General features: G+C 54.1%; 51 protein-coding genes (1 of these 51 running past the window's edge). 27 read left to right on the top strand and 24 right to left on the bottom strand.

The features are described 5' to 3' along the window. Both Q4551_RS13405 and kdsB read left to right on the top strand, forming a co-directional pair. Positions 1–98, top strand: the final stretch of a protein-coding gene (locus Q4551_RS13405) for an NAD-dependent epimerase (RefSeq protein ID WP_303434365.1). It extends 910 nt beyond the left edge of the window; only the last 98 of its 1,008 coding nucleotides appear in the window; the start codon falls outside the window, past its left edge; its stop codon occupies positions 96–98. Positions 99–211: 113 nt separating this feature from the next. Next, on the top strand, positions 212–985 hold the full coding sequence (gene kdsB, locus Q4551_RS13400; RefSeq protein WP_303434364.1) for a 3-deoxy-manno-octulosonate cytidylyltransferase: 774 nt from the start codon (positions 212–214) through the stop codon (positions 983–985). Positions 986–1,069: 84 nt separating this feature from the next. On the opposite strand, the gene Q4551_RS13395 is transcribed toward kdsB, so the two are convergent. Together Q4551_RS13395 and Q4551_RS13390 are read right to left on the bottom strand one after the other, a co-directional pair. After that, positions 1,070–2,032, bottom strand: a complete 963-nt coding sequence (locus Q4551_RS13395; RefSeq protein WP_303434363.1) for a GNAT family N-acetyltransferase — start codon at positions 2,030–2,032, stop codon at positions 1,070–1,072. 28 nt (positions 2,033–2,060) lie between these two features. Then, the gene (locus Q4551_RS13390) at positions 2,061–3,218 is read right to left on the bottom strand and encodes a cupin domain-containing protein (protein ID WP_303434362.1); all 1,158 of its coding nucleotides are present in this window, start codon (positions 3,216–3,218) and stop codon (positions 2,061–2,063) included. 275 nt (positions 3,219–3,493) lie between these two features. Between Q4551_RS13390 and Q4551_RS13385 the strand changes: the two genes are divergently transcribed. Next, on the top strand, positions 3,494–4,480 hold the full coding sequence (locus Q4551_RS13385; RefSeq protein WP_303434361.1) for a cytochrome-c peroxidase: 987 nt from the start codon (positions 3,494–3,496) through the stop codon (positions 4,478–4,480). Positions 4,481–4,598: 118 nt separating this feature from the next. Here the strand turns inward: Q4551_RS13385 and purB are convergent, their stop codons facing one another. Next, a complete protein-coding gene (purB, locus tag Q4551_RS13380; RefSeq protein WP_303434360.1) occupies positions 4,599–5,963 on the bottom strand; it encodes an adenylosuccinate lyase in 1,365 nt (454 codons plus the stop codon). Positions 5,964–6,210: 247 nt separating this feature from the next. Between purB and Q4551_RS13375 the strand changes: the two genes are divergently transcribed. Next, complete coding sequence (locus Q4551_RS13375) at positions 6,211–6,774, top strand: DedA family protein (protein ID WP_303434359.1); 564 nt, start codon at positions 6,211–6,213, stop codon at positions 6,772–6,774. A gap of 25 nt (positions 6,775–6,799) precedes the next feature. On the opposite strand, the gene Q4551_RS13370 is transcribed toward Q4551_RS13375, so the two are convergent. Together Q4551_RS13370 and Q4551_RS13365 are read right to left on the bottom strand one after the other, a co-directional pair. Then, positions 6,800–7,150: a RidA family protein gene (locus Q4551_RS13370; protein WP_303434358.1), complete on the bottom strand. Its 351-nt coding sequence runs from the start codon at positions 7,148–7,150 to the stop codon at positions 6,800–6,802. 81 nt (positions 7,151–7,231) lie between these two features. After that, positions 7,232–8,101: a 6-carboxytetrahydropterin synthase gene (locus Q4551_RS13365; protein WP_303434357.1), complete on the bottom strand. Its 870-nt coding sequence runs from the start codon at positions 8,099–8,101 to the stop codon at positions 7,232–7,234. Positions 8,102–8,374: 273 nt separating this feature from the next. Between Q4551_RS13365 and Q4551_RS13360 the strand changes: the two genes are divergently transcribed. Continuing rightward, the gene (locus Q4551_RS13360) at positions 8,375–11,284 is read left to right on the top strand and encodes a hypothetical protein (RefSeq protein WP_303434356.1); all 2,910 of its coding nucleotides are present in this window, start codon (positions 8,375–8,377) and stop codon (positions 11,282–11,284) included. A gap of 522 nt (positions 11,285–11,806) precedes the next feature. Here Q4551_RS13360 and Q4551_RS13355 read toward each other — a convergent pair. From Q4551_RS13355 to Q4551_RS13320, 8 genes are all read right to left on the bottom strand, one after another. Continuing rightward, complete coding sequence (locus tag Q4551_RS13355; protein WP_303434355.1) at positions 11,807–12,745, bottom strand: nucleoside recognition domain-containing protein; 939 nt, start codon at positions 12,743–12,745, stop codon at positions 11,807–11,809. 330 nt (positions 12,746–13,075) lie between these two features. After that, a complete protein-coding gene (locus tag Q4551_RS13350) occupies positions 13,076–13,558 on the bottom strand; it encodes a MarR family winged helix-turn-helix transcriptional regulator (RefSeq protein WP_303434354.1) in 483 nt (160 codons plus the stop codon). A gap of 334 nt (positions 13,559–13,892) precedes the next feature. After that, entirely contained in the window at positions 13,893–14,654 is a 762-nt protein-coding gene (locus Q4551_RS13345) for a class II aldolase/adducin family protein (protein ID WP_303434352.1), read from the bottom strand. A gap of 65 nt (positions 14,655–14,719) precedes the next feature. Further along, complete coding sequence (locus Q4551_RS13340) at positions 14,720–15,694, bottom strand: ketopantoate reductase family protein (RefSeq protein ID WP_303434351.1); 975 nt, start codon at positions 15,692–15,694, stop codon at positions 14,720–14,722. A gap of 64 nt (positions 15,695–15,758) precedes the next feature. Then, positions 15,759–16,556, bottom strand: a complete 798-nt coding sequence (locus Q4551_RS13335) for an ABC transporter ATP-binding protein (protein WP_303434350.1) — start codon at positions 16,554–16,556, stop codon at positions 15,759–15,761. Then, positions 16,556–18,388, bottom strand: a complete 1,833-nt coding sequence (locus Q4551_RS13330) for a branched-chain amino acid ABC transporter ATP-binding protein/permease (protein WP_303434348.1) — start codon at positions 18,386–18,388, stop codon at positions 16,556–16,558. The genes Q4551_RS13335 and Q4551_RS13330 overlap by 1 nt, the downstream gene beginning before the upstream one ends. After that, the gene (locus Q4551_RS13325) at positions 18,385–19,422 is read right to left on the bottom strand and encodes a branched-chain amino acid ABC transporter permease (RefSeq protein ID WP_303434347.1); all 1,038 of its coding nucleotides are present in this window, start codon (positions 19,420–19,422) and stop codon (positions 18,385–18,387) included. The genes Q4551_RS13330 and Q4551_RS13325 overlap by 4 nt, the downstream gene beginning before the upstream one ends. A 148-nt stretch (positions 19,423–19,570) precedes the next feature. Beyond that, positions 19,571–20,713 (bottom strand): ABC transporter substrate-binding protein, encoded by a 1,143-nt coding sequence (locus Q4551_RS13320; protein WP_303434345.1) that lies wholly within the window; start codon positions 20,711–20,713, stop codon positions 19,571–19,573. A gap of 764 nt (positions 20,714–21,477) precedes the next feature. Here Q4551_RS13320 and Q4551_RS13315 point away from each other — a divergent pair. The 11 genes from Q4551_RS13315 (at position 21,478) to Q4551_RS13265 (ending at position 31,641) form a co-directional block, all read left to right on the top strand. Beyond that, positions 21,478–22,623 carry an acyl-CoA dehydrogenase family protein gene (locus Q4551_RS13315; RefSeq protein WP_303434344.1) on the top strand — a complete coding sequence of 382 codons (1,146 nt, stop codon included), beginning with the start codon at positions 21,478–21,480 and terminating at the stop codon, positions 22,621–22,623. A gap of 52 nt (positions 22,624–22,675) precedes the next feature. Beyond that, positions 22,676–23,038 (top strand): IacB protein, encoded by a 363-nt coding sequence (locus Q4551_RS13310; RefSeq protein ID WP_303434342.1) that lies wholly within the window; start codon positions 22,676–22,678, stop codon positions 23,036–23,038. A 10-nt stretch (positions 23,039–23,048) separates the two neighbouring features. After that, complete coding sequence (locus tag Q4551_RS13305; protein ID WP_303434340.1) at positions 23,049–23,561, top strand: nuclear transport factor 2 family protein; 513 nt, start codon at positions 23,049–23,051, stop codon at positions 23,559–23,561. 84 nt (positions 23,562–23,645) lie between these two features. After that, positions 23,646–24,959 (top strand): aromatic ring-hydroxylating dioxygenase subunit alpha, encoded by a 1,314-nt coding sequence (locus Q4551_RS13300; protein ID WP_303434338.1) that lies wholly within the window; start codon positions 23,646–23,648, stop codon positions 24,957–24,959. Positions 24,960–24,962: 3 nt separating this feature from the next. Continuing rightward, positions 24,963–25,445, top strand: coding sequence for an aromatic-ring-hydroxylating dioxygenase subunit beta (locus Q4551_RS13295; RefSeq protein ID WP_303434336.1), 483 nt, complete (start codon positions 24,963–24,965; stop codon positions 25,443–25,445). Between the two features lie 136 nt (positions 25,446–25,581). Further along, the gene (locus Q4551_RS13290) at positions 25,582–26,331 is read left to right on the top strand and encodes an SDR family NAD(P)-dependent oxidoreductase (RefSeq protein ID WP_303434334.1); all 750 of its coding nucleotides are present in this window, start codon (positions 25,582–25,584) and stop codon (positions 26,329–26,331) included. A gap of 126 nt (positions 26,332–26,457) precedes the next feature. Further along, positions 26,458–27,417: a PDR/VanB family oxidoreductase gene (locus Q4551_RS13285; protein WP_303434333.1), complete on the top strand. Its 960-nt coding sequence runs from the start codon at positions 26,458–26,460 to the stop codon at positions 27,415–27,417. Between the two features lie 22 nt (positions 27,418–27,439). Then, a complete protein-coding gene (locus Q4551_RS13280; RefSeq protein ID WP_303434332.1) occupies positions 27,440–27,937 on the top strand; it encodes a flavin reductase in 498 nt (165 codons plus the stop codon). A gap of 219 nt (positions 27,938–28,156) precedes the next feature. After that, positions 28,157–29,380: an OprD family outer membrane porin gene (locus Q4551_RS13275; protein ID WP_303434330.1), complete on the top strand. Its 1,224-nt coding sequence runs from the start codon at positions 28,157–28,159 to the stop codon at positions 29,378–29,380. 57 nt (positions 29,381–29,437) lie between these two features. Continuing rightward, positions 29,438–30,424: a dienelactone hydrolase family protein gene (locus tag Q4551_RS13270; protein WP_303434329.1), complete on the top strand. Its 987-nt coding sequence runs from the start codon at positions 29,438–29,440 to the stop codon at positions 30,422–30,424. A gap of 32 nt (positions 30,425–30,456) precedes the next feature. Then, a complete protein-coding gene (locus Q4551_RS13265) occupies positions 30,457–31,641 on the top strand; it encodes an alpha-hydroxy acid oxidase (protein WP_303434328.1) in 1,185 nt (394 codons plus the stop codon). Between the two features lie 249 nt (positions 31,642–31,890). Here Q4551_RS13265 and feaR read toward each other — a convergent pair whose 3' ends face one another. The 3 genes from feaR to Q4551_RS13250 all read right to left on the bottom strand — a co-directional run bounded on the left by feaR (position 31,891) and on the right by Q4551_RS13250 (position 36,289). Beyond that, positions 31,891–32,838, bottom strand: a complete 948-nt coding sequence (gene feaR, locus Q4551_RS13260; RefSeq protein WP_303434327.1) for a transcriptional regulator FeaR — start codon at positions 32,836–32,838, stop codon at positions 31,891–31,893. Positions 32,839–33,114: 276 nt separating this feature from the next. Further along, the gene (locus Q4551_RS13255; RefSeq protein ID WP_303434326.1) at positions 33,115–34,614 is read right to left on the bottom strand and encodes an aldehyde dehydrogenase family protein; all 1,500 of its coding nucleotides are present in this window, start codon (positions 34,612–34,614) and stop codon (positions 33,115–33,117) included. Further along, positions 34,607–36,289: a GMC family oxidoreductase gene (locus Q4551_RS13250; RefSeq protein ID WP_303434325.1), complete on the bottom strand. Its 1,683-nt coding sequence runs from the start codon at positions 36,287–36,289 to the stop codon at positions 34,607–34,609. The genes Q4551_RS13255 and Q4551_RS13250 overlap by 8 nt, the downstream gene beginning before the upstream one ends. Positions 36,290–36,685: 396 nt before the next feature. On the opposite strand from Q4551_RS13250, the gene tmpT reads away from it, so the two are divergent. Next, positions 36,686–37,327 carry a thiopurine S-methyltransferase gene (gene tmpT, locus Q4551_RS13245; RefSeq protein ID WP_303434324.1) on the top strand — a complete coding sequence of 214 codons (642 nt, stop codon included), beginning with the start codon at positions 36,686–36,688 and terminating at the stop codon, positions 37,325–37,327. 75 nt (positions 37,328–37,402) lie between these two features. Here tmpT and Q4551_RS13240 read toward each other — a convergent pair whose 3' ends face one another. After that, entirely contained in the window at positions 37,403–37,831 is a 429-nt protein-coding gene (locus tag Q4551_RS13240; protein ID WP_303434323.1) for a DOPA 4,5-dioxygenase family protein, read from the bottom strand. 94 nt (positions 37,832–37,925) lie between these two features. Between Q4551_RS13240 and Q4551_RS13235 the strand changes: the two genes are divergently transcribed. After that, on the top strand, positions 37,926–38,300 hold the full coding sequence (locus Q4551_RS13235) for a hypothetical protein (protein WP_303434322.1): 375 nt from the start codon (positions 37,926–37,928) through the stop codon (positions 38,298–38,300). A gap of 228 nt (positions 38,301–38,528) precedes the next feature. Here Q4551_RS13235 and Q4551_RS13230 read toward each other — a convergent pair whose 3' ends face one another. Beyond that, entirely contained in the window at positions 38,529–41,774 is a 3,246-nt protein-coding gene (locus Q4551_RS13230) for an efflux RND transporter permease subunit (protein WP_303434321.1), read from the bottom strand. Positions 41,775–41,779: 5 nt separating this feature from the next. Beyond that, positions 41,780–42,838, bottom strand: a complete 1,059-nt coding sequence (locus Q4551_RS13225) for an efflux RND transporter periplasmic adaptor subunit (RefSeq protein WP_303434320.1) — start codon at positions 42,836–42,838, stop codon at positions 41,780–41,782. 362 nt (positions 42,839–43,200) lie between these two features. Here Q4551_RS13225 and Q4551_RS13220 point away from each other — a divergent pair, with 362 nt between their 5' ends. Then, on the top strand, positions 43,201–43,437 hold the full coding sequence (locus Q4551_RS13220) for a GrxA family glutaredoxin (protein ID WP_303434319.1): 237 nt from the start codon (positions 43,201–43,203) through the stop codon (positions 43,435–43,437). A 158-nt stretch (positions 43,438–43,595) separates the two neighbouring features. Here Q4551_RS13220 and Q4551_RS13215 read toward each other — a convergent pair whose 3' ends face one another. Continuing rightward, positions 43,596–44,105, bottom strand: a complete 510-nt coding sequence (locus Q4551_RS13215) for a M48 family metallopeptidase (RefSeq protein ID WP_303434318.1) — start codon at positions 44,103–44,105, stop codon at positions 43,596–43,598. 126 nt (positions 44,106–44,231) lie between these two features. Between Q4551_RS13215 and gcvA the strand changes: the two genes are divergently transcribed. The 3 genes from gcvA to Q4551_RS13200 all read left to right on the top strand — a co-directional run bounded on the left by gcvA (position 44,232) and on the right by Q4551_RS13200 (position 48,204). Then, on the top strand, positions 44,232–45,143 hold the full coding sequence (gene gcvA, locus Q4551_RS13210; RefSeq protein WP_303434317.1) for a transcriptional regulator GcvA: 912 nt from the start codon (positions 44,232–44,234) through the stop codon (positions 45,141–45,143). 294 nt (positions 45,144–45,437) lie between these two features. Beyond that, positions 45,438–46,787, top strand: a complete 1,350-nt coding sequence (locus Q4551_RS13205) for a DUF2868 domain-containing protein (protein ID WP_303434316.1) — start codon at positions 45,438–45,440, stop codon at positions 46,785–46,787. A 1-nt stretch (position 46,788) separates the two neighbouring features. After that, complete coding sequence (locus tag Q4551_RS13200; protein WP_303434315.1) at positions 46,789–48,204, top strand: DUF3482 domain-containing protein; 1,416 nt, start codon at positions 46,789–46,791, stop codon at positions 48,202–48,204. Between the two features lie 24 nt (positions 48,205–48,228). On the opposite strand, the gene yegD is transcribed toward Q4551_RS13200, so the two are convergent. After that, positions 48,229–49,605 (bottom strand): molecular chaperone, encoded by a 1,377-nt coding sequence (yegD, locus tag Q4551_RS13195; protein ID WP_303434314.1) that lies wholly within the window; start codon positions 49,603–49,605, stop codon positions 48,229–48,231. A gap of 203 nt (positions 49,606–49,808) precedes the next feature. Here yegD and Q4551_RS13190 point away from each other — a divergent pair, with 203 nt between their 5' ends. Further along, positions 49,809–50,291 (top strand): SRPBCC family protein, encoded by a 483-nt coding sequence (locus Q4551_RS13190; protein ID WP_303434313.1) that lies wholly within the window; start codon positions 49,809–49,811, stop codon positions 50,289–50,291. Between the two features lie 154 nt (positions 50,292–50,445). Here Q4551_RS13190 and rlmF read toward each other — a convergent pair whose 3' ends face one another. Continuing rightward, the gene (gene rlmF / locus Q4551_RS13185) at positions 50,446–51,492 is read right to left on the bottom strand and encodes a 23S rRNA (adenine(1618)-N(6))-methyltransferase RlmF (RefSeq protein WP_303434312.1); all 1,047 of its coding nucleotides are present in this window, start codon (positions 51,490–51,492) and stop codon (positions 50,446–50,448) included. 503 nt (positions 51,493–51,995) lie between these two features. Here rlmF and Q4551_RS13180 point away from each other — a divergent pair. After that, a complete protein-coding gene (locus Q4551_RS13180; RefSeq protein ID WP_303434311.1) occupies positions 51,996–52,466 on the top strand; it encodes a bacteriohemerythrin in 471 nt (156 codons plus the stop codon). A gap of 369 nt (positions 52,467–52,835) precedes the next feature. On the opposite strand, the gene Q4551_RS13175 is transcribed toward Q4551_RS13180, so the two are convergent. Continuing rightward, entirely contained in the window at positions 52,836–53,465 is a 630-nt protein-coding gene (locus Q4551_RS13175; protein ID WP_303434310.1) for a glutathione S-transferase family protein, read from the bottom strand. Between the two features lie 63 nt (positions 53,466–53,528). Here Q4551_RS13175 and Q4551_RS13170 point away from each other — a divergent pair, with 63 nt between their 5' ends. Further along, positions 53,529–53,699 carry a hypothetical protein gene (locus Q4551_RS13170; protein WP_303434309.1) on the top strand — a complete coding sequence of 57 codons (171 nt, stop codon included), beginning with the start codon at positions 53,529–53,531 and terminating at the stop codon, positions 53,697–53,699. 91 nt (positions 53,700–53,790) lie between these two features. Further along, complete coding sequence (locus Q4551_RS13165; protein WP_303434308.1) at positions 53,791–55,218, top strand: (Fe-S)-binding protein; 1,428 nt, start codon at positions 53,791–53,793, stop codon at positions 55,216–55,218. A gap of 35 nt (positions 55,219–55,253) precedes the next feature. On the opposite strand, the gene Q4551_RS13160 is transcribed toward Q4551_RS13165, so the two are convergent. Continuing rightward, positions 55,254–55,874, bottom strand: a complete 621-nt coding sequence (locus Q4551_RS13160) for an alpha-ketoglutarate-dependent dioxygenase AlkB (RefSeq protein ID WP_303434307.1) — start codon at positions 55,872–55,874, stop codon at positions 55,254–55,256. 203 nt (positions 55,875–56,077) lie between these two features. Here Q4551_RS13160 and Q4551_RS13155 point away from each other — a divergent pair, with 203 nt between their 5' ends. Continuing rightward, positions 56,078–57,433 (top strand): hypothetical protein, encoded by a 1,356-nt coding sequence (locus tag Q4551_RS13155; protein WP_303434306.1) that lies wholly within the window; start codon positions 56,078–56,080, stop codon positions 57,431–57,433. The last annotated feature ends 238 nt before the right edge of the window (positions 57,434–57,671 follow it).

Below are 57,671 nucleotides of genomic sequence, written 5' to 3'. Positions count from 1 at the left end.
ATGACTTGATTGCCGCCGTGGATTTTGCTCCGAATACGCGCCTGGTCGATGGCATGGAGCGGTTTGTGGGCTGGTATCGTCAGTATCACGGTTTGTGATGTGACAGCTGCAAGGGCAGGTCACACAGTGGATGCCCGTTTCAGGGTTAGTGCTTTTCGCGCCAGCAGACAATTGACGCACGTATTGGACACAGGTCTCTCGGATTGAGGTTATGAAAAACTACAAAATCGTTATTCCAGCACGCTACGCTTCCAGCCGCTTACCGGGTAAACCTCTGATTGAATTGGCCGGTAAACCCATGATCCAGCATGTGTATGAGCGCGCACTGGAAACCGGCATTAAGGACATCGTGGTCGCGACCGATGATGACCGTATCGCTGATGTAGCCCGTGGGTTTGGAGCCGATGTGGTCATGACCTCGGTGAATCACGAAAACGGCACTGAGCGCATTGCAGAGGTCGCCCGGGTGCGGGGCTGGGAAGATCAGGATGTGATTGTCAATCTGCAAGGGGATGAGCCGTTGATTCCCCGGCAGTTGATTGAAAAAACTGCGGCGAGCTTGCTGGATCGTCCGGAAGCGGGCATGAGCTCATTGTGCACGCCGATTCATGATGATGACGATGCATTTGATACCAACGTCGTCAAGGTCGTGCTGGATCGTGCCGGGTTTGCCATGTACTTCAGCCGCGCCAGTATTCCCTGGGACCGCGATGGCTACAAGGCCAATCCCGGAGTAATGACCACCAAGCTGCCTTTATATCGCCACTTGGGCATGTACGGCTATCGGGTTTCGTTCCTGAAGCAATACACCTCGATGGAACCTTGCGCGCTGGAAGGTGCTGAGTCACTGGAGCAACTCCGGGCGCTCTGGTATGGCGTCCGTATTCATCTGTCGGTGATTGATGAGCCACCGGGACATGGTATCGATACGCCAAGCGATGTTGCTCGGGTTGAGCAGTTGTTGGCAGCCATGGCTGCCGACTAACTCTCTTCAGGTTACCTGACGGGGTGGTGTCGCCGCCCCTGGCACCATTTGCCAATACCCGTGCGGCGAACAATCACCATTCGATTACAAGTGTCGTAGCGGTAACTCTTTGCTGGGGTTGCCGCTGTTGAAGCTGTTTGTCAAAGCCTGCTGGATCGTCCAGGTCGTTCTGGCATCGGCGGCATTCGCTTGCAGTTGCATAGGGCGCGCCCCTTGGCTCGCTTCCGACCCGGTTTGGGATTGATCTTCAGCAAACCAGCTTTCTCGCCCGAATACGCCCTGGGTCTGATCGACATCACTATTGACCATGACTTTAACCTTGCTGTCCACTCGGCGTGCCATGGTGAACAGTGGTAAGTCCGTAATGTGGTTGTCGTGCCGGATAACCAAATGGATGGCCCGGTGTTTTCCTTGGCGTAAATATTTGACCAATGCTGAAATCAGCAAGGGATGATGCCAGTAGGGATTTTCTGGATCAGACAAGGCCAGCATGACAGAAGTGGGTTGCTGGGACAGTTGGGTCAGTAAAAATCCCACAACCTCGCAGGCACTGCTGAGTGTGTGCCGGTTGTTGTCCTGACCGATGCGGTAGGCGTATTGATAATCTTCCGGTGGGAGGCTGGTGTTCAGAGGCAAGGCAATATCCAGATGAGGAATGCCTGCATCGAGGTAAAAGTGACCATCGTTATAGAAGCCGAGTTGCCAATAAAAGCTCATGGCGGTGCATTGTGCACTGGCCAGCAAGAGAGGCATGGACATCGATTCTGCCAATGCCTTGACCTCTTCAACCAGCTGTTGGCCAATACCCGCTGAACGGTATTCCGGCAAGACAGCCAAGCGGCCAAAATGACCGTCATCGAACAGGCGAATGCAGCCGATAGTGCGATCACCATCCTGGGCGACCACATAGTGAGCGACCTGGTCTGCGGCTTCATCCCATTCTTCCTCCGGTGGAATTTGTTGCTCCTGAATATAGACCCGGTCTCGGACATCCCGGATGCCTTGCTGGTGGTCAGCCCAGTTAGTACGCACCATACGAATGCTCATGGTTGTCTCCTTCTTATTAGTATCGGCATCATTCAACCTGATAAATCAGTTGTTGTAACCAGAGGTGGCGCAGTAGTTCATAGCCTTGTCTGGAGCAGGGGACATCGGCCATCTGCTCACGGGGATATTGGTTGCGGCTGCTGAGTAATTGCGCCAGTTCCAGGTCGTCGTTATCGAGTACTGATGTTTTCCCCTGGGCGTAAAATACCAGGCCGCTGGCAGTTTTCTGATAGGCAAAGCGAGCATGCTCACTTTTGCGTAAATCGGGTAGTTGCCGATGCTGGCTGCGCCATGCTTCCCAGTCGTCATCATTCAATCGTTCGGATTGATGCTCCGGGTATTTGGGTTCTGTCATTAAAGTGCCAAGAATGTCTCCCAGATGATCCGGTTGCATCAGCATGTCTTGCAGGAGTTTGGCCAGACGCGTTTTGGCAGCGGCGGATATTTCGCCCGGATTGCCTTCCTGAGCAGTGTAATCGGCATCGGTGTAACGTTGATCTTCGCTGCTGTTGCTTAATACCTGATCCAGTGCAGACTGCGCCAGTTCGGCGACACTGGGGGCACGGAAGCCGATCGAATAGGTTTGGCACTCGCCCCAGGCGATGCCGTAATGGGCCAGCTGTGGCGGCAGGTACAGCATATCGCCCGGATCCAGCACCCAGCGGTCGGTTTCTTCAAACCCGGCCAGAACCCGTATCATCGGTCCTTGTATAATCGGGGATTCATCGTTGCACATCTGGCCAATACGCCATTCTCGCTGACCTTCGGCCTGTAATAAAAAGACGTCGTACTGGTCGTAATGAGGGCCAACACTGCCGCCATCCACGGCGTAGCTGATCATCAGGTCGTCGACACGCCAGCCCGGCAGAAAGCGAAAATGCTCCAGCAAATCGGCCGCTTCCGGAATCCAGTGATCCACAGCCTGTACCAGTAACGTCCAGTGGCTGTCTGGCAGGTCTGCAAAGGCGGCTTCGTCGAACGGCCCTTTACGAATTTCCCAGGGGCCGGCAGGGCCATTTTCCATCACCAGTCGGGACTCGATTTCAGACTCCAGTGACAGGCCAGCCAGCTCATCGGCTGCCAGCAGAGGCTGGAATCCGGGCCAGGCCTGACGAATAACAACCGGTTTTTTTTGCCAGTAATCACGCAGGAATACTGCAACCGAAAGATCACCAAGGAGATGCATAAAAGAATGTTCCTGACCAGGGCGAACCTATGGCATTCACGGGTTCGCAAAATAATGAATGTCCAAGCTGCGTATTGTTTGAGCTTTGTCAGCCAGATGCAAGGAGCCTGTTTTTTGACGGACTTGCACTCGAAGAACTGTGCTACCTCTTTGATCTTTCTCAAGTTCCGATTCATTAGCTGGTTGTCAATGAACCGGGCATTCATAACTATAACAGCAGTTACAACAAAGCCGGTTACGACATCAACGTGGTGACGCTCAGGGAGAGATACATAATGAAAAAATATCAGTTAGTGGTATCGCTGGTAATGCTTGGCTGTGTCGCTACAGCCAAGGCTGTAGGGCCAATACAGCCCTTGGAAGCTGTAAAAGACGTCAAGCAGGCGCAAGTGGAATTGGGTAAAAAACTCTATTTTGATCCCCGGTTGTCAAAATCCGGGTTTATATCCTGTAACTCTTGCCACAACTTGAGCATGGGCGGCACGGATAACCTGAAAACCTCCATTGGCCACAACTGGCAGCAGGGTCCGATCAATTCACCTACGGTGCTTAACTCGGGGATGAATATTGCCCAATTCTGGGATGGTCGGGCGGCCGACCTGAAAGAGCAGGCCGGTGGGCCGATTGCCAATCCGGGAGAAATGGCATTTACCCATACACTGGCGGTGGATGTCTTGCAGTCCATTCCCCAGTACGTTGCAGAATTCAAGCAGGTATTCGGTACCAGTCAATTAACCATCGATCAGGTGACTACAGCGATTGCCGAATTTGAAAAAACGCTGGTAACGCCCAATTCCCGTTTTGACCAGTGGTTGCTGGGAGATAAAAATGCGCTGAGCAGTGATGAAAAAGCCGGTTACACCTTGTTCAAGGATTCTGGCTGTGTCGCTTGTCATAATGGCCCGGCGGTTGGAGGGAATTCGTTCCAGAAAATGGGGCTGATAGAGGCTTATCAAACCAATAACCCGGCCGAAGGCGTTGCGGCTGTGACGGGTAAGGATATTGATCGTTTCAAGTTCAAAGTGCCGACATTACGTAATGTCGAGCTGACCTATCCATACTTCCATGATGGTGAAGCGGCCACGCTGACAGAGGCAGTGGATATCATGGGGCGCTTGCAACTGGGGCGTCATTTCAGTGATACAGAAAATGCCCAGATAGTGGCTTTCCTGAAAACACTGACTGGCGAGCAACCATCCTTTATGTTGCCGATCTTGCCGCCATCCACCGACAGCACGCCACGTCCACAACCCTTTGATTAACGGCTGGCGTTGGGTTTAAGACGGTGGGTTTTAGGCGATGTAGCGCAACGGCGAGTCATGAATCTGACTCGCCGTTGTCTTTCTGGCTGCCCGGGTTATCGGAGTAGCCCAGCGTTTATCAGACCGCCTTGGCTTGCGCCTCCGCGTTGCCGATATAACTGGCTGGCGTCATGGCATTCAGTTCTGCTTTCACCGCTGCTGGCAACTCAAGGCTGTCAATAAAGTCGCCCATGGCATCCTGGGTAATGGCTTTGCCGCGCGTGAAGGCTTTCAGTTTTTCGTATGGCTGTTCGATGCCATAACGACGCATCACTGTCTGGATTGGTTCTGCCAGAACTTCCCAGGCATTGTCGAGGTCAGCTGCGATACGTGGTGCATTCACCTCCAGCTTGCTGATGCCTTTCATACTGGCGGCGTAAGCAATCAGACTATAACCAGAACCTACCCCCATGTTGCGCAATACCGTGGAGTCGGTCAGGTCGCGCTGCCAGCGAGAGATCGGCAGTTTGGCGGCCAGATGACCAAAAATGGCGTTGGCGATACCCAGGTTGCCTTCGGAGTTTTCGAAGTCGATCGGGTTAACCTTGTGCGGCATGGTCGAGGAACCCACTTCACCCGCGATGGTGCGCTGCTTGAAGTAGCCCAATGAAATATAGCTCCAGATATCACGATCAAAATCAATCAGGATGGTGTTGAAGCGGGCGATGGTGTCGAACAGCTCGGCAATGTAGTCGTGGGGTTCAATCTGGGTGGTGTAAGGGTTGAACGTCAGCCCCAGAGACGTTACAAAAGCGTCAGCGTTGGCTTGCCAGTCTACATCCGGGTAGGCGCTGAAGTGGGCATTGTAGTTACCCACCGCACCGTTGATTTTACCCAGCAGCGGTACCTGGTCCAGTTGGCTGATCTGACGTTCCATGCGGGCGACAACGTTGGCCATTTCCTTGCCCAGCGTCGTCGGCGAAGCGGTTTGTCCATGGGTACGAGACAGCATCGGCACGGCGGCATGCTCATGGGCCAAAGCGCGGATGGCGTTGGCAATTGCTTGCATTTCGGTACTGATCAAAGCGCGACCGGCTTTCAGCATCAGGGCATGAGACAGGTTGTTGATGTCTTCCGAGGTGCAGGCGAAGTGTACGAATTCGGTGACAGCATTCAGCTCGGCGTTGTCGGCGATCTGTTCCTTGAGGAAATATTCGACCGCTTTGACATCGTGGTTGGTGGTGGCTTCGATGGCTTTGATACGCAGCGCATCGTCTTCACTGAAGTTCGCAACAATACCGTCAAGCAGGGCGTTGGCGCTGTCACTGAAAGCCGGTACTTCGGTAATGGCTTCGTGAGCTGCCAGACGTTGCAACCAGCGAATTTCCACCTCAACCCGCGCACGGATCAATCCAAATTCAGAGAATATCGGGCGCAGTGCCGACGTCTTGCTGCCGTAGCGGCCATCGATTGGTGAAATTGCTGTAAGTGCAGACAGTTCCATAGACATTTCTCGCTGGAGTTCAGATTGCTGAAGACAAGGGGGCGATGGCATCAAGCGCTGGCCAGCCGTTACCTTGTTGTTGAAAAAGGCGCGAAAGTCTACCGGAAAAACCGTTATTTCTCAGCTGTTGGCGGAAGTTTTTATACCGGAGCGGCAAATGGCCTGGTTCATGGTGATAGAATGCCGCCGTCCAAGGGCTGGCCTGGCGCCGGTTTTGTCTGTGTCTGTTTGAGGTGTGTCTGTTTTTATGCTCGATTCGATGCTGGCGGTATCGCACGATCCGTCCTGGTTGGTACTGATGGTGATTGTGTCGACTTTTATGCTGGAAGACCTCGCCATTATCGGAGCAGCGATGCTGGCAGCCAGTGGGCGGATGCAGCCGGAGGTTGCCTTTCTTGCCACCTGTAGTGGCATGTTTATCGGGGATTCAGCGCTGTACCTGATGGGCCGCGGGGCGCTGGTCTGGCCCTGGCTGGCGCAGAAATTCCAGCACGATATGATCCGCCGTCAGGTGACGCCGCTGCAGCAAGCGCCCTGGCATCAGTTGGTGCTGATTCGCTGTATGCCGGGGTTACGCACGTTTGGCTATATCGCCTGCGGTCTGGCACGGGTGCCTGGGCTTACCTTTACGGTGGCCAATGTGGTGTCGATTGTGGTGTGGGCGGCGGGATTGTTTGGTGTGGCGTACTGGCTGGGCAGTCAGTACGCTGAACAGATGCACGACTGGCTCTGGTGGTTACTGCCGGTGGCGCTGGCTGTCTTTGTGTTGGGTCAGCGCAAGATCCGGCAGAATATGGCGAACGGTGCCTGAACGCCTGAAGCGGTCGTTAGGGCTGTTATTGCGCCGCGATAACACTGAACTCAACCAGAATCTCTGCCCGTGCCAGACGGGCTTCAACGCAGGCGCGTGCGGGTTTTTCAACGGTTGCAATCCAGCCATCGTAGACGGAATTCATGGCGGCAAAGTCTTTCATGTCGCGGATGTAAATCGTCACGGACAGCAGTTTGTCGCGACCGCTGCCCGCTTCTTGCAGCAGGTTATCGATCTTGAGCAGGCAGCGACGGGTTTGTTCCTTGATATCCCAGTCAATGTCGCCTGCGGTTTGGCCACACAGATAAACCGTGTGGTTATGTTTGACGATGCGGCTCATGCGTTCCGTACTTTGGATGCGTTCAATCTCTGACATATTTATGGCTCCTGGATAGCGCCGATCAGTCTATCGGCGGTGAGGTATAAGCGATGGGCGGGTGGTTGGCCGGAGTGGCTGTCAGACCTGCGGACGCTGGGCGATCGCCCCCTTGTTGATGCCTTCGTAGGCGCGTACCAGAATGTGCTGGCCGGGCAAACCGGTGGCAATGGTGCTGGCAAGGTGCTCGGCAATCAGCTCAACGGTGGTATCTGTGTTTATCAGGTAACACTGTGACTGCGGCAAGGTCAGCTCAAAATGCCCTTGCGGGGCGTCGTAGGCAAAGTGATAACGGTCCTTGTGCTGCCCGGTACCTTCACCTTCTTCCTGGTTGGCGACAAGGTCGGCGCTGGTGCCGATGTAAATATCCCGCCAGCGCTGCGCCCATTGCTGTTCCAGTTCGTCCGAACGTTCGCCATTACAAAAAATCTCGATCCGTGAGCGATGGCCGTGAGCGATACGCTGGCAGTTGCCGTTGTGCTTTTTAAGGCCGTGGCTGTAGTGGTAAAACGCCGAGTCGATACGCTCTGGTTCAAAGGTCAGTGTCAGTTGGTCGACGTTGACCGGGAAGCTGGCCTTGAGCTGTTCGCGACACCAGGCCGAAGTGCTGGTGGCGGTAATACAGTCTGTAGTGATCAGTGTGACGGCATCTGCCGGGCAGTCCAGTTCGATATCACCCTGATCTGCGTGCCAGGTCAGGGTGATGCGGCCATCGTGGCAATGGTACTCGAGACGGTCAGAGTGTGCCGGTACCAGCAAGCGGTGATCCAGCTGTTCATCAAGCCAGTAACGCAGCGTCTGTTTGACGATGCCAAAGTCGCAGACCATGCCTTGCTCGTCCAGAATGCCGTCCAGTATGACAGAGGCAAGCCAGGTTTCTCCAACCAGGCCGCGCTGGGCGTCCAGGTAGCTGAAATCGACATTGGTAAGCTGGTTTACGAACAGTTGCATAGATGGCGTCACCTCAAATTGGCCGGGCATTTTAGCCGAGTGCAACGCGCTCTGCATCCTTCGCGGTACAGTCATTGCCAGCTCCTTGTTGTGGCTGCTGACAATTCACTGTCTGGAATCGATAAATACTGACAATTCTGGGTTAGGGCGGGTCTGTTGGAGTGGCCAAAGCCTGCTATGATGACAGCCATTTTTCGGCTCGGGCGCTGGGATTGGCCGTGATGTCAGTTTCAACCATCGAGCCTGGTCAGACAAGTTAGGGTCAGATTACGTATGTACAAGCGTTATAGCGGGATGTTGGCGGGAACTCTGCTGGCGGTAGCTGGTTTGTCCGGATGTTCCGACAGCAGCAGCTCAAGTTCCACCGTGTCAGTCAAGGTCTGGGTCAACCAGGGCGATTTTGAGGATGCTTATATTTGGTCTACCTCAATCACCGAGGGCGGTCAGGTATCGGTCGATAGCGAAAGCCGCCTGAGCTATGCAGAATACGATCTGGAAGAAGACAGTGAAGTCACCATTACGATCTCAGCGGAAGAAGTCCAGCAATTCACTCTGATAGGCAAGGTTGAAGACACCGACTTTGATGTGACGGCAACCTCGCGCCTGTGCCAATGGATGGACGGCTGTGTTGACGGCGAGACCACCGTGGCCTTTGGTGAAAGCTACAGTGCGGTGGGTGAAATGTGGCGTACGGTGGCCTATGACCTGAACGAAGACGAACGGGTTCGCCTGACTCCCTTTACCGACCTGGCAGCAACACTGGCGTACGAACGTCAATACGTTGAGTCAACTGGTGAATGGGACGTAACGGGTTATTACTCCGCCTGGTCTGTGGTGCAATCGGTTTCCCAGTTGTCGCGCTTGATTGGAGTGGATGATATCCAGGTCACTCGCCCGGCAGACCTTACCCGGATAGATAACTGGAATGACAGTCAGGCCACCATGCTGGACCAGATTCGGTACGGCGCATTGGTTGCAGCCTGGAGTCATTTGGAAGAGAGCTATGACGGAGAAGACACGCTGGCAGCCGACGTAGGGGCCGACCTGGTCAGTAACGACGGCCAGTGGTTGCAGAGCGGCGACAGCCAGACCGTAAGTCTGGCAGAACTGCTGCAGTTGGCACGGGATAACCTGGATGCTCTGGAGGTTTCCGATACTACCGCAGCAACCTATGTTGCCACGGTTATCGCCACGCTGGATGCCGATATTGCCGAGCTGGAAGACGACGAGCTGACCGATATTATCCCCGAGACGATCGAAAACCTGGTTGGCTCCGATGATTACGAAGACTTTGAACTGGGCTTGCAGCGTACCAAGGCCTTTATCGAGACCCTGCGCACCTATGAAGACAGCTTCTTTGAAGACGGCTATCGGGAAGATGCCGATGCCTACGTGGATATGGTCAAGGCCATCGGCGAAGACAACGCTGATGAATTTCAGGCCTTGCTTGATGCCTATCTGGATACCTATGAACTTTACACCAGCTGTTACCTGAGCGCCGGTTGTCCATCGCAAGACAGCAGCATGACCTGGTTGACCAGTATCGACAGCTACGATGCATCTTCCGGCATACTCAAGCTTAACGATGGTGATATTACCGTCAGCCAGCGGGTCGCGGATGTAAACACCACCGACGACGATGACGAGCCAGACTCTTCCCATGCCATCGACGTACTGATTGTCGGAACCTATCAGCAAAATGATCTGATCTTCAACGTCGACCACTATTATGAAGACGACGACGATGATAACGACATCGAACGGCCATCAGCAGTACGGGTGTATTTCACCGATGAAGTCTCAGAACTGGCCGATAGCAGCAGTAACGAGATCATTGGCTATGAATTGCGCTGGGGCGACTTCGAGTTTTATGATCAGACCACCGAAGGCACCGATGACGAACTGGAATTTGACGGTTATTTCCGCCTGTTCTATCGGGGCGTACGTGATCCGCAAGATGATTCCTCAGAACTGCGCTTCAATATCGATACCGTGGTGATGGACAGCCGGGTATCAGACGAAATCAGCGGGGACGACGACGACGATGACGAATACGCCGACCTGTATATTGGTGCTGCGGCTTCCAACGCCTCCGAATATTATCCGGACGAAGTGTTTGCTCCTTTTACTGGCTTCTTTACCCCGAACAGCGGCACAGACTTCACCAAAGGCTCTGTCTCCAGTGACCTGCTGAGCTATGCCACCGGTACTGAAACCATCAGTGGCGAAGAAGTGGAATACCTCGATATTTATATCCCGCTGGGAGAGTCAATACGTTATCGCCTGTATCCAACCGTCGAGCGTGAAGACGAATACGATGCCGATGATGACGACGATGAAGATGAGCTGATTTACACCTACGACACCGAAGAGTGTTACCTGGAGCAAAACGGCAGCAGCTGGGAAGTGGACACCTGTGAACCAACCAGCCGTTATTATGGCGAAGCTGATTTCACCGATTACGTCAACGACCTGTGGGCCAGCGGTGCGCTGTCGCGTATCTCCATTGATGGGCGGGGCACCTACTTTGTTGAGTGGGCTGCCAACAGCTCCGACAGCAACGGCTGCCTGGTACTGGACGACCTCACCACCAGTGGTGAATCAATGGATGGTACTCTCTATGACCCGATGGTTCTGGGGCTGAACACACTCCGCCTGCAAACCTCGCTGGAACTGGATGACCAGCCAGATACCTTGCTGGATATATACGTCAACGCCCCCACCAGCGATGACTACCACATCTCGGCAGCGCTGTCCCATGACTACAGCAGCACCTCAAGCAACGGTTATGTAACAATCGGCAGTGGTTCGGATCTTGATCGTATCGTCCTCAACTATCGCACCGACTATACCTTTGAGACCACCGGCAGCCTGTCGATTTACAAGGATGGCGTCTCGCTGTCGCTGGACGATGGCACCACTGACACGGTAGACAGCACCTTGACGGTCTATCTGAATGCCTCCAACGATGTGGACCCATTGCCGTACACCTACTTGGTGAACGACGAAGGCGACTACGAACTCTGCGTGATATCTAACGAAGCGGAGTGGGATGAAAGCTACAGTTTCGACGACTCAACTTTCTACCTGAACTACCGTGATGTGGTGTACGGACGTATTGTCAAAGAAAATGGCACCTGGATCGTTCGCTATATCGACGGCACCTTCGAGACCTTGCAATAACCTCTGGTCTTGAATCAGCTACCCACCTTCTGTGTGGGTAGCTGGCTATTCCGACTGACCATACCAGCAGCCAAACTGTTCCGGGTGACATTGGTATCAGTTTTCCCGATGCGGCCAAGCGTCTGGGAGGGCGTATGTGTTTATATGGGTTAAGCAGTACTGCGACGCCCCCTGGTTCTGGCTCTTTTTTGTACCTGCATTCCAAGTCTTTGATTTTAAAGGGTTTGGGATTTATCTGAAAAATAGGGTGAAAACAGATAAAAGCAAGGAGTACTTTAACAACAAAAGGATATTGTTATTCTGTTGCAGTTCACTGCCGTACAGGCAGCTCAGAAAAATGATATACAAGCCGATGTTGAATGGCTGACGTTCACTGCCGCACAGGCAGCTCAGAAAAATATCTTGAAACCTGCCCAGGCAACCCCTTGGTTCACTGCCGCACAGGCCGCTCAGAAAATAGCGGCGGCCATGTCGCGGGCGTGAGTGTGGTGTTTCTGAGTGGTTTTGGGTTATTGGCGCTAACTACATATACACCACGGCATGGCACACAACCCGAAACGCAACGCCAATCAGGGCGCCATAAATTGCGGGTTTGGCGACGGCGGCGACGGGTTTTCCGGCGGATAGCAATATCGCAACGCCGGCAACATCGAGGGGGCAGAGCAGTAATCCAGCCAGCAGGTTGATTTGTTGTGGGCTGATAACGCCATTGGCGATCTGGTCCATGGCGATCCCCATCATGGCGGTGCCGCCAGCAATGTATTTGGTAATGGCCAGAACCAGGGTTTCGGGTGGGTAGCCAAGCATCAGGAAGAGCGGTGCCATGGCGGACTCCAGTAATTCGATGACACCGGTCAGTCGCACCAGGTTAACGGCGACCAGGGCGACGACGAGTAACGGCAAGGCACCAATGGCAATTTCCCAGGCGTCGCTGCCTGCGCGGCGTATCACGGCCATCATGCCGCGCGGGGGTTCGGTCTCGGGCATCAGGTCTTGTTCGTGGTTGAGTTCTTGCAGGCTGAGGTGGCGACCAAAGAGGTAGTAGGTGGCTGCGGCGGCGACCAGTCCACCTCCCAGTGCAATAAGCAGTGTGACGGGGATATTCAATCCGGCAGCGGCCATCGGGAACACCACATTGGCCTGGGCCAGTGCCAGCACCATGGCGAGGGTGGCGGCGATATGGCGCGGCGCAGAGCCGGTGCGGGCCATTACGGCCAGTGTGGCCAGCGGAGCGGCGAAGCTCACCATCATGACCTGAATCAGGGCGAAGACGCCAAGGCCTGTCAGGCCGAACGGCTTGAGCAGGGGGGCGGTAATCGAGACGATCCGGTTAAGCCAGCCGGTGGCTTCCATCCAGCGCATCAGGCTGAGCATCACAATCATAATGGGCAGTAAGACGAATAACGCCAGTTCGACGGCGGATTTGCCAGAGCTGAGTATCGTGGTGGCGATCTGATCCATGGGCTGTTCCTGAATGGCGATTGACCGGTCGCAGTAATAAAAAGCAGGTAGCGCCTGCGACTGGCGGTTATATCAAAGCGACGGCAGGCTATCGTACCGAAAGCAGGTCGTCGATATGTAGTGGCTGATAGTAGGATATTATTTTTATGGGCTGGCGCTGGGGCGGCTTGGCAGGTTGATCTGAGAGGTTGGTTCGCGTGGATGGCGTATCCGTGACGGCTTTGGCGGCGGTCACGGCTAATAGCGGAAAATATTCTCTCAGTGTCTGTTCAGTGACGGGTAATGTCGACGTTTACAACCAGGTGTCAATACAAGGCTCACGACAGGCAATTAATGTTCTGGCAAGTTGTGGAACAGGGTTTCCAGTAATTTGTTCAGGCGCTGGATCTGGGCTTCGCTCATGCCTTTGAAGCTTTCGCGGAACAGGTCGTGAGTGACCAGTTGGATATTTTCAATTGCCTGGCGACCTTCTTCGGTGATGGTCACTTCGGTGACTCGGCCATCGTCGCATTTTTGGCGGGTATCGACCAGGCCATCGTCTTTCATGCGGTAGACGGTTTTGGTGACGGTGGGCAATTTGGCAACGGCATGAATGGCGATTTCAGAAATGCTCGAGGTGCCTTCTTCCTTGAGGATAAAGAGGATACGCCAGCGTGGAATATCCAGTTTGATTTTTTTCAAGGCCTTTTCCATCGCCAGTACATAACGGCCATGAACCCGGGCGAGCCAGTAAAACGGGAAATCTTCTTTGTGGAAGTCTTCGCTGGCAGGATTGTAACGCTGACTGCGGGGTGATCGGGTCGGTTTGGTCATTCTTGCTCTCGGGCAGAGGTTCGGGGGCATAAATTCGCCAGAAACTGTACAAAAGTTTTACATGAACAGTCAATGAATCTGGAAGCGAAACCCGACAGTCCCCGAGCATACTGTGCACGGTCATGACTTTGTCGGGTTGGCACCTGCTGCCATGGTGGCTTTGGCAGGGCCAGACGTGTGGTAAAAAAAAGAAAGCACCACCACCGATAAAGGAAGGAGGGAGGTAAACAGAGTGCTTCCTTTTTATCCGGCAGCTATTGGTTATGAGAAACCGGATAAAAAGAAGACGACTCTGTGGTGGTGCTTTCAAAACGGTGAGGCCCGGCTGGGGGTATTACCAGCTTGGGCCTTTTTCGGCTTCCATTTTACGAACCATGGCGTCGAAGAATTTTTTGGCAAAGCCACTGTCTTTGATCAGCATCTGGGTCAGGTCGGCACAGCGCTGACTGATGGACTCTTCCAGCAGGTTGTCTTCACCTCCCAGTGCCCCGGCGGTGACTTGAATCTCGGCAGCGCGCTGGACAGTCCAAAGCAAGAACAGGGTGCGTTCAATATCCATTTCGCCCACGGCGATGCCATGGTTACGCAAGACCAGTATGTGTCTGTCACCAAGGCTGTCGAGCATGCGGCTACGCTCTTCCGGAAACAGGGTGATGCCTTCAAAGGCGTGGTAGCCAACGCGACCAAACAGCTGGGCACCGTAAAAATCGTTGTGGGTAAAGCCGATTTTTTTCTGGGCGATGGCAGACACTTCATTGGTGTGGGTATGAATCACGCAGTGGATGTCATCACGGGCGCCATGGATAGCGCCATGCAAGGCAAAACCTGCGGGGTTGGCGTCGTAAGGGGAATCATCCAGCTTGTTGCCGTCGACACCTACCTTGATCAGGTTGGCCGGGGTGATTTCGGTGTAGTTGAGGCCAAACGGGTTTACCAGGTAACAGTCATCCTGATCCATCAAGCGGGCTGAAATATGGTTAAAAATGGACTCAGTCCAGCCAAAAAAATCGATCAGATGGTAGCAGTGAGCCAGTTTGACACGCAGATCCCATTCGCTGTCGCTGATGTTGTCTGGGTGGATCATTTGCTGCTTCATAACATATTTCCTTCGTGATTCTACGGTCGTTAATATTCAGATAGTTGTTGATGGCTATCGGTGGATCAAGCGTTACGCTGCTGTTGGGACAAAAACTCGGCCAACGCCAATATATGGCGTGTGGTGGGCATATCGATGCCGGTTTTTTCGGCAACCTCTACGACTGCGTGGCCGATGGTGGCCAGCTCCAGCGGTGCTCCGGCTTCGAAGTCTTGCAGCATGGAGGTTTTGATGGCGCCCATGCCGGTGCCCATTTCCATAATGGATTGTGGGTCAAAACGAACCCGGGCACCGTGGGATGCGGCGGCAAGCAAGGTTTCGTCCAATACGCGTCGCACCAGTGGTTGCAGCTGCGGATCGGAGTAGAGTTGCTCCAGCGTGGCACCACTGATGACCGACAACGGGTTGGAGGTCAGGTTGGCGATGACCTTGGTCCATATCTGGTCGCGAATATTGTCTGTGCTGCGGGCTTCGATACCGGCGTGTTCGATCAGTTGCCGGATGCGTTCCAGGCGGTCGGTCAACTGATGGGTGATTTCTCCGATGATCATCAAGTGCGGGTTGGCCGCGTTGACGATGCCGGGGGCAGTACGGGTGGCGGTAATAAACACCACGCAGCCAATCAGGTGCTGTTGAGGCACCAACCGGTTCAGCTCGCCGTCGGGATCAATGGCCTTGATCGGGTCGTTGGCAAACCGGCTTTCGATGCCTCGGAAATACCACCAGGGCAAACCGTTCACCACAGGAATCACCACGGTGTCGGGGTGAAGCATCGGCTGTATTTGAGCGAACACAGCACCAAGAGCAGGGGCTTTGGTGCATACCAGAATCAGGTCTTGCGGCCCCAGGGCTTCGGCAGACTCGCTGGCGTGGACACTGACTGTGTGCTCGCCATCGAGATCGTTCAGCCGGATACCGTGGTGTTGCAGCTGCTGCAGGGTTGCCCCACGAGCCAGAACATTCACTGGCTGCCCGGAAGCCGCGATACGAGCGGCGAGGGTGCAGCCGATCGCGCCGGCACCGGCAATACAGATGCGCATAACATACTTCCCGTTCAAAATGGATAGAGTGGCCCACCTGCGCGGGCCTTGAGACTATCAGGTGTTAGCTGGAGAGCAATTCCTGATGCTTGCTGGCCAGACCCAAATAGGCATCGATCACGCGTGAGTCGTTGGCCAGTTCGGCGGCCGGGCCGTGCATGGCAACCTGACCTCCTTCCAGAACATAGGCGTAATCGGCGACTTTCAGCGCGGCGCGGGCGTTTTGTTCCACCAGCAGGATCGATACACCCTGACGCCGCAAGTCGGCAAAGATGCGGAAGATCTCTCGGGTGATCAGTGGTGCCAGACCAAGGCTGGGTTCGTCCAGCATCAGCAAGCGGGGTTTGGCCATCAAGGCGCGACCGATAGCCAGCATCTGCCGCTCACCTCCGGACAGTGTGGCTGCCAGTTGGTGACGACGCTCCCACAGGCGAGGGAAAAGACTGTAAACCTCTGACTGGGTGGTTTCATAACCGGTATCGCCTCGGCGATAGCGTTGAAAGGCTCCCAGCAACAGGTTGTCGGCGACGGTCATGGTGCCAAACAGCTCGCGTTTCTCTGGCACCAGGCCGAGGCCTTTGCCGACCAGGGTCTCGACTTCTGGCACGGTGTACACCGTGCCATCAAAGTTCATGTTTCCCTTGGAGGGCAGGATGCCCATGATGGCCGATAGCAGCGTGGTTTTACCGGCACCGTTGGGGCCAATCACGGTAACAATCTGGCCTTCACCGACGGTAACATCGACGCCGGTGAGGGCTTCGACATTGCCGTAAGAAACGCGCAGCCCCTGAACATCCAGCACTTTGTTGGCGACGTTGTTAGCAACCTTGTTGGTGACGTTATGCGATACAGGGTTAGACATCAGTCAGCTCCTCCCAGGTAGGCTTCCAGTACAGCAGGATTGGTCTGGATTTCTTCCGGCAGACCTTCGGCAATTTTCTGACCGAATTCCATGACCACAATGCGATCCACCAGACCCATAACGAAGTCCATATCGTGTTCGACCAGCAGGATAGCCATGCCTTCACCGCGCAGTCGGGTGAGCAGTTCCGCCAGTGCCTGCTTCTCCAGATAACGCAACCCGGCGGCGGGTTCGTCGAGCAGCAGCAGGCAAGGGTCGGCACACAGGGCACGGGCAATTTCGAGAATGCGCTGTTGTCCCAAGGCCAGGCTACCGGCTTCTTCATTCAGGTAGTCACCCAGACCCACCCGTTCCAGTTGGCGAGCGGCTTCTTTGAGCAAGCTGCCTTCTTGCAGGCGTTCCATATGCAGGGAAGAGCGAACGACGCCGTTTTCACCACGCAAGTGGGCACCAATGGCAACGTTTTCCAATACCGTCATGGTGGGCAGCAATTTGACGTGCTGGAAGGTGCGGCTCATGCCCATTTTGGCCACTTCGCGGGAGTTGCTGCCGGACAGGCTTTTACCCTGGAACAGCACTTCCCCGGAGGTGGGCGTATCAACTGCCGACAACTGGTTGAACATGGTGCTTTTACCTGCGCCGTTGGGGCCGATCAGCGCCAGAATCTCACCGGCATGCACTTGCAGGCTCATTTCGTTATTGGCTACCAGGCCACCAAATTTACGGGTGACATTGCGCGCTTCGAGAATCAGATCACCTGAGTTGGGCAGAGTACGGCGGGCCAGCTCTGGTGACGCGTCGGTACCGGCGAGCAGGTCACGCTTGGGTTTGAAAGCCACCGGTGCCCACTTCATCAGGATGGGCCACAGGCCGCCCGGAGAGCGCTGCATCATAAAAACAATCAGCAAGCCAAATACAATGTGATCGTACTGGCCGTCGCTGCCGAACAGTACCGGCAGCCAGTCTTGCAGCCATTGTTTCATCATGGTCAGAACGCCAGCTCCCAGCAAGGCACCCCAAACCGAGGAGATACCACCGATCAGCGCCATAAACAGGTAGTCGATCCCCATGGTCAGGCCAAAAGGAGATGGGTTTACAAACCGTTGGTTGTGGGCGTAGAGCCAGCCCGAAATCGCGGCCAGCAAGGCAGAAATAACAAAGGCCACCAGTTTTGAGCGGAAGGTATTGACGCCCATGGACTCAGCCATCAGCTGACCTCCTTTCAAGGCACGAATGGCACGGCCTTCACGGGAGTTCAGCAGGTTCTGTACCAGCCAGATAGCGGCCAGCAGCACGACCCAGATCAGGTAGAAAATCTTTTCTCCCTTATCCAGCGTCAGGCCGAACAGTTCAATGGCAGGCAAACCACTGATACCGGAATGGCCTCCCAATGATGACAGCGTACCGAACAGGTAGTAGATAGAGATACCCCAGGCAATGGTGCCCAGTGGCAGGTAATGTCCGGACAACCGCAGGGTCATGGCACCCAGTAGCAAGGCTACCAGGCCGGTCAGTATCAGGCCTGCCAGCAAGGCCAGCCAGGGCGAACCGGATGCCCATTCAAGCCAGCTCGGTAACTGCTGGGTCGCGGTCAGATAAGCGCTGGTGTAAGAGCCGAGGCCAACAAATGCCGCCTGACCAAAACTGGTCATGCCACCGACACCCGTCAGTAAGACCAGACCTAACACCACCAATGCGTACAGACCGATGTAGTTCATCAGGGTGATTTGATACACCGGCATAATCATGGGAGCAAAGGCGACCAGCAGCAGGAAAACCACCAGAATGCTACGGGATTGGATATTGCTTAATTGGAAATTGAGGGATTTCATTCGTCGTCCTCCACATGATGACTGGTCAGAGAACGCCACAGCAAGAATGGGATAATCAGTGTGAAGACGATAATTTCTTTATAGGCGCTGGCCCAGAACATGGAAAAAGCTTCTACCATTCCGACCGCGACGGCACCAATGGCTGCTACCGGGTAACTCACCAGGCCACCAATAATGGCGCCGACAAAACCTTTCAGGCTGATGATAAAGCCGGAGTCAAAATACAGCGTGGTGATCGGGGCGATCAGAATACCCGATGACACACCAATAAAGGCGGCCAGGGCAAAGGTTGCCTTACCGGCGAAGTCCGGAGAGATACCCATCAGGCGGGCACCCATCCGATTGACTGCGGTGGCTCGTAAGGCCTTGCCATACAGCGTGCGTTCAAACGCAAGGAACAGGGATACGATCAGGATAATGGACACCAGGATTACCCACAGGGTCTGGCTTTTCAGCATCACCGGCCCCAGCGACAGAGCAGTATCTGTGAACGGCTGGGTGCGGGCACCTTCAGGGCCAAACAGCAACAAGCCAACACCCACCATGGCAACGTGTACCGCGATTGAAACAATCAATAACACCAGTGGTTGGGCAGAGGCGATCGGCTGGAAGAAAATCCGATACATTACCGGGCCGATAGGTACCAGCAGCAACATGGTCAGCAAAGCCTGGGCAAACATCGGGATTTGATCCAGTGTCAGGCTGTGCATCAGGATCACCAGGCCAGCGGCGTAACCCAGTTTCAGTCCAATAATTTGTAGTTTGCGTGTATCAAAACCGCGCTCACGCATTGCCCAGGCATCCAGGGCACTATCGAGCAGGGTCAGTCCCAGCAAGACCCACATCAATGCTGTCGGCTCACCGGCTTGAAAAGACGCCATCGTCAGGGCGCCGAACGTGACAAATTCGCCCAGCGGAATCAGCAAAATCCGCGTTACGGTAAATACTAAAATAATAGACAGAGCCAATAACGCATAGATGGCTCCATTGGTTACGCCGTCCTGGCCAAGCAGTACAGCAATTTGAAAATTCATTATTTCCAGTTCCTTAAAGGCAACGGCCCAACAGAAAAAATCACAGCGTTGCCGCAGCATGCTGTCACAGGATTCGGTCGTCGTCGGTACAAGGTTGGGGTCAAGCCACCCGGCAGCAGCTGCCGGGGTCTTCACGGTCAATAGAGAGTTATAGCAGTTTCCAGTCACCGTCCTTGACGGTAATCATCACGCGGCCGCGCTCGTCAAAGCCACTGTGATCTTCAGGCGTCATGTTGTAGACACCTTGAGTACCAGGCATTTCCTTGGTTTTTTCCAGCGCGTCACGCAATCCGGCACGGAATTCCGGAGTACCTGGCTTGCCTTTTTCCAGAGCGGCGGGAATGGCATTTTTCAACAACAGGCCAGCATCATAGACGTTGCCACCAAAGGTAGCAGGAGGGTTGCCATAAATACGGGTATAGGTGTCGACGTAGTGGGTCGCTGTCTCTTTTGCGGCACTGTCTGGCACTTCATCCAGTACCAGCATCATGCTGGCGGCCAGAATGGTTCCTTCCGTTGCCTTGCCGCCCAGGCGCAGGAATGGATCCAGTGCCGCACCGTGAGTCTGGTAGATCTGGCCTTTATAACCTTGATCTTTCAGCGTGGTTTGCGGCATCACAGAAGAGCTGCCAGGGGCGGCAATCAGTACGGCATCCGGGTTGGTCATCAAGACTTTCAGGCTTTGACCCGTCATGGACGTATCCTGGCGCTGGAAACTCTCGGTCGCAACAATCTTGATACCAGCCTTGGAGGCCAGGCCAGACATAACGTTTTCCCAGTTTTCACCGTAAGGATCGGCTGTGCCGATCAGGCCAAGGGTTTTAACCCCTTCCTTTTGCATTTGCTCAATCAGAGCGGCGGCAATCAGATCATCATTCTGAGTGGTTTTGAAAACCCATTTTTTCTGTTCTGTCATTGGCAGCACTACTGCGGCAGTACCGACAGGAGCCAGCATTGGCGTGCCGGATTCGGCAGCAAACTGGATCACGCCCATGGCGGCGGCGGAACCACTTGGCCCAATGATGGCGTCCACTTTTTCTTCATCGATCAGCTTTTTGAAGGCTTTAACGGCTGCTGTTGGATCACTGCTGTCATCGAGAGAAATGTACCGGATTTTTTCACCGCCGGCGGAGTCTGGCAGCAATGCAACGGTGTTCTTTTGTGGAATACCCACCAGCGCGATCGGCCCGGTTGCCGATGTCACTACGCCAATCTTGATATCGGCTTGAGCCGCGTTAAACCCCAGTGTTGCGCCAACCAGCAGTACAGGAAGTAATTTCTTGGACAGCATGATGATCTCCGTTTAGGTGCAAGGCTGTTTTGAATGAGTGGTTACCGTGGTTAACGGAACCTTGTTGCCTTGCAGGCTGAGTAATGAATCGAACCCGTTGGGAACGACTGACTGGAGATAGCCTAGCAGTGACTGTGCCAATTTCGTATCGGCATCATGGCTGGACTGTACGACTGTTCGGTAAATCCAGCCCATTAAACATGGCTCAACGGTGTTGGTTTCGCGTCCTTGAAACGCTCTGGATTCCCCGAAAACACTAGACTTTTCAAGTTTTTTTGGCGGTTTTGGCTTTGTCTTTTTGGATCACAAACAAATTAAAAAATAATCTAATAAATTCTTTTTTTAGCTGCTTTATTAATGGAAATGGAATGTTTGTCGGAGGCTCATTTGTGGGGCCTGAGTGGGAATAAACTACCCATTTATTTTGTATTTCCTTGTAATTTTTATTAAAAAATCCATACAAAACAATAAGTTAGTGATATTTTTTTGACTAATTGAGTATTTTTTGAACAGTGTGAATTTTTGACCCAGATCAGTGCATTATTAAAAAACACGTCCATTTTTGTGCATTGAAATTTAATTGAAATTTCAATTGACAGTGTGTCTGTTTTTGGGCGATTTTAAAAAACGCAACGGGGCACGAGTGTATCTCGGCCAATTTTTACGGATAAACAGTTACGCAGCATGAAGACTCCACCAGGTCTGTTTGCGGCTGTCGAGTCAGGAACTGGCTCAGTCCATTATTAACAGGAGACCAGAGAATCATGGCTGGATATCAGATCGACAAGTCCCTCTGGGGAGGGCCTGCATTCGATGAACTGCTGACCGACATACGCCAGCGCCGCCAGGAATTCGAAGACCAACAGTACGTTTCGCAAGACATTGTTGAGCGTTTTCGCAGTATTGGTGTTTACCGCGCCATGGTGCCGAAAGCCTTGGGTGGTGATGAGCGTAGCCCGACCGAGTTTTTGCAAATGGTTGAAGCCATTGCGGCCGCTGATGGTTCTGCCGGATGGGTGGCCAGCTTTGGTATGAACCCGGCCTACCTGGCGGCATTGCCGGTAGAAACGATCGACAAGGTGTGGGCAGAAGGCCCGGATGTGGTATTTGCAGGTGGTATTTTCCCGACGCAGCCGGCCCAAAAAGTAGAGGGTGGTTACCGGGTCTCTGGTCGCTGGAAGTTTGGCAGTGGCTCCATGGGGGCATCCTTGATCGGTGTTGGTATCCAGCCTGATGCCGGCGAACCGCTGCCACGCATGGCAGTCATGCCAGCCGACCAGGTGACGATTGAACCCAACTGGGATGTTATCGGCATGGTTGGCACCGGCTCCCACGACATGGTCGTCAATGATGTATTTATACCAGAAGAATGGACGTTCGTTCGTGGCGGCAAACCCAATATCGAATCCGATTTCTTTGCATATCCAAGCCTGTCATTTGCCGCCCAGGTTCTGTCTGTCACCACGGCTGGCCTGGCTCGGGAAGCACTTGACGTGGTTCAGGCCATGGCTGCCGGACGTAAATCGGTGACCGGTGCACCGAATCTGGGTGAGCGTGAATATGTCCAGATTGAAGTTGCCAAGGCCGAAGCCAAATTGCGCTCTTCACGAGCCTTTTTCTATGAAGTGACGGAAGACACCTGGGAGACCATCCAGCGGGGTGAAAAGCCGTCCCGTGAACAGGTCAGCCTGATCCGTCTGGCAACCAGTCACCTGACCCATGAATGTGCCGAGGCAGTTCGTATTGCCTATCAGGTGGCAGGCATGACCAGCACCTATACCGATCACCCGTTATCACGCATTTTGCGGGATTCGATGATGGCGACTCAACACGCCTTTATGGGCGCAATTACTTTCCGTAATGCCGGTGCCATTTTCTTCGGACACGACCCGTATCCGGGTTATTTGTAACACCTGTTAGAACATCGTAACCGACTGAATTAACCGCCAGGAGCTACACATTATGAGTGATAAAAAACCCCTCCGCGTACTGTTTTGCATGGGTATCAACCAGAATTTCATGGATGCCCCCAGAGAAGAGCAACTCGATGTTTGGGCTGCCTTTGGTGAAATGTGGAACGGCATTCATGACATGGATGGTGTGACCGTGATCGGCAACATGGACGACGACCAAAGCATGGTTGGCCCATCATCCGGCTACCCATGGACAACCTACCTGATGGCCGATGTGGCTGATTACGACACCGTCGTTGCCTGCTGCAACCTGTTCCGCAGCACCGCTGTTGGCGAGACGCCTTACAAACTGTGGCGTTACGCCAAAGTGGAAGCGCGTACCGGTCGTGAACTGATCGTACAACGCAGCTGAGGTCGCCGGAATGAATGAAATTGACGTGTTGAAAGAGCGTTTGCAGGCACTGGAAAGCGAGCGAGATATCCGGGCTTGCATCAACCGCTATATGGCGCTGTGTGATGAGTTGTCGTTGCAGACCCCAATGGATGAGCTGGGTGACTTGTTCACTGAAGACGCTGTTTGGGAAGGCAAAGGCAAGCGTTACGCCAATAGCTTTGGTGGTTTCCAGGGCCGTGATGCCATCGTAACCATGCTGGGAAGTTACGCTTCCGAGCCGCCGCATTTTGCTCTTAACGTTCATTTCCTGACTTCCGAGCTGATCGTGGTGGAGCGTGATCATGCGCATGCCAGCTGGAACATGCTGCAAACCTCCACTTTTGCCAGCGGCGCATCGCACCTTAACAGTGCCCGCCTGGATGTGCGCTTTAAACAGCAAGAAGGGCGTTGGCGCATCGCCCATTTCCAGACAGAGAATCTGTTCAGCCGACCGGTGGATCATTGGCAAAGCGACGAGCCGCTGCCAGTGCCGGAAAAATAACCCGGCCATGACCGCAGCTATAACGACCACGCAACCGGCAATAGAACCGTGCGCCACACCGGCCAACAACCAGAGATGACGACAATGAGTGAATTGATTGAACTACAAGATATCAGCCTGAAAGCGGCAGATATGGTCGAAGAAGGACGTGTCCACAAGTCACTGTACTCCGACCCGGAAATTTTCGAAGAAGAACTGGATAAAGTGTTTAACAACACCTGGGTGTTTGTTGGCCACGAAAGTGAAGTGCCGGATTCGGGCAGCTTCAAAACCTCGTTTGTTGGTCGTCATCCAGTGATTCTGACCCGCGATCGCAAAGGCAACCTGCACGTGCTGCAAAACCGCTGTCGCCACCGCGGTGCCACTGTGTGTGAAGGCCGCAAAGGCAAAACCAAGGCGTTGACCTGTCCATATCATGGTTGGGGTTATGGCCTGGACGGTTCACTGCGGGCACTGCCAAAACCTGAAGAATACGACGGCGTTTTCGACAAAAAAGACATGTCGCTGGAAAGCCTGCGCTTTGAAACCTATCAGGGCATGGTGTTTGCCACCTTCAAGGACGACATTGAGCCGCTGGTGGATTTCCTTGGTGGCGCCAAAAAATGGATCGACCTGTTTGCCAAACAAGGCGGCGGTTATCCAATGAAAGTCCTGGGAGAACACCGTTTCAACTTCCCGGGTAACTGGAAAATCCAGCTCGAAAATACCACCGATGCGTACCACTTCCCGATTGTACACAAGTCTTTCGTCAGCTCTCTGGACGATGCAACAGCCGATATTTTCGACTTCCTGGATGGTGAGGGTTTTGTGGAAGACCTCGGCCATGGTCACAGCGTGATGGTGATGATCCCTGAACTGGTGGATCTTGAAGCCGACCTGGATCAGCCAATTCCTGCCCGTTTCGAAGCTCTGGCAGCGGAGCTGCGTGAAGAAGGCAAATCCGAAGATGAAGTGAAAAAACTGGTGCGTGCAGCACACGGTACCGGCTTCAACCTCAACCTGTTCCCGAATGTGTCGTGCTCCATGGCGTTTTTCCGCGTCCTGCGTCCTGTCAGTGTGGGCGAGACCGAAATCCAGCACGTTGCACTGGGTGGTGAAGGTGCGCCTCAGGCGTTTAACCGCAAACGCATGCGCTTGCACGAACACTTTCAAGGTCCGATGGGCTTTGGTACGCCAGATGATGGCGAAGCATGGGAGCGGGTACAGAAGGGCTCTCAGTCCGGTAAAGATGGCTGGATTCTGGTGAACCGGGGCATGACCAGGCTGCGGACTTCGGTTGATGGCAACCCACAAGGTGCCGTCTGTTCTGAAACCGGTATGCGTGGTGCGTATCAGCAATACAAGAAAATGATGGCTGCTGGCAGCACAACCAACACTGCGCCGGCAGAGGAGAAGTAAGCGATGAAATCCAATACCGAATTACTCGCCAAAGTCACCGAGTTTATTGGCTACGAAGCCGACCTGCTGGATCACAAAGGCTATCAGGAGTGGTTGTCGCTGTGGACGGACAGCGGTCTGTATATCGTTCCGACCGATCTGAATGAAACCGACTACCTCAACACCCTGAACCTGGCGCTGGACGATGCGGACATGCGCCGTATGCGAGTCGCACGCCTGATTAATGGTGAATCGGTTTCTGCTGATTCCGTGGGTTACACCGTTCGTATGATGTCCCGTATTCGTGTACTGGAAGCCAGCGATGACGTTGTGGTTGCCCGTTGTGCCATGACGCTGAACGAGCTGCGGCACGGCAAGTTGGTGACTTATCCAGCCAATATTGAATACCGCCTGGTTCCGACGGATGAAGGCTTTCTGGTTGATCGGAAAGTGGTGAAATTGCTGCATGCCGACGGCTTCTTGCGCACGGTCAGCTTTATTTTCTAACGACTGTCAGGGCGGCATGCCGCCCTGATTGCGTTTGATGCTGTTAAAGCCGTTAAAAGCCATTTGAAAACCGTGTGACAGTCGCTTGTAAACAAGCAACCAACCGACAGTAACAAGCAGTACCGAGGAGAAATTCATGACCGTATCAACACAGGTAGCACTGGTCACTGGCGCCGCGCAGGGGCTGGGCAACCACATCGCCAGGCGTCTGCATGGCGCGGGTTACAACGTCGTTTTGAGTGATATCAACCTGGATGCCGCTCAAGCCGCCGCCCGCGAACTGGATGCCAGTGGCGATACCGCCATGGCGGTTGTTCTCAATGTGGCCAACAAAGGCGACTTCGAGAGTGCCCTGGCTGCCGTACTGGAGCAATGGGGTGCCTTGCACGTGCTGGTAAACAATGCCGCCGTGACCCGGGCGACGCCGCTGATGGATATCTCTCTCGAAGAATTTAATGAGGTCGTCAATATCAACCTCGGCGGCACCTTTGCCGGTTGTCAGGTGATTGGCGGCTATATGGCCAGCCAGGGTTATGGGCGTGTGATCAATATGTCGTCGCTGGCCGGGCAAAACGGCGGCACCTCAACCGGCGCCCATTATGCCGCGTCCAAGGGCGGCATCCTGACCCTGACCAAGGTGTTTGCCAAAGAACTTGCCGCTGGCGGCGTCACCGTTAATGCCATTGCGCCAGGGCCGATCGATTCACCCATGGTGAAGGCGCTGGTGCCTGCTGAGCGCTTGCCTGGCCTGCTGGCCAATATTCCGGCGGGCAAGCTTGGTGATGCTGACTTTATTGGTGACATGGTCGTGCAGCTGGCACGCCCCGAAGCCTATTTCACCACGGGAACGACCTGGGATGTGAACGGTGGCCTGTTTATGCGGTAGTCGCCAGGCGCTGATTCCGGTCAGCGCCACGGCGCCGCATAAATCCGCACGATCACCCGATTCAGCCCGCCACTTTGTGGCTGCACAGTAGAAGAAACGCCGGTATTGACCGGATGGAGATAGCGTATGACAGACGAACTCTTGACCGTCGTGGTTCGCAAGCGCGAACAACACGCCGCAGGCGTAGTTGCCCTGGAGCTGGTCGACCCGCAAGGCCAGCCATTACCGGCGTTTGAAGCCGGTGCCCATATTGACCTGCACCTGGGTGATAACCTGATTCGTCAGTATTCCCTGTGTAATGACCCGGCCGACAACAGTGCGTATCGCGTTGGTGTCTTGAAAGACCCGAATTCCCGCGGTGGTTCGATCGCCGTTCACGAACGGTTGCTGGAAGGCACCGAGCTGCAAATCAGCGCGCCTCGCAACCTGTTCCCGTTGGCGGCTACCGACGGTCGTTCGATTCTTGTTGGTGGTGGTATCGGTGTAACGCCGATGATCGCCATGGCGTATGCCCTGCACGCCGCAGGCAAGCCGTTTGATTTGTGGTATTGCGGTCGCTCGCGCAGTAGTTGTGCCTTTGTTGATGATCTGCTGAATAGCGTTTTTGCCGATCGGGTGCACCTGCATTTTGACGATGAACACGACGGTGCCGGTGTCGATCTGGATCGGGTGTTTGATGGTGCCGATGACAGTAGCCATATGTACACCTGTGGCCCTGCCGGGTTTATGGAATGGGTGATGGCCAGTGCCGCCAGCAAAGGCTTTGCCGACGAACGCATTCACAAGGAATTTTTCCAGGTCGAGGTTGAAACCGGTGGCAGCAGCTTTGAAGTGTATGCCGAAGCCAGTGACATCACCGTGACTGTTGGCGAAAACCAGAGCATTGCCCAGGCACTGACCGAAGCCGGTCTGAAGGTCAGGGTATCGTGTGAGCAGGGTACCTGTGGCACCTGTTTGTGCGATGTCATCGAAGGCATTCCGGATCACCGCGATGTGTTCCTGACCGACGAAGAAAAAGAGGACAACGACCAGATGCTGCTGTGTTGTTCGCGCGCCAAATCCCCACGTCTAGTACTCGACATCTAACTACCATTAGAGGAGCCATACCATGGTCGATATTCAATTATTCCGCAATGGCATGTCGTTGCTGGGTGGAGCTGTCACCGTCATCACTACCGATGGTGACGCCGGGCGCTTCGGCTTTACCGCCACCGCCGTCAGCAGTGTCACCGACGAGCCACCGACCTTGCTGGTTTGCATGAACCGCAATTCCTACGCTCATGAACATTTCAAAACCAATAAGACGTTGTGCGTCAACGTGCTGACCGGCGAGCACCAGGGGGTTTCCTGGGATTTTGCCAACCGCGAACTGACCAGCGAAGAACGTTTTGCCAAGCACCACTGGAGCTGTCTGAAAACCGGTGCTCCGGCACTGGATGAAGCGCTGGTGAACTTTGATTGCGTGATCCACGAGAGCCATGAAATGGGCTCCCACACCGTATTTTATTGCCGCATTGCTGATGTACGCATCGGTAATGCAGATGACGGTCTGGTGTATTTCAACCGGGCTTACCATTGCTTGAATGACAAATCGGTTGCGTCTTGAGTGTACGTGACCTTGCGATTTTTTGTGCAGTAATCGAGTAACCCATAACAAGAACGCGGCAGGGATTTGACCGCGTCGGCAACAGGGGGGCGACAGAGCGCAAGACGTTCTGTTACCAGGCGAGTAAGGCCGGTTTCTTCACCGCAAGGGAAGGAGTGGCCGGTACAACCACACGCCAGCAGTCACTGGTACTCAATGAAAAGCAGAAGGGAACATATAATGAAACAAAGCAATCTGTGTAAAGCCGGAATCGTACTGTCAGCCGTGACGGGATTGGCTCTGCCAACCACCGCTCTGGCGGATTTTGTTGCGGACAGCACCGTTAAACTGGACCTGAAAAACTTTTATCTGACTCGTAGCTACGATACTGACGCCGACGACGTGGGTAGCTGGTCTCAAAGTGGCGACCTGCAGTTCACCTCCGGTTATACCGACACGACCATTCAGGTGGGTCTGGATGCGTCTTCCCAGTTGGCCTATATCATGAGTGCCGATGGTAACGATGGTTCTGTGCCTATCCACGCTGACGGTGAAGCGCCAGACACTTATGGTCGTACCGGTGCCACGTTCAAGGCCAAATACTCCAAAAGCGAACTGACCATTGGTGATCATCGTCCGCATCTGCCGATCGCCTGGGATGACACCAGCCGTCAGCTGGATACCATCTATGAAGGTGCGATGCTGCAGTCCAGGGAGATTGACGGACTGACGTTGACCGCTGGTCGTTACTGGTCTGTGGTAACCCGTGAATCGTCCGACAAGGAAGGCATGTCCATTTTCTTTGGTAACGATGACGAACGTTCCGATGGCCTGGACTTTTTTGGTGCCAGCTATGACGTTAACAAAGCGTTGAACGTGACCTACTTCCTGGGGACGTTGAACGACTACTACAAGCAACAGTACGCTGGCCTGACCTACAAAACCCGCTTCGGCGATGTGGGTTCGCGCACCGACGTGCGTTTGTTCCGCGTCAGCGATGACGGTGAAGCCCGCAATGGCGAATACGATACCCAGGCATTTGGTGTACGTGAGTCGTTGAGCATGGGTAATCACGCGGTGATGATTAACTATCAGAAGATGAACAACGACAAGTTCTTCCCAACCCTGAATGGTTATATCCCGCAGCCTTATCTGGTGCAGTGGTCAAACCTGGCGTTTGTTCGTCCAGACGAAAAATCCCTTGGTTTGGTGTACATGTATAACGCCAAAGACACCTTGCCAGGCCTGAAAGTGTTCGCCCGTATGATCAAGGGTACGGACATTGATGTGGGCGATTTGACGGATGAAAATGAAACCGAGAAAAACCTGTACGTGACCTACAGCCTGCAGGAAGGTGCATTCAAAGGACTGACGTTTGATGTACGCGGTATCTTTATCGATCGCAGCTTTGCCGCTGGATACGATGAGTATCGGGTAACCACTACCTATACTGTTAACTTCTGAGCCTTGATGCCGGGCTGGCTGTGATTGCCACAGACAGTCCGGCAGTGGCGAACCACTATGGCTATATCAATAACAAGGCGACTGAGCCTGGCTATCACGCTGCTGGGATGTTTGGTGTTGTATGCGACCAGCGTCCGGGCGGCAGTTTCTTCTCATGTCATAACGTTTACGACCGTGACCATGTCCGACCAGCAATTGTTGCGGGGCAAGGGTGGCGAGCAGGCCGGTATCGTCGGTGCTTTAAGACTGCCACCAGGTGACAACAATCCGGTGGTGATCCTGCTGTACGGTGCCAGTGGCTATACCTACGAACTGCAAGACTGGGTTGAGTTACTGAATCAACGGGGTATCGGCACCTTTATGGTCGACAGTACCAACGGCCGGATTGAGTCCACCAGCAGTCTGCGGCGGATGGCACTGATTCGGGATGCCTACGCGGCGCTGGCACAGCTGGCAAAATATCCGGGTATTGACCCCAAACGTATCGGACTGATTGGCTTTACGCAGTCCGGGCAGGCGACCCTGTACGCAGGCATGGAACGGATGCAATCCTTGTACGGACAGGCGGGCTTGTCGTTTGCTGCCATTGCGGCGTTTTATCCTGATTGCAGTTTTCAATATCGTGAAGACGACAAGCTGATACAGGCACCAATCCGGATTTACCACGGTGCCAATGATCAGGTGAATGCGGTCGACCAGTGCCGTGATTACGTCAGTCGCAGCGCCAGTACCGGAGCCAATATCCAGATTACCAGCTATCCGGATGCCGGACATGCGTTCGACCTGGTCCACTCGGAAAAGATTCGTAGTGGCCTGGAACGCTCATTACGGGATTGCACGATTCGGGAGGGCATCAAGGGCATCTTGCTGAATCAGGCAACGGGCCGGATGTTCCGCATGGGCGATGAGTGTGTCCAGCCATCGGGGCCGTGGGTTTATAACCCTGCTGCTGCCAGCGATGTACGGCTGAAGCTTCCGCAATTTTTCACGCAGGTCTTCGATCTTGAAGAGCCGGTGCCTGCAGCACGGGTGGCGACTCACTAGTCGCCTTGGCCAGACCAGACAGGAAGCCGACCATGCGACGGTATTACCGCGGTTATGATCCGCAACGTATTCTCAGTGTGGCCGAAATGGCCTATGTAGCCCGCCATCGGCTGCCTGGTTTTGCCTGGGAATATCTGCAAGGTGGCGCGGAAGACGAAAGCACTTTGCAATGTAACCGGAGTGCTTTTCAGCAGTACCGTTTGCACAGCAAAACATTGGTTCCGAATGACCCGCCCATATTGGCTGGCTCACTGGTTGGCTCGGCCAGCCAGCTGCCGCTGGCCATTGGCCCCAGTGGTTTTAACGGCATGTTGTGGCCCAATGCGGATGTCGAACTGGCGCGTGCAGCCACTGCGCATGGCGTGCCCTTTACGCTCAGTACGGTTGCCAACGCCTCCCTGGAGCAGGTTCGCCAGCAGGTCCCGGATGCCGATCTCTGGTTTCAACTCTATGCCTTGAAAGACCCGTCGCTGGAGCAGGATTTGCTCCAGCGGGCCTTAAAAGCCGGATGCTCAACGCTGGTGGTAACCAGTGATGCCCTGGTGGTTGGTAATCGTGAGTGGGACCGGCGCAATTTTGCTTCGCCACGCCAGCTGACCCTGGCCAACAAGCTGAATGTCTTGACCCGTCCTGGCTGGTTGTGGCGGGTGATGGTGCCCGCAGGCCTGCCGACCATGGGTAATCTGAATGCCTATTTGCCGGATGGTGAGCGCACGGCATTGGGTGCCATGCAGTTTATCGCCGAGCAACTGGATACCCGACTGGACTGGCAGCGGTTGGCGGCGATTCGTGCCAACTGGCCCGGCAAGATGATTCTGAAAGGCGTGCTGCATCCGGACGATGCGCGGATGGCAATCAGTCTCGGTCTGGATGGGGTGGTCGTCAGCAATCATGGTGGCCGCCAGCTTGACGGGGCAAGCAGCAGTCTGGACGCTCTGGCGCGTATTGCGCCGGTTGTTGATGGTCGTATCAGTCTGTTGCTGGACGGTGGGGTACGGCGTGGCACCGATATTATCAAAGCGCTGGCGTTAGGGGCTGAAGGCGTTTTGCTGGCTCGTACCACCTTGTATGGCGTGGCAGCTTATGGGGGTGCCGGGGTGGATCGGGTCTTGACGATTGTTCAGGAAGAACTCGGGCGATCGCTGAACCTGATGGGATGCCGGGGCATTACGTCTCTGGATCGTCGCTGGTTACTGGCACAAGGTGATTCGCAGTAAAGGACAATCTGAGCCATCCGACCCTTGCCGGGCGTAAACATGGCGTCTTGCCATACCGGCAGGGAACGTCTGTGCCAGACTGGAGCCATAATAAAAAAACAGAGAAGCATAGGTTATGACTGCAACAGCAATACTGCTTATTGGTGCCATTTGGTTGGTTTTTTTTATTGGTTTTACCGGCTTTTTCCGGCTGCCTTGTTATCAGGAAGCATCGCGGGATACCCCTGCGTTAATACGCAAGCATTCCCGCTAAAAAAACTCGGGCGCATGGCTGCTGGTGTCCTGAGCGATATTGGCGGCTTGCAGTGACAGTTGCCGATATTCCCGTGGCGAGATGCCGCGTTCCCGCTTGAAAGCACGTGAAAACTGCGACACATCTGAAAACCCCCATTTGAAGGCAATATCCGTGATCGACAGGGCATCGTTGCCAGGCCATTCCAGTTCGGCGCTGCAGCGGTCGAGTCGCAAAGTCAGGATGCGGTGGGCAATACTTTGGCCCTCGGACTCAAACAGCCGGTAGAGAGTGCGGCGGGAAATATGCATTTCATCGGCCAGCCGTTCCGGTGACAAACGATGATCTTGCAGGAGCCGTACAATATGCTGTTCCGCCAGTGCCCGCAAAGATGAAGGGGCTTGTTCGTGCAGGTTTAGTGCCGGTTGCAGCAAGGAGGCCAGCGCCTGTTGTAACGCCATACCTTCGCTGTCTGCTGCACCAAAATGAGTATTTGAGTAACGTAATTGCTGCATCATATTGCGTAACATTTGTGTGCTGATGCCGTTGGAGGACAGCTTGTGAAAGGGCTGTTTGCCCGGTAAAAGGTTCTGCACCAGTGTGCGTGGCAAGTGCACCGACGTTTGCTGGATCAGCCCTTGTGGCAGCATGTTGAAGCGCCAGGAAGAGTCAATCAGAACAATTTCTCCGGGCTTCAGGGCCAGCTCTTCACCGTTGCAGGCGCTGAACCCCATGATGCCCCCGGTCTGCAGGATCAAAAAGCAGTAGCGATCGTCCTGGGTGGCTTTATAGTCGCGTTCAACGCGATGAGCGTTGGTTTCTATATGGGCGACTTCAAGTCCGCCGAGATTGCTTAGTTGGATGCTGCCCAAAAAAGGAATATGGCGCTGGGGGTGGGTCGAAAAATTGCCGCAAATTGCGTGTACAGAAGATTCCCAATGCGCGAGGTCAGATTGTGGATGCATGCAAAATCTCACTTTTTAAAACTTGAATATTCAATTAAAAAAGCAAGAATTGAACCAGTCTGCTCAAAACCCGAGACAGTGGCTACAGGAAATGAAAACAGCGACTTCTGCAGGCAGCTGTCCGGCAAGCCGGGAGGATGGATCAGGGGGCAGATATGGCGCGGAAGGTATGAGCATGGACGGTATGAGCATGGACGGTATGGGCGCGCAGGCCGGTGTTGGTCTCATCTGCGCCTGACAGGGAATCATGGGAGAGACCAACACCGGGATCAGAACTTAATACGCCATAATGACCGATTTGGTTTCTGTGTACTCATCGATAAACGCACTGCCAAATTCACGGCCAATACCGGAGTGTTTGACGCCACCAAAAGGCACCGCAGGGTCCACCATGGTATGCAGATTGACCCAGACAGTGCCGGACTCAATTTGTGGAATCATACGCATGGTGGCCGACAAATTGTTGGTCCACAAGCTGGTGCCGAGGCCGTAAGGGGTATTGTTGATCAGGCTGATCAGTTCATCTTCTTCTTCATACGCCATAAAGCTGAGGATAGGCCCGAAGGTTTCTTCCTGCATCAGGGTGTCGTTGGCGCTATTGACTTGCACGATGGTGGGCTGAACAAAATACCCCTTGCCATTGACCGGCCCTGGTACCGCCTTGCCACCGGTCAGAATGCGGCTTTCCTGGTTGGCGATGTCGAGGTAATGACACACTTTTTCGTATTGTGGCTTGTTGGAAATCGGGCCAAAAACCACTTGTTCATCCAGGGGTGATCCCATCGGTGCCGCACTGAGTGCGCCACCGAGTTTGGCGGTCAGTTCATCCAGTCGCGAGGCGTGGACGTACACACGTTCTGGCGCAGCACAAACCTGACCCTGGTGAATGTAGCCGGTTTGCAGCAAACCACCGACTGCACGGTCGATATCCGCATCTTTTAATAGCGCGGCGGTGTTTTTGCCCCCCAGTTCCAGGGTGCAACGGGTCAGGTCGGCTGCTGCTGTCAGATTCACTTTTTTGCCCGTTGGTACCGAACCGGTAAAGGACACCTTGGCGATATCCGGGTGCTGGATCAGCTGCGCACCAACATCCCCTTTGCCATTAATCACGTTCAGCGTGCCATCCGGCAAGCCCGCTTCTTTGGCCAGTTCGGCCAGACGCAGACAGGTGAGTGGCGTAAATTCACTGGGTTTCAACACCACGGTGCAACCACAGGCCAGCGCCGCGCCGAGTTTCCAGACGGCAATCATCAGCGGGAAGTTCCACGGCACAATGGCGGCTACCACTCCGATGGGTTCGCGTCGGGTAAAGGCGCTGTACTGCTCTCCGGCCATGGACGGGAACGAAGGCTGTAGCGTGTCGCCAGTGATTTTGGTGGTCCAGCCAGCGTAATAACGCAGGAAAATGGCGCTTTGCTGGGCTTCAAACATCCGTGACAGGTTGATTGATTTACCACTGGACAAGGTTTCCAGCTGCGCAATCTGTTCGGCATTGGCTTCGATCAGATCAGCCAGTTTGTTCAATAGCTGGCCGCGAGCGTAGGGATTGAAGTTGGCCCAGGTGCTTTTGAAACAGGCCTTGGCATTGTCGACCGCCTGGTTCAGCTGGTCGGTCGAGGCGCTGGTGACCTGGCCAATAACCTGCTCGGTTGCCGGGTTGGTAATATCAATGACTTCTGTACCGGCGGCAGGCGCCACGGCGCTACCATCGATGAACTGTCCGTGTTGACGTTCCAGAAAGGCGAGGGTTTCTGGCAGCAGTTGAATATCAGACATGGGCGGGTTCCTTTTTTGTACTTGGAGTAGTGAGCTGGCTGGTGGTCGTGGCAAGGATCTGGCCGGGGTTCAGAATCAGATCGGCACCACGTTCACCGATCATCATGGCAACGGCGTTGGTGTTGCCGCTGGGCACTTGCGGGCAAATCGACATATCGATCACACGTAAGTTGGGAACGCCGTGAACACGCAGTTCCAGATCGACAACGGCGTCTTGCGGGTTGGTGCCCAGCTTGCAGGTACCCCCTGGGTGATAGACCGTCTTGATGTTTTTGCGGACAAAGTTTTCAAGCCCCTTGTCGTCGTCAATGGCAATGTTGTCGGGTTCGATCACGCGTTTGATCAGGCGCTTGAGTGCCGGTTGTTCCATGGCTTTTAGTGCGACCTTGACGGCGCGAACCTGGTTTTTCAGATCGTCCGGGTGCGATAACACCTGGGCGTCAATCTCGACCAGATCACTGGGGTTACTGCTGGCAAGGCGTACTTCGCCCCGGGATTTGGAGCGCAGATGACCCACCTTGATAGAGACACCATGGGCTTCGGCTTCTGGTTTTTCTCCGGGTGTGTTATCGAAGTTGTCGAGCAGTGGCAAAAAGTGGAATTGCACATCCGGGCGACCTACGCCTTCGGAGTCGATAAACGCGCCACCTTCCAGAATGTTGGACGTCATCAAGCCAGAGCGGGTCCAGAGCCACTGCAGCATGTGCTTGATGGCAGAAGGCCCCTTGTCTTCTTCATAGATAGAAATCGGATCTTTGGTGGTGGCATTGATCGACATGTGCTGGTGGTCGTGGAAGTTCTTGCCAACCGGCAATTCCACCTCGGTTTTGATACCGACCTTGCTGAGGTTTTCGTTGGGGCCAATGCCAGAGAGCATCAGGATTTTAGGGCTGCCAAACGCACCGGCGCTGATAATCACTTCTTTTTTGGCATTTGCTGTTTGTGCCGCGCCACCCTTGATTGAGTAGGTCACACCGCTGGCGCGGTTGCCAATCACGCTGTTGGTCAGGTTAACCTTGTGGACCAGTGCGTGGGTTTCGACCTTGAGCCGCGGGTTGTCCTTGACGCTTTTCAGGTAGGTTTGTGAGGTGCTTTGGCGCTCGCCATTCTTGATGTTGGTCTGGTAAAAACCGGTGCCTTCCTGGGATGCGCCGTTAAAATCGTTGGTATACGGCAGGCCCATTTGTTCGCAAGCACGGATACAGGCCTGGGTCAGCGGATGACGGTAGCGGTTTTCGCCAATATGCACCGGGCCGGTTTCGCCATGATACCGGTCACCCAGACTTTCGTTGGCTTCGCCTTTGCGGAAGTAGGGCAGTACATCGGTGTAGCCCCAGCCGGTGCAACCCCACTGGGTTGCCCAGTCATCGTAGTCCTGATGCTGGCCGCGAATGTAGATCATGCCATTCACCGAGCTGCCTCCACCCAGTACTTTACCCTGGGCGATTAACATTTGCCGGTTGTCGCAATGCTCTTGCGGCAAGGTCATGTAAGGCCATGATTTTTGCTGGAAAACTTTCACCACAGTGGCTGGGATTTTGTGAAACATGCTGTCGTCTTTTTCACCGGCTTCCAGCAGCAGGACGCTTTGGCCAGCTTCAATCAGTCGGGTGGCCAGTATGCAACCGGCCGATCCGGCTCCGGCGATGATGTAGTCGTATTCAGTAGCAGACATGAGTCCCTCGATCATTTGCTGATGATTCTTATGAAGAGACCGGATGGTTTCTTCATGCTGCATTGATTAAACGCTGTTGGGCTGTTGCGGTTCTTGGCACCCAGTGCCGTGTATGCGCTGGTTTGTGTCATGGCGACGGCATTAACCGGCATTAACCGGCATTGGCTGAGATTGGCGGGAATCGATGTCGCAGGTATTGGGCGTGAGTGGTGTGAGTGGTGTGAGTGGTGTGAGTGGCGTAGCAGGTATTTAGCGTACTTGGTTTGAACGTCGTTATTGTGGAAGGCGCTATGACCAGGGTCGGGACGTGTTTGGCCTGCTGTTCCGGCGCTCTGAAATTCCACGCCACCGTGTATGATGGCGGGCAATGCGATATATCAGTTCTGGAGTAAGACAATGGACGCAAGTTTCTGGCATGCAAAATGGGAGCGCGGCGAAATTGGTTTCCACCAAAATGAGACCAACCCGGTGCTGGTCAAATACTACGAGCGGTTGGCACTAAAGGAAGGGCAGCGGGTATTTCTGCCTTTGTGTGGCAAAACACTGGATATTGGCTGGCTGCTGGGGCAGGGCGTGCAGGTTGCCGGTGCCGAGTTAAACGAAAGCGCGATTCAGGCCTTGTTTGCAGAGCTGGGAGTGACGCCAGAGATTCGTCAGATCGGGCCTTTGTTACAGTATCAGGCCGATGGCCTGGATATTTTTGTGGGGGATATCTTTGACCTCAGTGCCGACGTACTGGGTGAGGTGGATGCCATCTATGACCGCGCAGCACTGGTGGCGTTACCGCCGGCGTTGCGCCAGCGTTACAGTGAGCACCTGCGTCAGTTGACGGATACGGCCAGGCAGTTACTGGTGAGCTACGAATACGATCAGGAAAAAAGAAAAGGCCCGCCATTCTCTGTGCCTCGTGCAGAACTGCATCAGCATTACGACCAGGATTATCGACTGCTGTTGCTGGAAACCGAAGAGATTGACGGCGTTATGAAAAACCGGCTGAGTGCAACAGAGTCTGTGTGGATATTACAGCCCCTGTCTTGATCCGCGGTGTTCTGACCACTGGCTATAAACTGGCACTGGCTACATTACATGGAGAGTGCAGAGGGTGGGCTAGGCTCAGGCAGGGGAGTCGGATAACAGGTCATAGACAACCCCAAAATCCGGCAAGTTTTCCAGCTTGAGCGGGCGTATTGCGCCCATCCAGATAGCCCTGTCCCGGTGATCGATCAGGTCTTGTCCGGTAATCGGGTGAATAAACACCGTCAGGCCCTGGCGGTTCAGGCTCAAAAAGCCAAGGACATCGGCAATCAGATCATGGCCAAAAGCCAGCTGGCAGCTCCAGTCCGGGTGTGGGCCAACGGCTTTTTCATGCATGCGACCCTGCTGGATACCCGGCAATGCTTCCGTCAGAGCCTGGCACAGCTCGCGGGCTTGCCCTTGGGTTGCGGCATCAAAATAGACATGGGCATGCCAGCCCTTGATATGGCGAGTATCGATCCAGTGAGTCACGTCGAATTCCTGTTGTACAGCCCGGACAACGGGCATTAAGAAAAGACACCTTGGGCAAGTGCAGCCGGGTGCCGTGTTGGTTTATGGCGGTAAAGGTTGATATTGTAGCGCTTTTTGGTCGGGTCAAACGATGGTCAGTCTTGGCTGGTCTCGTGAGCGGAGTAGCCTGAAACCTTACCGCACCGGCTTTGCCACCGATTATCTGACACAGGGCGCCATCGCGTTTATGAAAACCCAATTACGAAAACTGTTTGCCCCGCTTCTGAATCTGTTTGAAAAAGGAACCGGTGAATACGCTTATAAACCTTCCTTTCGTAAAATTCTGCTGGCTGTTGGCTGCCTGTTTCTGGTGATTTCCAGCGGTTCGTTATACGTTGCCATCAGGGCGGCAATCTGGGGTGGCTTGTTGCCAGGAATCGTTTTTTTCACCGTTAGCATTGTGTGCCTGATTGTCGGCTTTTTGGGCAGTGACCGGGCAGTGGCGCAGATCTGGAAGAGTAAATAAGGCGGCTTGGGTAAATGTAAATTGCCCTGAAGGGGACATATATTTAATCCTGCACGGCTCTGAGCGAGTGTTGCCGTTGTTCAGGGCAAGGCGACGAATGCAGCGAAATGACAATACACCGGTGGTCAGCTGGGTGGGGTCAGGAGACATGAGGTTCTGCTGAAAATAAATCAGCCCCTCAGATGAGGGGCTGATTGTCGGGTTGCATTATTTGCCGGTGGGCTGATCTCAGCCTGCCATTTCTCCCCGCAGTTTTTCGCCCAGGTTCTTAGGCATCAGCGAGAAATACAGCAGCGGGATCACGATCAGCGTCAACAGGGTAGAGACCATGATGCCGAAGATCAGTGAGATCGCCAGGCCGTTAAAGATCGGGTCATCCAGAATAAAGAATGCCCCGATCATGGCTGCGACAGCGGTCAGTACAATCGGCCGGGAGCGCACGGCTGCAGCAGTCACAACGGCTTCTTCAAAGCGCATTCCTTCTTCTAGTTGCTGATTGATAAAGTCGACCAGCAAGATGGAGTTCCGCACGATAATCCCTGCCAGGGCGATCATGCCGATCATGGAGGTGGCGGTGAACTGGGCACCAAACAGGGCGTGACCCGGCATAACACCAATCACTGTCAGTGGAATCGGAGCCATAATAATCAACGGCACCAGGTAGCTGCGGAACTGACCGACCACCAGCAGGTAAATCAGGATCATGCCGACACCATAGGCAATCCCCATATCGCGGAAGGTTTCGTAAGTGATTTGCCACTCGCCGTCCCATTTCATGCTGATATCGTCAGTCAGCGGTGGTTGCTGAATAAACCATTGTTGCCAGTTGAGTCCGGCGTCTTCCATGCCAAACGAGATACCAAACAGGCCGTACAGCGGGCTGTCGAGTTCTCCGGCCATATCCGCAGTGACAAAAACGACCGGTTGCAGGTTTTTATGGTAGATGGTTTTGTCGGCGATGGTTTTACGAATGCTGACCAGGTCAGCCAGTGAAACCAGGCTGCCATCGGCGGCTTTCACTTTCATCACCAACAGCTGGTTCAGGCCCACCTTGTCGCCTTCGTTCAGTTCAAGACGAATGGGGAGCGGGTATTTGCTGTTGGCACTGGAGAGATCTCCTTCTTCAGTGTGGGTGTGTAAATAGCTGACATCCTCGCCACCCAATGCGGTGTTGATGGCCTGGACGATGCTGGCTTGTGCGACTCCCAGCATGGCGGCGCGCTGGCGATCGATACGAATGATCCACTGTTGTTGGTCGGCTTCAATGTAGTCATCAACATCGACGATATCGGCCGTGGTTTCAAACTGGCCACGCAAGGCCTTGGCGGCTTCGATCTGGCGGCTGTATTCCGGGCCATAGACTTCCGCCACAATCGGTGCCATCACGGGTGGGCCAGGTGGTACTTCGATGATTTTGACGTTGGCGTTCAGGCGCTCGCCAATGACTTGCAGCGGTTCTCGTACGGACAGGGCAATGTCATGGCTTTTACGGTCACGATGGTGCTTGTCGACCAGGTTGACCTGGATATCGCCCTGGTTAGGCAAGCTGCGCAAGTAATACTGGCGTATCAGTCCGTTGAAGTTAATGGGGGCTGCGGTACCGGCATACAGTTGTACATCGCGGATTTCTTCTACGGTCATTAATTCATCGGCGAGGGCATCGAGAACCATCAGGGTTTCTTCAACCGGGGTACCTTCAGGCATATCAACGACAACCTGGAATTCTGACTTGTTGTCGAATGGCAGCATTTTCAAGACCACCAGTTCTGTGGCGGGCAAGGCAACGGCGACAACAATCAGGCCAGTAATCCCCACAAATAACAGAATACGTTTTTTGACTGCGCCAGCGCCTTGCAGGAAGGGTGACATCAGGGCATGGAAAAACCGCTGCAGCTTTGAATCGGCAGGGGCTTCATCAGCCGATGTGCTGTCGGGTAAGTGGCGCTTGAGCAGTTTGTAGGATAACCAGGGTGTAACCACAAACGCCACCACCAGGGAAATCAGCATACCGGTTGAGGCGTTGATCGGGATTGGGCTCATATAAGGCCCCATCAGGCCGGTCACAAACGCCATGGGCATAAGAGCCGCGATCACAGTAAAGGTGGCGAGAATGGTTGGCCCACCAACTTCGTCGACCGCAATCGGGATTACGTCCAGCAGTTTTTTGCCGCCCAGATGCAGGTGTCGATGGATGTTTTCGACCACCACTATGGCGTCGTCCACCAGAATACCGATGGAGAAAATCAGCGCGAACAGGGATACCCGGTTGAGCGTAAAGCCCCATACCCAGCTGGCAAACAGCGTGATGGCCAGAGTGATAAAAATAGCACCACCAACAATGATGGCCTCGCGCCAGCCCATGGTTGCCAATACCAGAACCACCACGGCAGTGGTTGCAAACAGGAGTTTGGCGATCAGCTTGTCGGATTTGTCTTTGGCTGTGATGCCGTAGTCACGGGTGATATCGGCGTTGATATTGTCGGGAATAACGCGCTGTTTGAGGTCGATCAGGCGTTGTTCGACGGATTGGGTGATGTCGACCGCATTGGTGCCGGGCTGTTTGGCAATCGCAATGGTAACGGCTACCTGACTGTGAGTGTTGCCGAGGTCGCGATGCATGACAAATTGTTCCGGAACGTCGGCACCCTGGTGAATGTCGGCGATATCGGCGAGATAGACCAGCCCGGTCTCGGTTTTGCCAACAACCAACTGTCCGAGGTCGGTGCTGTGCTGCAAAAATGCTCCGGCCTGGATTTGAATCACTTCGTTGTTTTGTACCAGAGGCAGGCGTTGACCACCGGCATTGGCGCTCATCAGGGTATTACGAACGTCGTCAAAGGCGAGGTTGTAGCCATTCATGCGAGCAGGGTCCAGCTTGACCAGCACCACATCGGAGTGGCCGCCGATGCTGTAGATGTCACGGGTGCCCGGGATGCGCTTGAGTTCGGTTTCCAGGGTATGGGCGATCTTGGTTAACTCGGCAGCAGAGACCAGAGGGTCGTCAGAAGATAAGGTGATTGCCATGATCGGGACATCATCAATCCCCATCGGTTTGATAATGGGTTGGCTGATTCCCAGGTTTTGCGGAAACCAGTCATTGTTGCTGTGGACTTTGTTATAGAGGTTGATGATGGCCGTTTCTCGCGGAACACCAACCTTGAAGGCAACGGTCAGTATGGCCTGGCCTGGTTGGCTGATGGAGAAAATATCATCGACATCCTGAATCTCAGACAAGACTTGCTCAGCAGGGATGGCGACGAGTTGCTCGACTTCGCGGGCACTGGCACCCGGGTAGCTGATAAAAACGTTGGCGAAGGTAACGTCGATTTGCGGCTCTTCTTCTTTCGGGGTGATCATCACCGCAAAAAAACCGAGCAGCAGGCCAACCAGTGCCAGCAATGGCGTAATGGCTGAATTCTGGAAAGCGTGGGCGGTTTTACCGGAAATTCCCAATGGAGTGGTGTCTGCAGACATGGTCATTATTCTCCAGCGTGGTTGGAGGAGGCTTCAGCCTGTTGGGCAATCATTGCCAGCGCTGCGTAGCCATCAATGGCAATGGTGTCACCGGCACTGAGTCCTGCCAGAACTTCAGTCTCACCGTTGCTGTTGTTGCCCAGCCGTACCTGACGCATGGACAGTTGCTGGTCCTTCATAACGTACACCGAGGTGACTTCGGAATGCCTGACGACGGCATCTTGTGGAATCATCAGGCCTTCTCGTTCTCCCACTGGCACTCTCACTTGTGCCCACATTCCGGGGTACCGGCTGGCGGCGCCTTCTGAAGGGAGTTCGGCCCGTAGACGCAGACTGTGATGCTGGTCATCGGCGTAGGGGTAAAGGGTGATTTTGTCGGCGTTGATATGGATCTGCTGATCATCGACCAGAACCTCAACACTGCTTTCGGCTTGACGGCTACGGAAATAACGGGCGATACGCTGGGGTAAATTGGTGACCGCTCGCAGTGGTTGTAATGCCAGGCCAGTCATCATGGGTTGCCCGGGGCTGACCAGCTCACCCACTTGTACCATACGGGCTTTGACGATGCCGGAGTAGGGGGCGGTAACACGGGTGTAGGACAATTGGGTGCGGGCCTGACGGACATTGGCGTTGGCTGCTGCAACTGCCGCCGCGGCGCTTTTGGCCTGGGCGGAGGCGCTGTCGTACTGGCCTTGGGAAATGGACCGTTGCTTCAGTAGTTGCTGGTTACGTTTGAGTAGGATCTGGGCGTCTTCATTCTGGGCTTCTGCCTTTGCCAGTTCAGCCTGGGCTTGGGCGAGCTGGGCTTTTTGCTGGGTGTTGTCGATTTCGATAAGCAACGCCCCTTTTTTGACCTGGTCGTTTACATCCACATGGACGGCCAGAATCGAGCCGCTGGTTTGTGCGGAAATGGTACTTTCGTTAACCGCTTCCAACGAGGCTTCAAAATCGTAAAACACCGGGATGCGGCTGGTTTGTAACGTACGTGTCTCCAGCGCATGGGTCGGCAGGGTGAGCAGGATAGACAGGCCAAGGCTCAACATCAAACGAGAAGGCAGCATAAGGAGCATCCTTTATTTACTGGCTGGGTTTACTGGCAGGACTCACAGACTGGTGTGAATTCCAGATTATTTATATTCCTGTATTAGAATATACTAATATATGAAATGCAATAACCAGACGCGACCGGATGAGCTTCATTTTATTGCTCTCCTGGCTTCTGTGCGAGAAAGTCCTGACTGCTGCCTGGGTGACAGCGGTCTGGGCGGCAGGCTATAGCCTTTATAGTAAATATTGATTTAACAGAGGTTGAGCTATCGTTATAAGCTATGAGAATACTTACCCACTATGGCCTAGCCCTGAATCGCACTCCAGAGAGTAAATCAGAGTGGCGGTCATGCCCCTTACTGCGGAGAAGCTGTTTATGAAACGTGTCACTATTTTTGGTCGAGAAGGTTGTGGCTACTGTCGGCGTGCCAAAGAATTGTGTGAAATCAAAGAGCTGGACTTTAAATACATTGATATCAATGTTGAAGGTATCAGCAAGGCTGACCTGGAAAAGACCGTTGGCAAACCGGTGGATACCGTGCCCCAAATCTTTATCGGCACTGAACACGTCGGCGGCTATACTGAATTTGCGGCCTTGATCAACGCCAAGTAAATGGTAAGTCGATAGATTGCGGGTATCATGCCCCCTGAGTTCTGGCACCCTGGAACACCACAAAAAAGCCTGGTCTGGATGACCGGGCTTTTTTGTGGCCGGAATACTTCAAGGCAGAGCCACATGCGCGATGTGAAGCCATCAGGATCCGGCAGCAGTCACCATAAATCACCGTATTGGTCGCGCTGACACAGGTATAACCGGACATCCAGTTCGAGCTGGAAATAGTCTGGCTCCATATGCTGGCAAAGTTGGTAGAACGCCTTGTTGTGGGCTTTTTCGCGCAGGTGAGCCAGTTCATGGACGATGATCATGCGCAGAAAGGCTTCAGGGGTGTTGCGAAACAGGGTCGAAATACGGATTTCGTGCTTGGCCTTCAGCTTGCCGCCCTGTACCCGGCTGACAAAGGTATGTAGCCCCAGAGCGTGTTCCACTACGTGGATCTTGTCGTCGTAAATCACCTTGCTGATCGGGGGTGATTTACGCATATAGCGGTGCTTGAGATCCTGCGCGTAGTCATACAGTAATCCGGCCGACGCCAGGGTGTGTGCCTGAGGGTAACGGTGTTTGAGCAAGTCGCCCAGTTTGTTTGCCTGCAGCAGCTGGCTGGCCTGGTGCTGCAGATCGGCCGAGTAGGCCGACAGATAACGTAACGAGTGGGAGGTCATAAAGCAGCAGCCAGGGTCGGTGAGAGAGTAAGTCGAGGCGGGATTGTAACAGAGAGACCAAGGTGGTTGAAAAACCGTCAGGCTAGCGACATGATGCTGAAATAAATTCATCTTTCAGGATTGTTCATGCGTCGCCTGCCTCCCTTGAATGCCTTGCGTGTCTTTGAAGCATCGGCCCGAAAATCCAGCTTCGTTGCTGCCTCCGATGAGTTGGCTGTGACGGCTTCGGCGGTCAGCCATCAAATCAAGACACTTGAAGAATATCTGGGAGTACAGCTGTTCAGTCGCAACAAGCGCAAGGTGGCACTGACCTCCGCTGGAGAGCAGTATCTGAATGGCATCAAACACGCGCTGGATGAAATCGAGGTTGCTACCCAGCGGCTGACCAATGGCCACGAAAGCAATGTGGTGCAGATCAGTGTGGCGCCCAATTTTCTGACGCGCTGGCTGATGCCGCATATGTCGCAGTTTCAGGAGTTGTACCCGGATATTGAGTTGCAAATCAACGCCTCGCAGGGGCTGATTGATTTTAATCGTGTCAGTACGGATATCGCCATTTATTACGGTAATGGCGAGTGGGACGATATTGAAACCCATTTTCTCTGCAAGGTCATGCTGGTGCCGGTGTGTAGCCCGGCGCTGCTGTCCGGCAAATACCCGTTGGAAAAACCCAGTGACTTGCGTCGTCATACGCTGATTTACGTCAGCAAGCGCAAGTGGGAATGGGAAAACTGGATGCATCAGGCCGGGGTCGACAACCTGGTGCCGAAGGGCAGCTTGCAGCTGTCGAGCAGTCAGCTGGCGACGGCAGCGGCGCAGGAGAACCTGGGCGTGGCCTTGGCCGACAGTACGCTGACTTCCCGTGAAATTGCCTCTGGCCGCTTGATGATTCCGTTTAATATCCAGCTGGATACCAATAAGGCATTTTACTTGGTGTACCGCAAAAACCGGCCCTTGACCACCGGGATGAAGGCTTTCAAGGAGTGGATGATGAGTGCCATGGCAGAGTCCGGTGACTCGGTTTCAACGGGGTTCTGATCGATAATGACGACGGACGGCCCGGGTACGCATTAATCGGCAATGTGGCTCGCTGGAGTGCATTGTGTTGGCCATATGATGCGAAGTTCGACTGCCGCCACGGTGCTGCCTATTCAAGATCTTGTTTTAAGATCTTGTTGTTAAACACCTGGCTGTCAGCCTTCAACCCATTATACCCATGACTGCGAATATGCCCTCGGAGCGCTTCGCCACGTATACTGGCCCATCTTTTTATCTGCGGTCGGCCATTGACGGCTGGGCGTAACGGTTTTTGTTGCGGAAATTCAGGATTCTATGTCTTCAGCGTTATCAGTATCGTCAAACCAGGTTGTGCAGTTTTTTTTCAAGGACGGGGCCACCACCGCCATGTGTCGCTGGCTGGACTTCCGTTTGTTCGTGGCGCAAAAAACACTGTCATTAACAGCGTCCGACACCGCCAGTGGTGATGCCAGCAATACCCTGTCGCCAGTGGATTATTTGCGCCGTTGGGAACAACAAGCCTTGCAGCAGGGCAGCGACGACGGGCTGACAACCCCCGCCCGCTGGGTGTTGTTGCTGTTGGGGCTGGTTATTGCGGTGATCGGTTTTGCCAGTATGGCGGGGGTGTTGAACTACGCCAGCCAGCAGCCGGTGAATATCTGGGTGCCTCTGCTGCTGTTCGCTTTCTTGCCCTTGCTGTTTACCCTGAGCAGCGCCTATATGACGGTGTTGGCACCAGCGCGTGAACCCGCTCGCCTGGCCAGTGCCCATCCCTTGTTGCTGGCGTTGGCCAACAAGCTGCGGCTGACGCATTTTTTGCCGTATCAGAAGGTGTTGTTCCCCTGGATGCTTTGGCAAACCCAATGGCTGGGGTTGGTTTTTTCAGTCGCTGCCTTGCTGGCCTTTTTTGCACTGGCGACCTTTCAGGATTATCAATTTGGCTGGTCGTCGACACTGATCAGTGACAATCGCACCATGGTACACATGATGGCGGTTGTCAGCTGGCCCTGGCACTGGCTGGTGGCATCACCGGGTCTTGAACTGATCAGTCAGAGTCGTTTCAGTGCCCTGGATGTGATGGGGTCCGGTGCCGGTATGGGAAGCCGCCAGAGTGGCTGGTGGCCAACACTGGTGATGGCGATCATGGTGTACGGTGTCTTGCCTCGGGTTGCGCTGGCGCTGTTGTTACGCTGGCGTTTTATCCGGCAGCTGCGCTGGAGCATTGCCAATAGCGCCGATATTGAGCAATTTATACTGGCACAGCAGCATCGGCAAAGCCACGAACCCCTGGTATCAGACGCAGCATTGGTGCTGCCAGACGAGATTGATATCAGCACTACGCCAGCCGATCTGATCAGTTGGCAGCAGCCAGATACCGACTGGCCGGTGGTCAAAAACCTGGGCAGTGGTGATTGGCTGGAAGACGAACAGTGGCTGGCCTCTGCCGACAGCAAGCGGTCGCGTCCGGTACTGCTGGTGGTGGATCCGGCGCAAACACCCACCGGTGAACTGGCAGACTGTATCGAGTTATTGCAGCACAACAATACCCAGGTTGTGCTGGTGCTGGTGTCCTCTGATGTCGAGGATGAGCGCTACCAGACCCTGCTTAAATCCTGGCAGTATTTTGCCAGCCGTCACCAGATTCCGTTAAAAAAGGGGTATTAGCATGACGATGCCAGGATTTGCGGTCGTTGGTCATCCGAACAAGGGTAAATCAAGCATTGTCGCGACCTTGACGCGTCAGGATGCAATCCGGATATCGGAAATTTCCGGTACCACGACAACAGCACAAGCGTTTGAGTTGTGTGTTGATGGTGTCAGTCATTATCGGCTGATTGATACGCCGGGGTTTCAGCGCCCACGACAAGTATTGTCCTGGTTGCAGCAACGGGCTCCCAATGCCGCTGAACGCAAACAGACGGTACAGGATTTTGTGACCGAACAACGGCATGCAGCGAGCAGCCGGTTTCAGGATGAAATCGAGCTGCTGCAGCCTATTCTGGATGGTGCCGGTATTATCTATGTGGTTGATGGATCCTTGCCTTACAGCCCGGAATTTGAAGCCGAAATGACCATTTTGCAGTGGACCGGGCAGCCTCGCATGGCACTGATCAATCCGATTGGCGGTGCTGCACATGTGGAAGAATGGCAAAACGCCCTGAGCCAGTATTTCAGTGTGGTGCGGGTGTTTGATCCCATGACCGCGGATCGCCAAAAGCAGTTTGCGGTGCTGTCGGCCTTTGCTGAATTACACGAACCCTGGCGACCTGCAATCGAAGCCACCATGGCGGCACTGACGCGTTATTTTGACCGTCTGGCCAGTCAGGGAGCGATGATTGTGGCTGAGCATATGGTGCAGATAATCAGTCATGTCAGTGATGTTCGGGTCCCGGCCGATTTTGCCAAATCTGCCTTGGAGACCCAGTTGAAAAGCCAGTATCAGCGCCACTTGCGCGATATGGAATTCAGTATGCAGCGCCAGTTACAGTCCTTGTTTGCCCATTCCAATATGCGAGTGCAAGCGCAGTTGTTAAGCGCTGATTACCCGGATCTGTTTGATAACAGTCACTGGTATCTTTACGGTCTGGATCGACAGAAAATCGTTGCGCTGGCGGCCTCTGCCGGAGCGGCGGCGGGTGCGGTGCTGGATGCCGGGGTGGGTGGCAGTTCGTTGATGGCCGGAGCACTGGCGGGCGGACTGTTGTCCGGGCTGGCCTCATTGGCAGCAACCTGGAAACCGGAAAAACTGAACATCAAAGGTGTGCCGGTTGCGGGCAAAACCCTGACCGCCGGGCCAGTGCGGGATCTGACGTTTGTGTTTGTCTTGCTGGGGCGGGCGGTGGATTTTCTGGAGCTGATGCTGCGACGGACCCATGCTGACCGTACCGTGGCAGAGCTGGCCTCGACCGGGTTGACTGAGCGCCTGGAGCGGTTGCCGAAACTGGAGCAGGTGCAGCTTACCCGCAGCTTGCAAAAAGCCGCCAAGGGGCTGAACGATAAAGAGCTGGTGCAACTGCGTGACTGGGTTTTGCAGCTGAGCCAACCGGTGCCGGGGGACAGTCCGACTGGCAAACCCGGTTAATCGGAACAGGCTTCTGAGCGCATATCAGCGATATATCCGCTGTGCCCATTCGGTCAGGCCGGAGACTACGCTGCCAAAATGATCACCGTCCAGCAGTGGAATATCCCCCAGGGTGCGCGCCACCGCCTGACGAATGATTGGTGAGCGGGCACTGCCACCGGTGATAAATACCTGGTCTGGCTGCACACCGGCCTGGGCGACGGCTTCAGCCATCAGTTCACTGATACGTTGCAGCGGGCGCTGGATCGCATTTTCCAGTCCGCTTCTGGAGACCTGGGTGTCCAGCCCGGCTTCGACAAAATCCAGCGCTACGAGGGTGCTGTCGGTATCGGACAGGGCAATCTTGGCGTTTTCAGCACAGCGTACCAGCTGCTGGTTCTGCTTGTTGGTTTGCAAATGTAACAGACGGCTGATCAGCTCTGGTTGCAGGCAGTCCCGTTGCAGTTGCTGCAAGTGGAGGGTGGTTTCCAGGCTGCTGAAGCGCGACAACGCACCGACATCATTGGTACAGACGGCATCGAGAAAGGTTTTGGTGGGCATGGGTTTGCCGCTTTTAAGGCTGGCGTTCATGCCAAACAGCGGCATCAGCTGTCTGCCCGCCAGCGTGATATCGAGATCATTTCCCCCGATGCGTTCACCAGTGTGGCCCAGAAAGTCGGCGCTGCGGTCGTCGCGGTCGCGGTGATCCGGGCCCATCCTCACCATGGCGCAGTCACTGGTACCACCACCGATATCCACCACCAACACCGTCTGGTTGCCGGTGAGGTGACGCTCAAAGCTTAGCCCGGCGGCAATCGGCTCATAAAGAAACTCGACGGACTGAAAGCCGCTGCGTTTGGCCGCAATACTGAGGATATCCAGTGCCTGGCGGTTGCTGTGTTCGGCATTGACGCCCTGGAAGTTGACCGGTCGCCCGATTACCGTATGAGTCAGGGTCTGGCCAAGGGATAACTCGGCCCGCTGCTTCACCGTTTGCATCATGGCGGTCACGATGTCTTCAAAAAAATGCACAAACTCCGGTCGCAGGCCGCTGGCACCCAGGTAGGATTTGGGCGATTTGACGAAGTAGCCTTCTTCCGGATCGGCAAAATAGTGTGCAAAGGCTTGCTGGCCGACCTGCATAACGGCATCAGTGTCTTCGGAGGCTGGCCCCAGGTCCAGCTCACGCCGCGCCCGCTGGGCCAGTTGTAATGGCCCCCGCCGGGTTTTGATGAAATCATCCCGTTGCGGTCCTTCGGTCATGGCCAGTCCGACCTGCTCACAGATCAATTCCCGGCCGAGGGTGTACAGCGCCGACGGCATAAAGCATTGGTCGCCATCAACGGCCAGCAGTTGCACGGCATCCTGTGATTTGACGCCCATGGCGCAGTTGGAAGTACCGTAGTCGAAGCCGCAAATCATGGAATTCCTCGTGAGCCGGACAGCGAAAAGCCGCGCACATTAGCACAGCGGTTTGCGGGGTCAAGCAGGGAGGGGTAAGAAAACAATGGCGAACAGATACCCTGCTTAAGGAGGTCAAGACTCCATACAAAGCAGTATGTTTGACCGGCGTATGACTGCGCATGCTATGACAGGCCAATAACAAAAAACGTAGGCCTATATTTATGAATAAAACACTTTCTACCCTGGTGATCTGTGGTTCAGCATTAACCGCATCTTGTGCTCATATGGACAGCATGGACGGACAGGCGTCGGTGACTGAATCCGTCAAGGTGAATGCCCCTGCGGCAGAAGTCTGGGCATTGGTGGGGGAGTTTAATGATTTGAACCGCTGGCATCCGGCGGTAAAACTCAGCAAGCAGGTATCGGATCGACGTTATCTGACCTTGCAGGACGGTGCGGAAATTGTTGAAGAAGAGACCAGTCGCGACAACAGCGGCATGAATTACAGCTATCGTATCCTCTCCGGGCCATTACCGGTCGAAGCGTATAACGCGACCATCAGTGTCACGTCGATGGGTGACAGTCAGTCGAAAGTCACCTGGCAATCGACCTTTGATGCCAAGGGTATGTCCCGACCGGAAGCTGAAGCCGTGATCAGTGGCGTTTATCGGGGTGGGCTGGATCAGCTACAACGGATGTATTAACAAAGAGATTCATGGTTTTTTCTTGTTCTCAGGAAATCAGGGCAAGAGCCGGGGTGATACACCGGCTCTTTGTCAGCTGTCTGTGTTTATTCTATTCGTCTTGTTCTTGTGTTATCTCCCGTCAGTACCCTCCCACCAGTACTGAAGATAACGGCTAACGGCGCGTTGTATTTTGCCAGCGCATTTGCCGCCAGATTGTCTGTTGTTCTGCGTTGAGAAAACTCCAGGCAATAAAACGACTGCTTTTTTGACCTTGCGTCATGGTAATTGTTTGCTGCTGCACCACACCGATCTCTCGCAAGACCTTTTTCAGCGCCGGTAGCGCTGCCTGTCGTGATACCAGTGACGTAAACCAGTACACCTGGCTGGCGTACTGTTGGCTTTCCCGCATCATCTGACTGATAAAGTGGACTTCGCCACCTTCACACCATAATTCATTATTTTGACCACCGAAGTTGAGCGGCTGGTTTTTGGGAGTGGACTCTGAGCTGTGGCTTTCTTGAGGGGTGTCCCATTTGCCCAGGTTTTTCCACTTACGCTGGTTGCCACGCGACATCTGCTCTGGCGACTCATGGAACGGCGGGTTACACAGGGTCAGGTCGAGAAATTCATTGTGCTGTAGCACGTGAGTGAAATAACAGTCCTTGTCGGGTTGCTGGCGCAGGCTAATGGCGGCCTGTTGTAACGGGTTGGCGGTCAGCACACGTTCGGCGGATGCCAGGGAGACCGGGTCGATATCTGCGGCAATAAAGCGCCAGCCATATTCGCTCTGGCCGATCAGCGGATAAATACAGTTGGCACCACAGCCAATGTCCATGGCCTGAATACGCTTGCCCGCCGGTATTTTGCCACCATTGGCGGCTGCCAACAGGTCGGCCAGATTATGGATATAGTCTGCGCGTCCAGGGATGGGAGGGCAGAGGTAGCCGTCGGGAATATCCCAGTCATTGATTTGGTACCAGTTTTGTAACAAGGCCCGGTTTAATGCCTTGATGGCCACCGGGTCGGTAAAGTCGATGGAATGATTGCCACTTGGGGTGAGCCGAATAAAAGCGGCTAACTCAGGGCTGGTGGCCGTCAGTGCGTCAAAGTCATAACGCTGCTGGTGGCGATTGCGCGGATGTAATACCGCTGCCTTGTTTGCCGCTGGGGTGGCAGATGGTTTGTGGCTGGATGAGCGGGGAAACGACTTTCGGGACATGATGACTCTGGTGGTGGGGTGGTTGAGACGGTGGCTGATCGTATGAATGCAGTGTCCGGAATCAGTAACCGGGCTGTGGCCACTGCAAGGCAAAACGAAAGGTCGCCTGCAGTATAAAGATCATTGGTGGCAGGGAACACTCAATTATTCCCCATTGGGTATTGCGGAGTTTTTATAAAAAAAGAAAATAGATCCAAGGGTGTTGGTTGTAAAAATTCAAATATTTAATCATATTGTCATCTTTGTTTTGATATTACATTTCTGATTTTTTAGATTGTCCGATTGTCGATAATTAAAAAACCAAGGTTTTATAATTTTTATATAACTAATTGGTTATATTTTGTGTGATGTGATTTATGTCATTATTTTTTTTCATATTTCACGGCTACAATCACCGGCCTGTTGGTTGAGACCGTTTGGTCTGAATTCTATACGTGCTTATTTGAATGCAGATGTTTGGCGTTGAAGTAGCCATTGTATTTCTGCGATTAAAGGAGATGGTCGTGAGTTATTTTGTCTGGAATGCTTCGTATGATATTGGTGTTGACATTATTGATAGTCAGCATAGACGTATCGCAGACTATGTGAATGATTTGCACCATGCGATCGAGCATAATGACGTTAGTGAAGTCTATAGCGTGATGGATCGGTTGAAAGATTATACCGTTGATCACTTCAGCTTTGAGGAGCAGTTGATGGCGCGGGCAGGCTACCCGTTGCTGGATGATCACTTACTGATACATGAGAAGTTTTGTGAACATATGGAGTTGCTGAGAGAGCAGCTCCATGGTGGTACAGACCCGATGAATGTCGCCCGGAAAATGCGTACAGGTCTGATGCGCTGGTTGCTGCAGCACATCAAGGAAGAAGACCAGAACTATGCGTCTCTGGTGCGTAAGGCATTACGCAAGGAAAGCAGTTGGGTCAGCGCAACGCTGAAGCGAGTGTTTGGTTCCGTGGATCATCATGCTTGATGCAGAATAAAAAAATACGATATTTAAAAGTATGAGCGACAATAAAATGTGATCTGGTTATCAAAATAAAAAAATCAAGCGATGGCTTTATTGACAGCTATAAAAACAAGGTGGCTTTGAATGGTTGTTTGTGGCTGGGTGCATTTTTTTGAATGACATATTGCGCCACCAAGTGGTGCAATATGTCGTGGGTGTCATTTAAAAATTATTTCGCTGACTTTTTTCTGGCTGTGCTTGCCGCTGTTTCTTTCTATTACCTATGGTAAGTAACTTGTTTCCAATGGTTACATGATTGTTTTATTTCCTGAATAATACGGTTTTTTATTGGTCAGTGGTTGCTGGAAAAGTCAATATTGACAATTGTAACCGTCAAAACTGTCGATATCCTTCTTCCATTAATACTTGTTGCACCGTTGGGCGTTGCGTCATTGCCTGGTAATGAATTTGGCAGGCACTGGGTAATGTCATACCCAGGCGGTTGGCCCAGAACTCGTTATAAAACAGCGCGGCATCCACAATTGACAACTGCTCATACAGTAATGCACCGGGAGATGCTTCCAGCCATTGGGCAACCTGGTGGAAGCCTTTTTGTACCAGAGTCCGGCCCTGGCGCTCGATGGCATCACGATCATCCGCATGCAGCAGGTAGCGCTCGGGAGTAAAAATACGGGTAAAACCGTGTCCATGCAGGGTGCCGACCAGATAATTGAGCCGGTCGAGGGCAACAGCCTGGGCCGTCGGATCGCTTGGTAACAAGGCTTTTTTCGGCCAGCGCTGGGCCAGCCACCAGGCAATGGCAACAAAATCGGTCAACGCCGTGCCGTCATCAAGCACCAGGGTGGGAATGGTGCCCTTCGGGTTGATAGCCAGGTACTCCGGCTTTTGTCCATCGCCCGCGGGCAGGTTCAGAACAGTGGCACTGAATACCTGTTCCAGTTCTTCCAGCAGAATATGAATACCTGTCGAGCAGGAGCCGGGGGTCATATAAAACGTCATCATCAGGCGTTACCTCATTGGCAGGGAAGACGCTGATATTGCAAATACACAACCAATCTGTACGTGATGGCATTTTCTGCTCTGGACCCGGTGGGTGCTCTTGCCGGTTGGTCTGGCTGGTCGATTGGGGGCTGGCTGGCGCTGTCGCAAAGCCGACAAGCCGGGAACAGCGACCGGTTTTGTCACGTTTCTTCCGGGGGATGTAACGACCCGGAGCGCAAGGAATCCATGTGGTGATGGCATTTACAGGGAGCTGCTTGGCCAGTCGTCGGTAGGAATGGAGATTGCACTCTGACCAGCTTACATTTATCGCGGGTTGGTATTGTTTATGACGGATTCTTCGACTTCTACAGCGTTCCTGTCACCGGAATCTGCCCCTCAGGATCTTGAACTGCAGCTGGATTGGTCTGCTTACCGTGATGCGGGGATGGGGGACGCGTATGCCGATATTCCCAAATACGGCGGCCATTACGCCAAGGCCATTGCCGCGTGTATCAATAGTCGCCAGTGCGAAGCCGCTGGCAAGCAGGTGATGTGCCCCAGTTATCGGGTCAGCGGTGATCCGAATCTGGCCACCGGTGGCCGGGTGCGTCTGCTCAAGGCGGCCTTGTCGACGCGCCAGGATTCAGCGCCGTTGCTGGACCCGGAATTGCAGCAGGCGATGGATCTGTGTGTCAGTTGCAAGGGCTGCAAGCGCGAGTGTGAAAGCAGTGTCGATATGCCGCTGATCAAGGCTGAATATCTGGCACAAAAATATGCCCTTCAGCCTCGCAGTTGGCGTTCCCGGCTGATGGCTTCATTGCCGCAATGGCAGCATCAGCATCCCTGGCTGGATACCTTGATACAGCTGCGTAACCGCAGTGGCTGGCTGCGTCGGATGGTGGACCCTGTGATGGGGCTGAACCCGGCGGTGAAGCTGCCGGTCCGTTCCCCCAAGCGGCTTGAGGCGCTGACCAGTCCGGCGGTTGCTGGCAACCTTAATGGCCATAAAGTTGCGATGTTTGTGGATACCTTTACGCGTTATTACGAGCCGCATATTGTTGAGGCCGCCATTACGGTGCTGGAGGCGGGTGGATATCAGGTGCGGTTGCTGCAGCCGGATGCTCATGCCAGTGGTTCCAGCCAGGATGCACGACCATATTGTTGTGGTCGTACCTGGTTGGCACAGGGCATGATTGATCAGGCCCGGACGGAGGCCAGTCGGCTGATTCAGGCTATATTGCCGCTGGTTGAGCAGGGTTACAGTATTGTGGGGCTGGAAGCCTCTTGTGTGCTGGGCTTGCGCGATGACGCCCAGGCATTGGGGCTGGGGGAGGCCGCGGTTACAGCAGCCAAACACAGTCTGTTGTTTGAGGAGTTTATTGCGCGTGAGAGCAAGTCCGGGCGCTTGAATCTGCCATTGTCGAGTCCGGTTTCTGGCACGCTGGTACATGGTCACTGCCATCAGAAAGCCGTTGGGGCGATGAAGTCCGTGCGGCGGGTGCTGAAGCTGATTCCGGAGCATTCGTTTGATTTCATCGAATCCAGCTGCTGCGGCATGGCTGGCAGTTTTGGGCTGGAAGCCGAGCATGCGCAGCACAGCCTGGCCATGGCACAGCAAGGCTTGCTGCCCGCGCTGAGTAACCGGGGCGACCGGCAGGTCCTGGCGAATGGATTTTCCTGTCGTCAGCAAATACGCCAGCACAGCGATGCCCGGCCCATGCATCTGGCGGAGCTGCTGGCGGATTGTCTGGTGGAGACGGCTGGCGGTGAATAAAGCCGGCTTCGGGTAATATCGATGTCAGGTCAATGTCAGGTCGATGGCGGCGTAACCCAGCGAAACGTCAGGTTGATACGGGGCTGTTGTACGCCGGGTTCGGCGATCACTGCGTGCTCCCAGTATTGCTGACATTGCGGTTGCATCAGCCAAAGATCACCGCCGTGCATCGGAACCGCTCGTTGCTGTTCTGGTGCGGCTTTAGGGCGCAAGCGGAATATCCGTGTAGCGCCCACCGACAGGGAAGCAATCACTGGTGCTGGTCCCAGCTCCGGTTCATCATCGGCATGCCAGCCAACAGAGTCTGACCCTGAACGATACAGGGTTGCCAGTACCGAGTTAAAACGCTGCCGGGTCTGGGTTTCCACTTGCTGGCGCAGGTGCTGCAAAGGTTCTGGCCACGGTTGGGTGGGTAATAAATTATCAGAATAGCGATAACAAATACCCTCATCGGCAAACCAGGCCTGTCGTCGCGGGATCGGGAAGCGCCGCCCAAATGCTTCGTAGCCGTCATCACTCCAGGCAATATTGTTGAGAAGCCAGCCTTGCCAGGCATCGGCTTCTGCTGGTGTCATCAGGGAGCCAATGTAATGTAGTCCAGCGTCGGTGAGGCTTTCAGCAGTGTTGGATGATGGTGTTTTGGTAACATGGCTCACGACGGCGTTTCTCATTGTACGGTTTGTGGTGTGGTGTGGTGTGGTGTGCGGTCTTGGTATTTGTTGCTGCAGCATCAGTGCCATTCTTGATCCCGGTTGGATTTCACCTTGCTGTTATTGCTGCTCGTTGTAACCTGATCGCCTGATCGTGTTCTTTGGTTATTATCAATCACGTTTTTTCTGCTTAATCTGTCGGATTCTGGATGTCTTCCCCTTTGTGCTTCCTTACTTGTTTGCGGCGCTGGCTGAATACTGGCGCCGGTACTCCCCCGTTAGCGGGCTGGCTGTTGTTATTGGCGTTGGTACTGGTGTTGACCAACGCGCTGTTGATCGATTTTCCAGCCTGGGTGGCTGGTGTACCGCTGTGGGTCGCAACGGCCTTGTTGATCCCTCAGATAAAAGCGTCCCAACGCCGACAGATTGGCGGGCTGATGCTGGTGGGTGTTGCCGGGCTGGTCTTTGCTGCCTGGCAGGGTTCCTCTGCCTCGTATTGGCTCAAGGCGGTTGAGGGTAATCAGATGCTGCTGGCGATGATCATTGGCGTCAGTTTTTTACGGCTGGTGGCGTTGGCGGGAATGAGTGCCACAGAACGGTTGCCACAAGGCGTCCAGGCGCTGCAAAAAACCTTGTTCAGTACTCATCTGATTGCATCGGTATTGAATATCTCTGCCGCGCTGATTGTTGGTGACCGTCTGGCCCATGCTCGTCAGCATCAGCCCTTGCAACCCGAACAGGGCATGGTGCTGTTGCGAGCCTTTTCGGCCTGCGCTTTTTGGTCACCTTTCTTTGCAGCGATGGGATTGACGTTGCTGAGCGCTCCGGGGGCGCAATTAATAACACTGGTGCTGTTTGGTTTGCCGTTGGCATTGGTGGCGCTGCTGTTTTCTGCCTGGGAGATTCGCCGTAACCCGGCAGCAGAAAACGCCATAGGCTACCCTTTGCGCTGGTCGTCGCTCTGGATGCCGTTGGTGTTGGCGGTACTGGTGATCGTCAGCCACTGGATCTGGCCAGAACTGGCGGTACTGACGCTTGTTACCCTGATTGCCATTGTATTCTCGTTGATCTGGCTGCTGCTGACGCGAGGCGGAAAAGGTGCCAAAGACATTGTGCAACATATCCGGGTGGGACTGCCTGGCATGTGCAGTGAAATTGCCTTGTTTCTCGGGGCGGCAGTCCTGGCGGCGGGGGTGTCAGCCAGTATGAATGCCTTGGATATATCCGTTGCTCCCGATCAGTTTGGTGCTTTAGAAGCCTGTGTCACCCTATTGGTGCTGGTTGTCGCCGCGATTGCGGGGATGCATCCAGTGACCAGTGTTGTGCTGGCGGGCAGTTTGTTGGCGGGTAGCGTGGATGACCCGAACCTGCTCGGTTTGACCTTTTTGATGGGGTGGGCCATTGGCGTAGGGATTTCGCCACTGTCGGGTATTCAACTGAGTTTGCAGGCGCGTTTTGGTATGAGCGCCCGTGCCATGATGTGGGCCAATCGTTATTACGCGTTGCTGATGTTGCCGCTGTGCTGCGCAACCTTGTATGGGTATGGGTATCTGATAACTCTATAAGGTTGTTAAGCGGTGATCTGATTGCTTGGAAAGCTGACTGGCAGCGTAAAAGGGTGGCAATTGCCCTGAAGGTTGAGGGAATTGCCAGTGCCTGGGATTGTATCAATCATGCAAAAAAGCGTTTCACCATACGGCCGACAAACCCGCCTTCAAGTGATTTGCGGACGTAAGGGACATAATCCTTATCGTCGCGCTGGATATGATTGGTGAGCCACAAACCGATGTCTGAGCGGACTTC

The sequence above is a fragment of the Oceanobacter sp. 5_MG-2023 genome, from assembly GCF_030548165.1.
Classification (GTDB): Bacteria; Pseudomonadota; Gammaproteobacteria; order Pseudomonadales; family Oceanobacteraceae; genus Oceanobacter.
The sequence above is the reverse complement of the archived record's forward strand: the minus strand, read 5'-3'. Positions and strand labels throughout refer to the sequence as shown.

Bases quoted from the DNA above. Each gene is read 5' to 3' on its own strand.
- kdsB (WP_303434364.1), top strand. From the start codon at position 212: ATGAAAAACTACAAAATCGTTATTCCAGCACGCTACGCTTCCAGCCGC.
- Q4551_RS13395 (WP_303434363.1), bottom strand. From the start codon at position 2,032: ATGAGCATTCGTATGGTGCGTACTAACTGGGCTGACCACCAGCAAGGC.
- Q4551_RS13390 (WP_303434362.1), bottom strand. From the start codon at position 3,218: ATGCATCTCCTTGGTGATCTTTCGGTTGCAGTATTCCTGCGTGATTAC.
- Q4551_RS13385 (WP_303434361.1), top strand. From the start codon at position 3,494: ATGAAAAAATATCAGTTAGTGGTATCGCTGGTAATGCTTGGCTGTGTC.
- purB (WP_303434360.1), bottom strand. From the start codon at position 5,963: ATGGAACTGTCTGCACTTACAGCAATTTCACCAATCGATGGCCGCTAC.
- Q4551_RS13375 (WP_303434359.1), top strand. From the start codon at position 6,211: ATGCTCGATTCGATGCTGGCGGTATCGCACGATCCGTCCTGGTTGGTA.
- Q4551_RS13370 (WP_303434358.1), bottom strand. From the start codon at position 7,150: ATGTCAGAGATTGAACGCATCCAAAGTACGGAACGCATGAGCCGCATC.
- Q4551_RS13365 (WP_303434357.1), bottom strand. From the start codon at position 8,101: ATGCAACTGTTCGTAAACCAGCTTACCAATGTCGATTTCAGCTACCTG.
- Q4551_RS13360 (WP_303434356.1), top strand. From the start codon at position 8,375: ATGTACAAGCGTTATAGCGGGATGTTGGCGGGAACTCTGCTGGCGGTA.
- Q4551_RS13355 (WP_303434355.1), bottom strand. From the start codon at position 12,745: ATGGATCAGATCGCCACCACGATACTCAGCTCTGGCAAATCCGCCGTC.
- Q4551_RS13350 (WP_303434354.1), bottom strand. From the start codon at position 13,558: ATGACCAAACCGACCCGATCACCCCGCAGTCAGCGTTACAATCCTGCC.
- Q4551_RS13345 (WP_303434352.1), bottom strand. From the start codon at position 14,654: ATGAAGCAGCAAATGATCCACCCAGACAACATCAGCGACAGCGAATGG.
- Q4551_RS13340 (WP_303434351.1), bottom strand. From the start codon at position 15,694: ATGCGCATCTGTATTGCCGGTGCCGGCGCGATCGGCTGCACCCTCGCC.
- Q4551_RS13335 (WP_303434350.1), bottom strand. From the start codon at position 16,556: ATGTCTAACCCTGTATCGCATAACGTCACCAACAAGGTTGCTAACAAC.
- Q4551_RS13330 (WP_303434348.1), bottom strand. From the start codon at position 18,388: ATGAAATCCCTCAATTTCCAATTAAGCAATATCCAATCCCGTAGCATT.
- Q4551_RS13325 (WP_303434347.1), bottom strand. From the start codon at position 19,422: ATGAATTTTCAAATTGCTGTACTGCTTGGCCAGGACGGCGTAACCAAT.
- Q4551_RS13320 (WP_303434345.1), bottom strand. From the start codon at position 20,713: ATGCTGTCCAAGAAATTACTTCCTGTACTGCTGGTTGGCGCAACACTG.
- Q4551_RS13315 (WP_303434344.1), top strand. From the start codon at position 21,478: ATGGCTGGATATCAGATCGACAAGTCCCTCTGGGGAGGGCCTGCATTC.
- Q4551_RS13310 (WP_303434342.1), top strand. From the start codon at position 22,676: ATGAGTGATAAAAAACCCCTCCGCGTACTGTTTTGCATGGGTATCAAC.
- Q4551_RS13305 (WP_303434340.1), top strand. From the start codon at position 23,049: ATGAATGAAATTGACGTGTTGAAAGAGCGTTTGCAGGCACTGGAAAGC.
- Q4551_RS13300 (WP_303434338.1), top strand. From the start codon at position 23,646: ATGAGTGAATTGATTGAACTACAAGATATCAGCCTGAAAGCGGCAGAT.
- Q4551_RS13295 (WP_303434336.1), top strand. From the start codon at position 24,963: ATGAAATCCAATACCGAATTACTCGCCAAAGTCACCGAGTTTATTGGC.
- Q4551_RS13290 (WP_303434334.1), top strand. From the start codon at position 25,582: ATGACCGTATCAACACAGGTAGCACTGGTCACTGGCGCCGCGCAGGGG.
- Q4551_RS13285 (WP_303434333.1), top strand. From the start codon at position 26,458: ATGACAGACGAACTCTTGACCGTCGTGGTTCGCAAGCGCGAACAACAC.
- Q4551_RS13280 (WP_303434332.1), top strand. From the start codon at position 27,440: ATGGTCGATATTCAATTATTCCGCAATGGCATGTCGTTGCTGGGTGGA.
- Q4551_RS13275 (WP_303434330.1), top strand. From the start codon at position 28,157: ATGAAACAAAGCAATCTGTGTAAAGCCGGAATCGTACTGTCAGCCGTG.
- Q4551_RS13270 (WP_303434329.1), top strand. From the start codon at position 29,438: ATGGCTATATCAATAACAAGGCGACTGAGCCTGGCTATCACGCTGCTG.
- Q4551_RS13265 (WP_303434328.1), top strand. From the start codon at position 30,457: ATGCGACGGTATTACCGCGGTTATGATCCGCAACGTATTCTCAGTGTG.
- feaR (WP_303434327.1), bottom strand. From the start codon at position 32,838: ATGCATCCACAATCTGACCTCGCGCATTGGGAATCTTCTGTACACGCA.
- Q4551_RS13255 (WP_303434326.1), bottom strand. From the start codon at position 34,614: ATGTCTGATATTCAACTGCTGCCAGAAACCCTCGCCTTTCTGGAACGT.
- Q4551_RS13250 (WP_303434325.1), bottom strand. From the start codon at position 36,289: ATGTCTGCTACTGAATACGACTACATCATCGCCGGAGCCGGATCGGCC.
- tmpT (WP_303434324.1), top strand. From the start codon at position 36,686: ATGGACGCAAGTTTCTGGCATGCAAAATGGGAGCGCGGCGAAATTGGT.
- Q4551_RS13240 (WP_303434323.1), bottom strand. From the start codon at position 37,831: ATGCCCGTTGTCCGGGCTGTACAACAGGAATTCGACGTGACTCACTGG.
- Q4551_RS13235 (WP_303434322.1), top strand. From the start codon at position 37,926: ATGGTCAGTCTTGGCTGGTCTCGTGAGCGGAGTAGCCTGAAACCTTAC.
- Q4551_RS13230 (WP_303434321.1), bottom strand. From the start codon at position 41,774: ATGTCTGCAGACACCACTCCATTGGGAATTTCCGGTAAAACCGCCCAC.
- Q4551_RS13225 (WP_303434320.1), bottom strand. From the start codon at position 42,838: ATGCTGCCTTCTCGTTTGATGTTGAGCCTTGGCCTGTCTATCCTGCTC.
- Q4551_RS13220 (WP_303434319.1), top strand. From the start codon at position 43,201: ATGAAACGTGTCACTATTTTTGGTCGAGAAGGTTGTGGCTACTGTCGG.
- Q4551_RS13215 (WP_303434318.1), bottom strand. From the start codon at position 44,105: ATGACCTCCCACTCGTTACGTTATCTGTCGGCCTACTCGGCCGATCTG.
- gcvA (WP_303434317.1), top strand. From the start codon at position 44,232: ATGCGTCGCCTGCCTCCCTTGAATGCCTTGCGTGTCTTTGAAGCATCG.
- Q4551_RS13205 (WP_303434316.1), top strand. From the start codon at position 45,438: ATGTCTTCAGCGTTATCAGTATCGTCAAACCAGGTTGTGCAGTTTTTT.
- Q4551_RS13200 (WP_303434315.1), top strand. From the start codon at position 46,789: ATGACGATGCCAGGATTTGCGGTCGTTGGTCATCCGAACAAGGGTAAA.
- yegD (WP_303434314.1), bottom strand. From the start codon at position 49,605: ATGATTTGCGGCTTCGACTACGGTACTTCCAACTGCGCCATGGGCGTC.
- Q4551_RS13190 (WP_303434313.1), top strand. From the start codon at position 49,809: ATGAATAAAACACTTTCTACCCTGGTGATCTGTGGTTCAGCATTAACC.
- rlmF (WP_303434312.1), bottom strand. From the start codon at position 51,492: ATGTCCCGAAAGTCGTTTCCCCGCTCATCCAGCCACAAACCATCTGCC.
- Q4551_RS13175 (WP_303434310.1), bottom strand. From the start codon at position 53,465: ATGATGACGTTTTATATGACCCCCGGCTCCTGCTCGACAGGTATTCAT.
- Q4551_RS13170 (WP_303434309.1), top strand. From the start codon at position 53,529: ATGGCATTTTCTGCTCTGGACCCGGTGGGTGCTCTTGCCGGTTGGTCT.
- Q4551_RS13165 (WP_303434308.1), top strand. From the start codon at position 53,791: ATGACGGATTCTTCGACTTCTACAGCGTTCCTGTCACCGGAATCTGCC.
- Q4551_RS13155 (WP_303434306.1), top strand. From the start codon at position 56,078: ATGTCTTCCCCTTTGTGCTTCCTTACTTGTTTGCGGCGCTGGCTGAAT.